Origin of the sequence: Janthinobacterium violaceinigrum, assembly GCF_009208555.1 — a bacterium.
GTDB classification, from domain to species: Bacteria; Pseudomonadota; Gammaproteobacteria; order Burkholderiales; family Burkholderiaceae_D; genus Janthinobacterium; species Janthinobacterium violaceinigrum.
This window is the reverse complement of record NZ_WFLI01000040.1, coordinates 1-54,538: the sequence shown is the minus strand read 5'-3', so window position 1 is coordinate 54,538 and position 54,538 is coordinate 1. Positions and strand designations below refer to the sequence as shown.

The 54,538-nt window shown below is 62.7% G+C and carries 52 protein-coding genes; 34 read left to right on the top strand and 18 right to left on the bottom strand.

Going from position 1 to position 54,538, the window contains the following annotated elements:
* A partial coding sequence (locus GCN75_RS24520; RefSeq protein ID WP_152284715.1) for a LytR C-terminal domain-containing protein occupies nucleotides 1–900 on the top strand: 900 nt, incomplete at its 5' end.
* Between the two features lie 8 nt (nucleotides 901–908).
* On the opposite strand, the gene GCN75_RS24515 is transcribed toward GCN75_RS24520, so the two are convergent.
* From GCN75_RS24515 to edd, 3 genes are all read right to left on the bottom strand, one after another.
* Nucleotides 909–1,421 carry a hypothetical protein gene (locus GCN75_RS24515; protein ID WP_152284714.1) on the bottom strand — a complete coding sequence of 171 codons (513 nt, stop codon included), beginning with the start codon at nucleotides 1,419–1,421 and terminating at the stop codon, nucleotides 909–911.
* 63 nt (nucleotides 1,422–1,484) lie between these two features.
* Nucleotides 1,485–2,114, bottom strand: a complete 630-nt coding sequence (locus GCN75_RS24510) for a bifunctional 4-hydroxy-2-oxoglutarate aldolase/2-dehydro-3-deoxy-phosphogluconate aldolase (protein WP_152258713.1) — start codon at nucleotides 2,112–2,114, stop codon at nucleotides 1,485–1,487.
* A gap of 3 nt (nucleotides 2,115–2,117) precedes the next feature.
* Complete coding sequence (gene edd, locus GCN75_RS24505; RefSeq protein ID WP_152284713.1) at nucleotides 2,118–4,031, bottom strand: phosphogluconate dehydratase; 1,914 nt, start codon at nucleotides 4,029–4,031, stop codon at nucleotides 2,118–2,120.
* 334 nt (nucleotides 4,032–4,365) lie between these two features.
* On the opposite strand from edd, the gene pgi reads away from it, so the two are divergent.
* Entirely contained in the window at nucleotides 4,366–6,030 is a 1,665-nt protein-coding gene (pgi, locus tag GCN75_RS24500) for a glucose-6-phosphate isomerase (protein WP_152284712.1), read from the top strand.
* 8 nt (nucleotides 6,031–6,038) lie between these two features.
* Entirely contained in the window at nucleotides 6,039–6,935 is an 897-nt protein-coding gene (locus tag GCN75_RS24495; RefSeq protein WP_152284711.1) for an SMP-30/gluconolactonase/LRE family protein, read from the top strand.
* A gap of 171 nt (nucleotides 6,936–7,106) precedes the next feature.
* Here the strand turns inward: GCN75_RS24495 and GCN75_RS24490 are convergent, their stop codons facing one another.
* Nucleotides 7,107–8,060, bottom strand: a complete 954-nt coding sequence (locus GCN75_RS24490; RefSeq protein WP_152258717.1) for a chemotaxis protein — start codon at nucleotides 8,058–8,060, stop codon at nucleotides 7,107–7,109.
* A 562-nt stretch (nucleotides 8,061–8,622) separates the two neighbouring features.
* On the opposite strand from GCN75_RS24490, the gene zwf reads away from it, so the two are divergent.
* Together zwf and GCN75_RS24480 are read left to right on the top strand one after the other, a co-directional pair.
* Nucleotides 8,623–10,095, top strand: a complete 1,473-nt coding sequence (gene zwf, locus GCN75_RS24485; protein WP_152258718.1) for a glucose-6-phosphate dehydrogenase — start codon at nucleotides 8,623–8,625, stop codon at nucleotides 10,093–10,095.
* Nucleotides 10,096–10,182: 87 nt separating this feature from the next.
* Nucleotides 10,183–11,037 (top strand): SIS domain-containing protein, encoded by an 855-nt coding sequence (locus GCN75_RS24480; protein WP_034750862.1) that lies wholly within the window; start codon nucleotides 10,183–10,185, stop codon nucleotides 11,035–11,037.
* Between the two features lie 49 nt (nucleotides 11,038–11,086).
* Here GCN75_RS24480 and GCN75_RS24475 read toward each other — a convergent pair whose 3' ends face one another.
* The 3 genes from GCN75_RS24475 to GCN75_RS24465 form a co-directional block, all read right to left on the bottom strand.
* Nucleotides 11,087–11,539 carry a DUF3304 domain-containing protein gene (locus GCN75_RS24475; RefSeq protein ID WP_152284710.1) on the bottom strand — a complete coding sequence of 151 codons (453 nt, stop codon included), beginning with the start codon at nucleotides 11,537–11,539 and terminating at the stop codon, nucleotides 11,087–11,089.
* A 78-nt stretch (nucleotides 11,540–11,617) separates the two neighbouring features.
* Nucleotides 11,618–13,720, bottom strand: a complete 2,103-nt coding sequence (locus GCN75_RS24470; RefSeq protein ID WP_152284709.1) for a T6SS phospholipase effector Tle1-like catalytic domain-containing protein — start codon at nucleotides 13,718–13,720, stop codon at nucleotides 11,618–11,620.
* Nucleotides 13,717–14,340 carry a DUF3304 domain-containing protein gene (locus GCN75_RS24465; RefSeq protein WP_193317642.1) on the bottom strand — a complete coding sequence of 208 codons (624 nt, stop codon included), beginning with the start codon at nucleotides 14,338–14,340 and terminating at the stop codon, nucleotides 13,717–13,719. Before GCN75_RS24465 ends, GCN75_RS24470 begins: the two co-directional genes overlap by 4 nt.
* 103 nt (nucleotides 14,341–14,443) lie before the next feature.
* Here GCN75_RS24465 and GCN75_RS29345 point away from each other — a divergent pair, with 103 nt between their 5' ends.
* On the top strand, nucleotides 14,444–14,614 hold the full coding sequence (locus tag GCN75_RS29345; protein WP_193317641.1) for a hypothetical protein: 171 nt from the start codon (nucleotides 14,444–14,446) through the stop codon (nucleotides 14,612–14,614).
* A gap of 114 nt (nucleotides 14,615–14,728) precedes the next feature.
* Here GCN75_RS29345 and GCN75_RS24460 read toward each other — a convergent pair whose 3' ends face one another.
* The 3 genes from GCN75_RS24460 to GCN75_RS24450 are packed head-to-tail and all read right to left on the bottom strand — an operon-like array spanning nucleotide 14,729 to nucleotide 19,166.
* Complete coding sequence (locus tag GCN75_RS24460; RefSeq protein WP_193317640.1) at nucleotides 14,729–15,340, bottom strand: DUF3304 domain-containing protein; 612 nt, start codon at nucleotides 15,338–15,340, stop codon at nucleotides 14,729–14,731.
* Nucleotides 15,337–16,236, bottom strand: a complete 900-nt coding sequence (locus tag GCN75_RS24455) for a DUF4123 domain-containing protein (RefSeq protein ID WP_152284706.1) — start codon at nucleotides 16,234–16,236, stop codon at nucleotides 15,337–15,339. Before GCN75_RS24455 ends, GCN75_RS24460 begins: the two co-directional genes overlap by 4 nt.
* 47 nt (nucleotides 16,237–16,283) lie before the next feature.
* Nucleotides 16,284–19,166 (bottom strand): type VI secretion system Vgr family protein, encoded by a 2,883-nt coding sequence (locus tag GCN75_RS24450; RefSeq protein ID WP_226941553.1) that lies wholly within the window; start codon nucleotides 19,164–19,166, stop codon nucleotides 16,284–16,286.
* A gap of 214 nt (nucleotides 19,167–19,380) precedes the next feature.
* Between GCN75_RS24450 and tal the strand changes: the two genes are divergently transcribed.
* Nucleotides 19,381–20,316, top strand: a complete 936-nt coding sequence (gene tal / locus GCN75_RS24445; protein ID WP_099666887.1) for a transaldolase — start codon at nucleotides 19,381–19,383, stop codon at nucleotides 20,314–20,316.
* Nucleotides 20,317–20,391: 75 nt separating this feature from the next.
* On the opposite strand, the gene GCN75_RS24440 is transcribed toward tal, so the two are convergent.
* Entirely contained in the window at nucleotides 20,392–21,240 is an 849-nt protein-coding gene (locus GCN75_RS24440) for a hypothetical protein (RefSeq protein WP_152284704.1), read from the bottom strand.
* A gap of 226 nt (nucleotides 21,241–21,466) precedes the next feature.
* On the opposite strand from GCN75_RS24440, the gene GCN75_RS24435 reads away from it, so the two are divergent.
* From GCN75_RS24435 to GCN75_RS24425, 3 genes are all read left to right on the top strand, one after another.
* Nucleotides 21,467–22,540: a patatin-like phospholipase family protein gene (locus GCN75_RS24435; RefSeq protein WP_152284703.1), complete on the top strand. Its 1,074-nt coding sequence runs from the start codon at nucleotides 21,467–21,469 to the stop codon at nucleotides 22,538–22,540.
* Nucleotides 22,541–22,660: 120 nt separating this feature from the next.
* The gene (locus tag GCN75_RS24430) at nucleotides 22,661–24,184 is read left to right on the top strand and encodes a methyl-accepting chemotaxis protein (RefSeq protein ID WP_152284702.1); all 1,524 of its coding nucleotides are present in this window, start codon (nucleotides 22,661–22,663) and stop codon (nucleotides 24,182–24,184) included.
* A 220-nt stretch (nucleotides 24,185–24,404) separates the two neighbouring features.
* Nucleotides 24,405–25,580 carry a tetratricopeptide repeat protein gene (locus GCN75_RS24425; RefSeq protein WP_226941552.1) on the top strand — a complete coding sequence of 392 codons (1,176 nt, stop codon included), beginning with the start codon at nucleotides 24,405–24,407 and terminating at the stop codon, nucleotides 25,578–25,580.
* Here GCN75_RS24425 and hemW read toward each other — a convergent pair.
* The 3 genes from hemW to rph all read right to left on the bottom strand — a co-directional run bounded on the left by hemW (nucleotide 25,577) and on the right by rph (nucleotide 28,327).
* A complete protein-coding gene (hemW, locus tag GCN75_RS24420) occupies nucleotides 25,577–26,851 on the bottom strand; it encodes a radical SAM family heme chaperone HemW (RefSeq protein WP_152284701.1) in 1,275 nt (424 codons plus the stop codon). The genes GCN75_RS24425 and hemW overlap by 4 nt on opposite strands.
* On the bottom strand, nucleotides 26,848–27,432 hold the full coding sequence (rdgB, locus tag GCN75_RS24415; RefSeq protein ID WP_152284700.1) for an RdgB/HAM1 family non-canonical purine NTP pyrophosphatase: 585 nt from the start codon (nucleotides 27,430–27,432) through the stop codon (nucleotides 26,848–26,850). The genes hemW and rdgB overlap by 4 nt, the downstream gene beginning before the upstream one ends.
* A 166-nt stretch (nucleotides 27,433–27,598) precedes the next feature.
* Nucleotides 27,599–28,327, bottom strand: a complete 729-nt coding sequence (gene rph / locus GCN75_RS24410) for a ribonuclease PH (protein WP_152284699.1) — start codon at nucleotides 28,325–28,327, stop codon at nucleotides 27,599–27,601.
* Nucleotides 28,328–28,629: 302 nt separating this feature from the next.
* Here rph and GCN75_RS24405 point away from each other — a divergent pair, with 302 nt between their 5' ends.
* A complete protein-coding gene (locus GCN75_RS24405) occupies nucleotides 28,630–29,520 on the top strand; it encodes a YicC/YloC family endoribonuclease (protein WP_035821322.1) in 891 nt (296 codons plus the stop codon).
* A gap of 2 nt (nucleotides 29,521–29,522) precedes the next feature.
* Nucleotides 29,523–29,858, top strand: coding sequence for a hypothetical protein (locus GCN75_RS24400; protein ID WP_152284698.1), 336 nt, complete (start codon nucleotides 29,523–29,525; stop codon nucleotides 29,856–29,858).
* A 28-nt stretch (nucleotides 29,859–29,886) separates the two neighbouring features.
* Here the strand turns inward: GCN75_RS24400 and GCN75_RS24395 are convergent, their stop codons facing one another.
* Nucleotides 29,887–30,297 (bottom strand): DoxX family protein, encoded by a 411-nt coding sequence (locus GCN75_RS24395; protein ID WP_152284697.1) that lies wholly within the window; start codon nucleotides 30,295–30,297, stop codon nucleotides 29,887–29,889.
* Between the two features lie 211 nt (nucleotides 30,298–30,508).
* Between GCN75_RS24395 and gmk the strand changes: the two genes are divergently transcribed.
* From gmk to GCN75_RS24380, 3 genes are all read left to right on the top strand, one after another.
* Entirely contained in the window at nucleotides 30,509–31,147 is a 639-nt protein-coding gene (gmk, locus tag GCN75_RS24390) for a guanylate kinase (RefSeq protein WP_077407781.1), read from the top strand.
* Nucleotides 31,148–31,200: 53 nt separating this feature from the next.
* The gene (gene rpoZ, locus GCN75_RS24385) at nucleotides 31,201–31,404 is read left to right on the top strand and encodes a DNA-directed RNA polymerase subunit omega (protein WP_010400723.1); all 204 of its coding nucleotides are present in this window, start codon (nucleotides 31,201–31,203) and stop codon (nucleotides 31,402–31,404) included.
* An 82-nt stretch (nucleotides 31,405–31,486) separates the two neighbouring features.
* Nucleotides 31,487–33,775 (top strand): RelA/SpoT family protein, encoded by a 2,289-nt coding sequence (locus GCN75_RS24380; RefSeq protein ID WP_152284696.1) that lies wholly within the window; start codon nucleotides 31,487–31,489, stop codon nucleotides 33,773–33,775.
* A gap of 49 nt (nucleotides 33,776–33,824) precedes the next feature.
* Here the strand turns inward: GCN75_RS24380 and GCN75_RS24375 are convergent, their stop codons facing one another.
* Nucleotides 33,825–34,466 carry a transposase gene (locus tag GCN75_RS24375; protein ID WP_152284695.1) on the bottom strand — a complete coding sequence of 214 codons (642 nt, stop codon included), beginning with the start codon at nucleotides 34,464–34,466 and terminating at the stop codon, nucleotides 33,825–33,827.
* A gap of 68 nt (nucleotides 34,467–34,534) precedes the next feature.
* Nucleotides 34,535–35,101 (bottom strand): transcription elongation factor GreB, encoded by a 567-nt coding sequence (greB, locus tag GCN75_RS24370; protein WP_092710976.1) that lies wholly within the window; start codon nucleotides 35,099–35,101, stop codon nucleotides 34,535–34,537.
* Between the two features lie 115 nt (nucleotides 35,102–35,216).
* Here greB and GCN75_RS24365 point away from each other — a divergent pair, with 115 nt between their 5' ends.
* The 12 genes from GCN75_RS24365 (at nucleotide 35,217) to GCN75_RS24310 (ending at nucleotide 48,098) form a co-directional block, all read left to right on the top strand.
* Complete coding sequence (locus tag GCN75_RS24365) at nucleotides 35,217–35,804, top strand: hypothetical protein (RefSeq protein WP_099666875.1); 588 nt, start codon at nucleotides 35,217–35,219, stop codon at nucleotides 35,802–35,804.
* Between the two features lie 17 nt (nucleotides 35,805–35,821).
* Nucleotides 35,822–37,312, top strand: a complete 1,491-nt coding sequence (locus tag GCN75_RS24360) for a sensor histidine kinase (RefSeq protein WP_226941551.1) — start codon at nucleotides 35,822–35,824, stop codon at nucleotides 37,310–37,312.
* A gap of 52 nt (nucleotides 37,313–37,364) precedes the next feature.
* Complete coding sequence (locus tag GCN75_RS24355; RefSeq protein WP_152284694.1) at nucleotides 37,365–38,012, top strand: response regulator; 648 nt, start codon at nucleotides 37,365–37,367, stop codon at nucleotides 38,010–38,012.
* 201 nt (nucleotides 38,013–38,213) lie between these two features.
* Nucleotides 38,214–39,785, top strand: coding sequence for a GGDEF domain-containing protein (locus GCN75_RS24350; RefSeq protein WP_152258741.1), 1,572 nt, complete (start codon nucleotides 38,214–38,216; stop codon nucleotides 39,783–39,785).
* Between the two features lie 341 nt (nucleotides 39,786–40,126).
* On the top strand, nucleotides 40,127–41,620 hold the full coding sequence (locus GCN75_RS24345; RefSeq protein ID WP_152284693.1) for a flagellin N-terminal helical domain-containing protein: 1,494 nt from the start codon (nucleotides 40,127–40,129) through the stop codon (nucleotides 41,618–41,620).
* 84 nt (nucleotides 41,621–41,704) lie between these two features.
* Nucleotides 41,705–42,076 (top strand): flagellar protein FlaG, encoded by a 372-nt coding sequence (locus GCN75_RS24340; RefSeq protein ID WP_152284692.1) that lies wholly within the window; start codon nucleotides 41,705–41,707, stop codon nucleotides 42,074–42,076.
* A 230-nt stretch (nucleotides 42,077–42,306) separates the two neighbouring features.
* Nucleotides 42,307–44,988, top strand: coding sequence for a flagellar filament capping protein FliD (fliD, locus tag GCN75_RS24335; protein WP_226941550.1), 2,682 nt, complete (start codon nucleotides 42,307–42,309; stop codon nucleotides 44,986–44,988).
* 22 nt (nucleotides 44,989–45,010) lie between these two features.
* Nucleotides 45,011–45,457: a flagellar export chaperone FliS gene (gene fliS / locus GCN75_RS24330; RefSeq protein ID WP_152284691.1), complete on the top strand. Its 447-nt coding sequence runs from the start codon at nucleotides 45,011–45,013 to the stop codon at nucleotides 45,455–45,457.
* A gap of 3 nt (nucleotides 45,458–45,460) precedes the next feature.
* Entirely contained in the window at nucleotides 45,461–45,787 is a 327-nt protein-coding gene (locus GCN75_RS24325) for a flagellar protein FliT (RefSeq protein WP_152284690.1), read from the top strand.
* Nucleotides 45,788–45,831: 44 nt separating this feature from the next.
* Nucleotides 45,832–47,007: a flagellar hook-length control protein FliK gene (gene fliK / locus GCN75_RS24320; RefSeq protein WP_226941549.1), complete on the top strand. Its 1,176-nt coding sequence runs from the start codon at nucleotides 45,832–45,834 to the stop codon at nucleotides 47,005–47,007.
* Entirely contained in the window at nucleotides 47,000–47,326 is a 327-nt protein-coding gene (locus GCN75_RS24315; protein WP_035821344.1) for an EscU/YscU/HrcU family type III secretion system export apparatus switch protein, read from the top strand. Before fliK ends, GCN75_RS24315 begins: the two co-directional genes overlap by 8 nt.
* Before the next feature lie 25 nt (nucleotides 47,327–47,351).
* Nucleotides 47,352–48,098, top strand: a complete 747-nt coding sequence (locus tag GCN75_RS24310) for a flagellar brake protein (protein ID WP_152284688.1) — start codon at nucleotides 47,352–47,354, stop codon at nucleotides 48,096–48,098.
* Between the two features lie 143 nt (nucleotides 48,099–48,241).
* Here the strand turns inward: GCN75_RS24310 and fliE are convergent, their stop codons facing one another.
* Nucleotides 48,242–48,490, bottom strand: coding sequence for a flagellar hook-basal body complex protein FliE (fliE, locus tag GCN75_RS24305; RefSeq protein WP_264372564.1), 249 nt, complete (start codon nucleotides 48,488–48,490; stop codon nucleotides 48,242–48,244).
* On the opposite strand from fliE, the gene GCN75_RS29865 reads away from it, so the two are divergent.
* The 7 genes from GCN75_RS29865 to GCN75_RS24275 form a co-directional block, all read left to right on the top strand.
* On the top strand, nucleotides 48,393–48,785 hold the full coding sequence (locus tag GCN75_RS29865) for a hypothetical protein (protein ID WP_264372565.1): 393 nt from the start codon (nucleotides 48,393–48,395) through the stop codon (nucleotides 48,783–48,785). The genes fliE and GCN75_RS29865 overlap by 98 nt on opposite strands.
* A gap of 75 nt (nucleotides 48,786–48,860) precedes the next feature.
* Entirely contained in the window at nucleotides 48,861–50,576 is a 1,716-nt protein-coding gene (fliF, locus tag GCN75_RS24300) for a flagellar basal-body MS-ring/collar protein FliF (RefSeq protein WP_152284687.1), read from the top strand.
* Nucleotides 50,569–51,567 (top strand): flagellar motor switch protein FliG, encoded by a 999-nt coding sequence (gene fliG / locus GCN75_RS24295; RefSeq protein WP_034787109.1) that lies wholly within the window; start codon nucleotides 50,569–50,571, stop codon nucleotides 51,565–51,567. Before fliF ends, fliG begins: the two co-directional genes overlap by 8 nt.
* A gap of 43 nt (nucleotides 51,568–51,610) precedes the next feature.
* The gene (locus GCN75_RS24290) at nucleotides 51,611–52,324 is read left to right on the top strand and encodes a flagellar assembly protein FliH (RefSeq protein WP_152284716.1); all 714 of its coding nucleotides are present in this window, start codon (nucleotides 51,611–51,613) and stop codon (nucleotides 52,322–52,324) included.
* An 89-nt stretch (nucleotides 52,325–52,413) separates the two neighbouring features.
* Nucleotides 52,414–53,730, top strand: coding sequence for a flagellar protein export ATPase FliI (fliI, locus tag GCN75_RS24285; RefSeq protein WP_226939268.1), 1,317 nt, complete (start codon nucleotides 52,414–52,416; stop codon nucleotides 53,728–53,730).
* A gap of 32 nt (nucleotides 53,731–53,762) precedes the next feature.
* Nucleotides 53,763–54,203 (top strand): flagellar export protein FliJ, encoded by a 441-nt coding sequence (gene fliJ, locus GCN75_RS24280; protein WP_152284686.1) that lies wholly within the window; start codon nucleotides 53,763–53,765, stop codon nucleotides 54,201–54,203.
* A gap of 19 nt (nucleotides 54,204–54,222) precedes the next feature.
* On the top strand, nucleotides 54,223–54,538 hold a 316-nt coding region (locus tag GCN75_RS24275; protein ID WP_226941548.1), incomplete at its 3' end, for a hypothetical protein.

The window sequence follows — 54,538 nt, the reverse complement described above, 5'->3', positions numbered from 1 at the left end:
GAACGCGGCAGCGCCGCCACCCGCGCTGCCGCGTTCTGCAAGCTGGGCAAGCGAATGCAGGAGCTGGGCGATGCGCGCGCGGCGCTGGCTGCGTACCGCGAAGCCCTGCTGCTCACGCCCGCCGCGCCCGATGCGCGCAATGGCGCCGCCGTGCTGCACGCGCAGCTGGGCCAGCTGGAAACGGCGCGCACCATGCTGCAGGCACTGGCGCAGGAAGCGCCCACGGCCCGGACCTACAACAACCTCGGCTACGTGCTGTACCTGCAGGGCGATTACGCGCAGGCGGCGAACGTGCTGCGCCAGTCGCTGCAGCTCGACAATGGCCAGCAGCCGGCACGCGCCAACCTGGCGCTGTCCATCGCGGCGCTGGCGCGCAGCGTCGGCACGGTCGATGCCGCCGCGGACGCCATCGAACCCGACCTGGCGCCCGCGCCCGTAGCCACGGCACCGGCCAGCCGCCTGCAACTGACGCAATTGCAGCCCAATATCTTTGCCCTGAGCTGGCGCGATGCGCCCGTGACCGCGCAAGCGGCCTTGCCGCCCCCCGTCAGGCGGACAGCGCCGGCAGCAGCGCTGCCACGGCTGGAAGTCATCAACGGCAATGGTGCAACGGGACTGGCGGCGCGCATGCGCGGCATGCTGGGCGGCATGGGCATCAGCGTGCTGCGGCTGGGTAACCAACGGCCATACGCGGTCCAGGCCAGCAGCATTGTCTACCGCCCCGGCCATGCGCAGGCGGCGGCCACCCTGGCACTGGCATTGGGCGGCATGCCGCAGCTGCAGGCCGCCGGCGACAGCGGCATCGGCGCGGGTGCAGACCTGCGTCTATTGCTGGGCAAGGATGCGGCGGCCAGCCTGCGCGCGCCGGACATGCGCGTGGCATCGAACACGGCGCCGTGACACCGGCATCAGCGCGGCAGCAGGCGGCGGTCGGCGGGATCGAGCAGGAAGCCCTGCAGGATATCCTGCAGCTGGGGCAGCTTTGCCACGTAGGCAGGGATGCCCAGCTGGCGCGCGCCGAAATAGTGGGCGATGATGTCGCCCTGCTGTTCCATGTTGAAGTCGGACAGGATGCCGCCGGCCTGCGCATCGTAGCGGTAGGCGCGCTGCCGGAGGTAGCCGCCGCAGAGCGCCAGCAGCACGCCATGCAGCAGCACGCCGTAGCCGAGCTGGTACTGCCACACGTGCACCATTTCGTGGATGAAGAACAGCTTGCCGCCGTTGCCCTCGCGCGAAAAATCGTCGCGGTACTGGGCCGGCATGAAGTGCAGGCTGCCGCGCGGCGTCATCGCCGTGTTCTGGTCTTGCAGGCCAAACGGTAAAAAGGAGCCGCGCACGACGCGCACGCGCGCGTAGTCGATGGCGTCGCGAAAGACGCTGCGGGCCATGGCGGTTTCGCCGATGGTCAGGGGGCGGCGCAAGACGCGCATGAGAAGAGGAGTAGAAAGCGCGGCAGGTATGCAAGCCTGCCGCGCCGGTACCGATTAGACCGAGCGCAGGCCGCTGGCTGCCTTGGCGATTTCCGTGATGCGGTCCCAGTTGCCGGCCGCGATCGCGTCTTTCGGCGTCAGCCACGAACCGCCCACGCAGGCGACGTTCTTCAGCGCCAGGAACTGCGACGCCGTCTCTTGCGAGATGCCGCCCGTCGGGCAGAATGTCACGTCCGGCAGGGGGCCGTAGATGGCGTTGAGCATGCCGATGCCGCCGGCCGGCACGGCCGGGAACAGCTTCAGCTGCTGGAAGCCGTTTTCACGCGCCGCCATCACTTCGCCGGGCGTCATCACGCCTGGCAGCAGGGGCAGGCCGCTGCTTTTCGCCGCCGCCACCAGGGCGGACGTCAGGCCAGGCGAGACGCCGAACACGGCGCCCGCATCGCGCGCCTGGGCAAATTCCTCGGGACGCGTCAAGGTGCCCACGCCGACGATGGCGCCCGGCACTTCCGACATGGCGCGGATCGCTTCCAGGCCGTGCTTGGTGCGCAAGGTTACTTCCAGCACGCGGATGCCGCCCGCCACCAGCGCGCGCGCCAGCGGTACGGCGTGGTCAGGGTCGTCGATCGCGATCACGGGGATCACGCTCGAGGTGCGCATAATTTCCAGTAGTGTCATGGTCATCTCTTATTTCCTAGCCAAAAAGTCTTCATCGGAACCGGGCACAGTATCGCCGACATTGTCGGCGTCGTGCAAGGCGACGGTGGTGGGAATCGGCGACGGCAGGCCGAAGGTGGTGGCACCCTCTTCCGCCGCGCTGACGGTGGAACGGAACATGGAAAACAGCTCGCGGCCCATGCCGATGTGGTTCGGCGACAGATCTGCCGTGACCAGCGAACGGGCATGCCAGACGTCGGCCGGCACCAGCGCTTCGAGCACGCCCGTAAAGGCGTCGAGGCGGATGATGTCGCCATCGCGCACCAGGCCCAGGGGGCCGCCGGCGAGGATTTCAGGCGATACGTGGATGGCGGCCGGCACCTTGCCCGACGCGCCCGACATGCGGCCATCGGTGACCAGCGCCACATGGCGGCCCGCATCCTGCAGGTTGGCCAGCGCCGGCGTCAGCGCATGCAGTTCCGGCATGCCGTTGGCGCGCGGGCCCTGGAAGCGCAGCACGGCAACGAAGTCGCGGTCCAGCGAGCCCGCCTTGTAGGCGGCCATGAAATCTTCCTGCGAATTGAATACCAGGGCAGGCGCTTCCACCGTACGGTGCTGCGGCTTGACGGCCGACACCTTCATCACGGCGCGGCCCAGGTTACCGGCCACCAGGACCATGCCGCCGTCCGGCGCGAACGGGTTCGAGGCGGGGCGCAGCACGCTTTCGTCGGCGCTGGCGGCCGGCGCATCCTTCCAGAAGACCTTGCCGTCCTCGCCCAGGAACGGTTCCATGCAGTGCGCGCGCAAGCCGTGGCCCAGGATGGTATTGACGTCTTCGTGCAGCAAGCCCGCGTCCAGCAGTTCGCGGATCAGATAGCCCGTGCCGCCGGCCGCGTGGAAATGGTTGACGTCGGCGTCGCCGTTCGGATAGATGCGCGTGAGCATAGGCACGATGGCCGACAGTTCATTGAAATCGTTCCAGTCGATGACGATGCCGGCCGCCTTGGCAATGGCCACCAGGTGCAGGGTGTGGTTGGTCGAACCGCCCGTGGCCAGCAAGCCCACGACGGCGTTGACGATACATTTCTCGTCGACGATATGGCCAACTGGCAAGTAATTGGCGCTTTGCGCCGTGATGCCGGCGGCGCGCTGGGCGGCAGCTTTTGTCAGCGCATCGCGCAGCGGCGTGTTCGGCGTGATGAAGGCGGCGCCCGGCAAGTGCAGGCCCATCACTTCCATCAGCATCTGGTTGCTGTTGGCCGTGCCGTAGAAGGTACAGGTGCCCGCGCCGTGGTAGGCTTTCGACTCGCCTTCGAGCAAGTCTTCACGCGTGGCCTTGCCTTGCGCATACAGCTGACGCACCTTGGCCTTTTCCTGGTTCGACAGGCCCGACGTCATCGGACCGGCCGGCACGAAGACGGCAGGCAAGTGGCCGAAGTGCAGCGCGCCGATCAGCAGGCCCGGCACGATCTTGTCGCACACGCCCAGGTACAGGGCCGCGTCGAACATATTGTGCGACAGCGCCACGGCCGTCGACATGGCGATGGTGTCGCGCGAAAACAGCGACAGTTCCATGCCCGGCTGGCCTTGCGTCACGCCATCGCACATGGCGGGCACGCCGCCGGCGAACTGGGCGACGGCGCCCACTTCGCGCACGGCTTGCTTGATGATCTGCGGGAAGCCTTCAAACGGCTGGTGCGCCGACAGCATGTCGTTGTACGAGGATACGATGGCCACGGAAGGCTTCTTGTATTCCTTCAGCGACAGCTTGTCGTTGGCGGGAAAGGCGGCAAAGCCGTGCGCCAGGTTGGTACACGACAGGGCGCCGCGCTGCACGCCCTGGATGCGGGCCGCATCCAGATGCGCCAGGTAGGCGCCGCGCGATGGCCGGCTGCGCGCGATGATGCGCGCTGTTACGGAGTCGACTACTGGATGCAGCGTCATGGGATTTCCTTAAAAATGAGTATTTCGTGAAATTTTACTACAAAATAGTGAAGAAGAAGCACTCTTGCATGGGCCAACAACACAAATAAGCCACGGATTGGGGCTTTTCAGAGCAAACCCGGGCAATATCGCGTATCGGCACCCGCCCACCCCTTCCTTATAAGCCACTGGCACAATCGCTAAAAAAAGCACAACAAAATCAGCGTCACGACACAAACTGTAGTGAAATTACGTTTTTCTGATGTATTATTCTCATACCAATGCCGGCATCCCGTTCGCCACGATGAACGCGCCGCGCTCCTTTCAACCGAGACAAGCACCCAAGCCGACAGCCATGCGCCAGCCAGCACCTACTCCTGCCATCACCGCCACCGCCAGTTTCCAGTCCCTGCAAGCGCATGGCGCCAGCCTGCGCGACGTGCATCTGCGCCAGCTGTTCGCCGCCGATCCCGCGCGTTTCTCCAGCATGACAGTCGATGCGGCAGGACTGCTGCTCGATTACTCGAAGAACCGCGTCGACGCCACCGCCATGGCGCTGCTGATGGATCTGGCCCGCGAACGCGGCGTGGAAGCGCAGCGCGAAGCCATGTTTACGGGCGAGAAAATCAATCTTACCGAACATCGGGCCGTTCTGCATACGGCCTTGCGCGCGCCGCGCGGCACGCAGCTGGTCGTCGATGGCCAGGATATCGATGCCGACGTGCAAGATGTGCTGCAACGCATGAAGGCGTTTACGGACAAGGTGCGCAATGGCAGCTGGCTCGGCTACACGGGCAAGCCGATCTGCGACATCGTCAATATCGGCATCGGCGGCTCGGACCTGGGCCCGAAAATGGCTTGCCTGGCGCTGCGCTCCTACGCCAACCCGGGCCTGGAAATGCACTTCGTATCCAACGTCGACGGCCACGACATGGAAGCGACCCTGTCCAAAGTCGATCCGGAAACGACCTTGTTCATCGTTGCCTCGAAAACCTTCGTCACCGCTGAAACCATGCTCAACGCAAACACGGCGCGCGCCTGGTTCCTGCTGGAAGGCGAAGAAAAAGATCTGGCCCAGCATTTTGTGGCCGTTTCGACCAACACGCAAGCGATCGTCGACTTCGGCATTGCGCCGGAAAACATGTTCCCGTTCTGGGACTGGGTCGGCGGCCGCTATTCCGTCTGGTCGTCGATCGGCCTGGCCGTGGCCCTGTCCGTGGGCTTCGAATACTTCAGCGATTTCCTGGCCGGCGCGCATGCGATGGACCAGCATTTCCGCCAAGCCCCGCTGGAACAGAACATGCCCGTGGTGCTGGCCATGGTGGGTTTCTGGAACCGCCAATTCCTCGATTGCGGCTCCGTCTCCATCGCGCCCTACCACCAGGACCTGAGCCGCTTTGCCGCCTACCTGCAACAGCTGGACATGGAAAGCAACGGCAAGCGCGTCACCAAGGATGGCCAGCCCGTCGACGTGCCCACGGGTCCCGTCATCTGGGGCGACTGCGGCACGAATGCGCAGCACGCGTATTTCCAGCTGCTGCACCAGGGCACGGACATCACGCCCATCGACTTCATCGCCGCCCTGCGCGCTACGCACGACTTGCCCGGCCATCACGACGCCCTGCTGGCCAACTGTTTTGCCCAGTCGGAAGCCTTCATGACGGGCAAGACGGGCGAGGAAGTGCGCCAGGACTTGCAGGCGCAAGGCTTGCCGGAAAGCGAAATCGCGGCGCTCGTGCCGCACAAGACCTTCCCCGGCAACCGCCCCAGCAACACCATCCTGATGGACCAGCTGACCCCGACCACCCTGGGCGCCCTGATCGCGCTGTACGAACACAAGACCTTCGTGCAAGGCGTCTTGTGGAACGTCAACAGTTTCGACCAGTGGGGCGTGGAACTGGGCAAGGTGCTGGCCAAGAAAATCCAGGCCGAACTGACGGGCGAAGCCCGTCCCGACCACCATGACAGCTCGACCAATGGCTTGATCGCGCTGGCGCGCGCAGCCAAGGCCGCGTATTAAGGAGATCAATGAATATTTACGAAATCAAGGTAGTCAGCGACCAGCCCATGCAAGTGGGCGAATGCCCGCTGTGGCATGGCAAGGAAGCGGCCCTGTACTGGGTCGACATCGATGGCCGCGCCGTGCACCGCCTGCACCCGGCCAGCGGCAAGCACGAGCAATGGAGCATGCCGACGGAACCGTCGGCCCTGGCCATCAATGCCGGAGGCGGCCTGATCGTCGCCCTGCGCAGCGGCTTTGCCCACCTCGACACGAAGACGGGCAGCCTGGCGGAAATCGCCCCGGCGCCGTTCGACATGGCCACCACGCGCTTCAACGATGGCAAGGTCGATCCCGCCGGCCGCTTCTGGGTCGGCACCATCTTCGAACCGCGCAGCGCTGACGCTGCAGAAATGTTCGTGCTGGAAAAGGGCCATGTGCGCAAGGTGTGGTCGGGCGGCATGACGGTGTCGAACGGCCTGGGCTTTTCCCCGGACAAGCGCACCATGTACCACTCGGATACCACCACGCACCGCATCGACCGCTTCGACTTCGACGCAGCAACGGGCGCCATTTCCGAACCGCAGCCGTTCCAGCGTTTTTCCACGGACAAGAAAGCGCTTGATTACGGCGGGCGCCCCGATGGCGCGGCCGTCGACAGCGAAGGCAATTACTGGTCGGCCATGTTTGAAGGCGGCAAGATCTTGCGCTTTGCCCCCGATGGCCACCTGCTGGGCGAAATTACCGTGCCCGTGCGCTGCCCCACCATGGTGACGTTTGGCGGTCCCGACCTGCGCACCCTGTACATCACCAGCGCCAGCCACAACCGCTCGGCTGCCGAGATCGCCGACTACCCGCTGACGGGCCACGTGCTGTCCGTGCGTGTGGACGTGGCAGGGCAGCCGGAAACGCCGTACCAGGCCTAATCGTTGCACGTATAAAAAAGCGCCGCAACCCGCGAGGGTCCGGCGCTTTTTTTACGCTCACGTAGGTCGGATTAGCGGGGCAAGGCCCCGCGTAATCCGACAACAGTGTGGGCCATGGTGGCGTCGGATTACGCGGCGTACGCCGCTAATCCGACCTACGGTTGCTTCAGCTTACCGCGCCAGCACCTTGCGGATGGTTTCCGCCAGTTCCGCCGCGACGAATTTCGCCACATAACCATCGGCGCCCACGCCCTTGACGTGGTCTTCGTTGGTCGAGCCCGTCAGCGACGAGTGGATCACCACGGGGATGCTGGAAAAGCGGCCATCGTTCTTGATGTTGCGCGTCAAGGTAAAACCATCCATTTCCGGCATTTCCAGGTCGGTCAGCACCAGCGCCACCTTGTCTTTTGCCGTCTTGCCTTCCGTTGCCGCCTGGGCCGAGATCGCCTGCAGGCGCTCCCATGCTTCCTTGCCCGTCTTGGTCATGATGAAAGGCACGCCCATCGCTTCGAGGCCCTTCTCGATCAGCGAGCGGGCCAGCGAGGAATCGTCGGCGGCCAGGATCACGGCGCCGGCAGGCAGCCGCACTTGCGGACCGATGCTGTTTTCGTCCACATCGGGATCGCCCGACGGCAGCACGTTGCGCAGGATCTGTTCCACGTCCAGCACTTGTGCCAGGCGCGTCTTGTCCGTGTCGCCATCGAGGCGCGCGATGCTGGTGACGAGGCCGCCACCGACGCTCGATTCGGCCGACAAGACCTGGTTCCATTCCAGGCGCACGATTTCATCGACCTCTTCCACGGCAAACGCCTGGGTCGAGCGGGCAAATTCCGTCACCATCAGGATTTTCAAGCCATTGCTCTTGCAGCCGACCGCCATCGGCAAGTCGATCACAGGCACGATCTGGCCGCGAATATTGACCACGCCCAACATGTGCGGGTGCGATCCAGCCACCGCCGTGATAGCGGGCATTTCCATGATTTCACGTACTTTGAACACATTGATGCCGAATAGTTCGCGGCTCGTCGAGTGATCGCTGGTGCCCAGTTTGAACAGGAACAGTTCGAATTTGTTATTGCCTGTCAGGCTCGTGCGTTCATCGACATCTTGCTGCATTGAATTCATTGTGTCCCCTTGAGCCGTCTTGTAAAGTTAAGTCGCCTGCCCGTGATGCTGCGGGCAGTGCGGACTGCACGTCGCATGGACGTCGGATGGCGGGTTCGGGGCATGGCCGGCGCTAACGGTGCAGTGTATATCGTACAATTTCTTACAACCAATAGTTGCTATCGATTTCAGCTTGAATTATACGGTTTTTTACTTTCTTCAAAGCTACTTTACGCTGCCAACGGCTATCCTGGCAGCATTTCTTGACTTGCTTGTTGCTACAGCGCAAATGATGACGGAGAGAATGGGAAATTTCCCAGGCAACCATGGTTGCTTTGAAAAGCCCAGGGCAAGCAGGACCCTGCGCCGGGGCCGGCGAACGGCATATAATGACCTTCGCGGTGCCGCTGGCAAGAAGACTGGGCAAAACTGCGACGGCAGCGGTTGGAATGTAGTAAAATTTCTTGCAATTGCCTGTTCTACGTAGTAAATTTACACCACCGATTATAGTAGCGACAGACTGGCACTTCCGGTCGGCCTCCTCCCCGCTCCGGCTCTTTTACTTTTGCGACGACACTCACTTATGGCACTTACCGATTTTGACCTGGTCCTGTTTGGCGGCAGCGGCGATTTAGCAATGCGCAAGTTGCTGCCTGCGATGTATGCGCGCGACGTCGCGAACGATTTGCCGCCGACGGCGCGCATCATCTGCGTGGGCCGCCAGGACAGCGGCCAGGAAGCCTTCTTGAAAATGGTGGAAAGCAACTCGCGTCCCCACATCAAGGCCAGCACCCTGAATGCCGCCACCTGGAGCAAGTTCTGCGCGCGCATCGTGTATGTGTCGCTCAACGCCAGCGATGCGGCAACGTACGCGCCGCTGGTCGAAGCGCTGCGCGGCGATGCCGACCTGACGCGCGTGTACTACCTGGCCACGCCGCCGCACCTGTTCGCGCTGATCTGCGACAACCTGGAAGACAATGGCCTGGTGACGCCGAATTCGCGCGTGGTCCTGGAAAAACCGCTGGGCCGCGACCTGGCCAGCGCCAAGCAGATCAACGCCGAAGTGGGCAAGGTCTTCCAGGAATCGCAGATTTACCGTATCGACCATTACCTGGGCAAGGAAACCGTGCAGAACTTGCTGGCCCTGCGCTTCGGCAACGTGCTGTTCGAGCCGCTGTGGCGCCGCGAATGGATTTCCGACGTGCAGATCACCATCGCTGAAAAACTGGGCGTGGGCAACCGCATGGGTTACTACGACACGTCCGGCGCGCTGCGTGACATGCTGCAAAACCACTTGCTGCAACTGCTGTGCATCGTCGCCATGGAACCGCCGACCTCGATCGCGCCGGACGCCGTGCGCGATGAAAAGCTGCAAGTGCTGCGTTCGCTGAAAAAATTCACGCCCACCACGCTGGCGCAAAACATCGTGCGCGGCCAGTACCGCGCCGGCCACGTGGACGGCGTCACCGTGCCGAGCTACCGCGACGAGCCGGACGCGCCAGAACATTCGCGCACCGAGACCTTCGTGGCGCTGAAGGCGGAAATCGACACCTGGCGCTGGGCCGGCGTGCCGTTCTACCTGCGCACGGGCAAGCGCATGGCTGACAGCCTGGCCGAGATCGTCGTGCGCTTCAAGCAGATCCCGCACTCGATCTTCAACCAGCCCACGTCCAGCTTCCAGCCGAACTGCCTGGTGATCCGTTTGCAGCCCGACGAAGGCTTGCGCATGAACCTGATGGCGAAGACCCCGGGCGACGGCATGCGCCTGAAACCGGCGGAACTGGAACTCGATTTCCGCGAATCGTTCAAGACGCCGCGCATGGACGCCTACGAGCGCCTGCTGCTCGACGTGCTGCGCGGCCAGCTGACCCTGTTCATGCGCGGCGACGAACTGGAAGCGGCCTGGGAATGGGTCGAACCGATTCTCGACAACTGGGAACAGAACGACAGCGCGCCGATTCCATACACGGCAGGTACCTGGGGCCCGGCCGCAGCCAGCGCCCTGATCGGCCGCGATGGCTTGCAGTGGCGTGAAGAGGCTTTGCCAGAGGATTAACGGGCAAGACAAGGGCCTGCCCGTATATCAGGGCAGGCCCTTTACCTATCTCCATACTCTTGAACACCTACCCAGAAGACTACCCTGATGCTGCTTGACTCCATCCGCACCCAGCTCGATTCGCTCTCCAAGTCGGAGAAGAAGGTCGCGCTGGCCGTGCTTGACCAGCCGAACCAGACGGTCAGCCAGAACATCACGGCGCTGGCGAAGAGCGCACAGGTGTCGGAACCGACCGTGGTGCGCTTTTGCCGTACGCTGGGCTACGACGGCTGGCACGAATTCAAGCTGAAGCTGGCGCAGGGCCTGGCTCTGGCCATGCCGGGCGCGAACGAGCAGCCGGCGCAGGACGACCTGGCGGCCGATCTCGTGAATAAAATCTGCAGCCGCTCGATCAACACCCTGCTCGACCTGCGCAACAACCTGAACCCGGAAGCGATCCAGCGCGCGCTCGACATCCTGTCGCGCGCCAGCAAGATCGAATTCTATGGCCAGGGCACGTCGGGCATCGTGGCGGCCGACGCGCAGCACAAGTTCTTCCGCTCGGGCGTGCCGACGGTGGCCTACAGCGATCCGAACATCCACAGCATCGCGGCGGCCCTGCTGCGCGGCGGCGACTGCCTGGTGGCCATCTCGCAGCGCGGCAACAGCCCCGCCTTGGTCCGCTCCGTGAAACTGGCGCGCCGCGGCGGCGCCGACGTCGTCGTGCTGGCCCCGTCCGGCACGCCGCTGGCCGACCTGGCGACCGTGCTGATCCCCATCGACCTGGTCTTCAACACCGACCCCTACACGCCCATTTCAGCGCGCCTGGCTTACCTGGTGGTGATCGACGTGCTGGCCGTCGGCCTGGCCCTGCAACGGGGTCCCGAGTTCCGCAAGAAGATGCAGAATGCGCAGAAGGCGCTGCAGGAATTCGACATGCAGTTCGACTCCTTCATCGGCTGATCGCCCTCGGCGCCAGCCTCGCTGGCGCCCCTCCCGTTCACCAGAGACATCAAGGCATATCGGCCGGTTTCCCCGAATGGAGAATAGGATGCGTTTTTGCACGTCCGCCTGCATTTGACACGACAACCCTCACCCCGTCATCGGGGAAGAAATGCATATAGATATCCCCGGGCTCATCGTATTTCTCCACTTCCACCATTTTTTCTTTAATAATATGCTGTAGTCCGTCCGGCATATCCCACCGCACCAGGACGTTCATTCCCGGATACCACACGCGAGGAATGGATGTGCAGCAAATATTGGCAAGTCCCGCACCCCATCTGGCCATATTTCCCCCTCCCGCCCCATCCACCGATGCGGAGTAAATATACTTCCCCGTATGGTTGACGATGCCCACCTGCGCCGTCGCGGTAGGACTTGGACCGGCTTGCTCAAGCTGCCTGCCCTTGAACGCGCAGCCGCTCAGCAGCAAGGCGGTGCCAAGATACATCATCCATTTCATTGTTTTTCTTTCATCAAGCAATCAATTGAATGAACAAGGATCGCCCAGCGCACGGGTAGCTCAAGGACTTAGCTTGACTTACACCGTCTTCGCCTGCTCTACCGCATCGGACGATCCGTGATGGGCTATTGCCATACCGCGCTGTTCCTTGTGCAAAACAGGCAGCATGCCCGCATACTGAGCGCCTAGCGGCTTGAAGGTATCCGATCCCATGTAAATTGAGCGGAAACGCAAATAACCACCTCCCAGGAGTCTGTTCTCGCGTCCGCCCTTGTCCGGCTCGATCGCATCCATTTCATTTTCGGTGCCTTTGACCGCTTTGTATCGCAGCAATTGCTCTTTTTCTTTCGTGCTCAAGCTATAGGGATTGGGCTTCCCAGGGTCTGCCTCCGGACCACTCTCCCATTCACGGGCTCGCTCTTCCTGAGCCACAAGCAATTCCAGCGCATACCACAAGTCGGGAATGTCTTTCCCCAACGGTTTGAACCATGCGCGCGAGTCATGCACGAACTGCTCAAAAAAGTTGCTTACTTCGACGGGTGGTACCGGCTTATCCCAAAATTCAGCGATAGGTTCCCATTCGGGATTACGGGGCCGCCCTCTGCTGCTGGTCGTCCGGTGACCGGCGCGCCACTTTTCAAAGCTCGCAACCTCTTCTTCCAGCTCTTTGTCCGCCATCGTGAGATCAGTAAAATCAAATTTCCCGCTTTTATAGCTTGTTGCCAAATTCTTGACATTCGGTAAATCTCCCATCTTGCCTAGCATTTTCTTGCGCCACTGTATGTACAGCATGTGCTGGAATTCCATGATCCTATGTAGCCGCAATGAGGGTTCAGCGCCTTGCTGCGCATGGCAAAAGCCGATATACGCATTGAAGGTGGTTATAGTCCGCGGATCGATGCGAAAGGCCCGCTTCGTCGCTTCACTGGCCTCTTCCAACTTCAGCGGCACCCCGGCCAGGCGGGCAGCCCGGTACATCGTGGCCAACGTAATGCGCGACATCAAATCGCCACCACTTGGATCTGTACCGCGCCCTTGTTCTTGCGGCAGATAGCCGCCTCCGATGTCCGAATGAACACCAGGAAAAACAATTTCCCTGCAATTAGGGGGAATATTGCCCAGGTAAGCAACGGAGTCCAAGGGAAAAGACCGGCGCACTTCATGCGCCGACACCAGATGCAGGCACTGGCTTGGTCCCGGTGACGTAGGTATTCTGAGCGACACTTCGGCGTCGGCCCAGCCGCCATGTCCATCCACCATCCTGTTCGGGAGGGGCACTGACGCCGCCAGGCCAACCGAAGCGACGGTATCGAACAGGCCCATGAAGTCGAAGGTCACCTCGATAGTGCCAATACTTAACTGGCGAGCCTTGACGCCCTTGCTAACGGTCAGTTGCGCATCGAGCTTGCATAACCAGATGAACCAGTTGGCAAACGAGCGCGCTTCGGCTGCGCCACGCGAGAAACCGAACATCGACACGAAGATATTGAGCACCTTGCCTTTATTGACGCTTTTCGCCTGCGCATCGGTTGGCACAAATGGCCGCAAATTGCTGTGCAACTTTTGCAAAGCCTGCGTGAAAGCGTGCACCAGCGCCTGTGAAGGCTGCACTTTGCTGGGCAAACTGAGCGTATTGAAGTCCTGTTTAAACGTCTTGTCATCCACCAGGGGAGCATCGGTGTAATATCTGTGCACATTATTCAATGCTTCCACCAATGCCCAGATGATGCGATTTTCTCCCTTGTAGGCAAAGGCCAGGCCGCGCGCCCGGTCGCTGGTGAGAGCGCTAAATCCCTCTCCCGTATCGCCAACCTCGTCGAAACGCGTGCCCACTCCCGGAACGTAGGTGCGAAAGTAACTCTTGTGATATTTTGTCTCCAAGTCCGGCCACGCCTCGCTGCCATGCGTGTCTTTATCACCTGGAAATGCGTGATACAAGCGCGCCACATTACTATGCGAATGAAATGCCAGATCCCGTTTCATATTATTATTGGTGCCGTCGAAGAAGAAACCGAAAAACAGATTGACATCACATGGCGGAGGGAAACCGGGAAGTGGACATTCACGCGCCTTCATGAATTTTATAATTTTATCCATTTCATCTATTCCGTCAAAAAAACGGTCTTTATCAGATGGATCAGTTTTATCAGCAGAATAGCTTTCAACCAAAAAAGCTGTCATCGCACATTCCCTTCTAAACTTTGGACAATTTTTTTTTGAAACTCAATAATTTCTTTTTTTTCTTTTATCTTTTCATCTGAAAGAGTATAAAAATCGCGCTGTAATCTTTTTTCCAAAAAATCGAGCGTATTTTTCTCTCTCTTTAATTTATCCTTACGACGCTCATCCCGATACTCCTTCGTCGGCACCGGATACCCCTTGATTTTTCCCGGCCACTCCGGTCGGCTCGGTCCGTAAAGCGACGCCACGGCTCCCACGCTGCCATCTTCATAGACAATCAGCCAGATATCACCTCCCTTCCCATCCGGATACGGCGGAATGCTGACCGTCTCGCGATGAAAGGTCGGGTCAGGGGACAACTGATAGACCACCACCACCTTCAAATCCGCATGCCACTTTTCCGGCACGCTGAAACAGCATATCGATCCGCCCTGCCCGTATGGACGGATCGAATCGCCACCACCGCCGCTGTTGGTATTGCCCGGATTTTCAACCGCGATGTAATCGACTTCGCGCGCAGAATAATTCAGCGCCTGAATGCTCGCGGCCATGGCGACGCCGGGTAAACATACGGCCAGCAAGAGGCCTCGCCATAGTTGGTGCTTGAGTAAGGTATTCATGATTTCATCCTTATGCATCAATGCCAAGACTCAGAGCGCGTGCCTTGGCGCCATTGCTAACGGTCAGTTGCGTATCCAGTTTGCATAGCCTGGCGTCACTGCCATGCGTATCTTTACCGCCGGAAAATGCACGATACAAGCGCGCCACGTTGCTGTGCGAGTGAAACGCCACATCCTGCTCCATATTATTTTTGGTGCCGTCAAAAAAGAAACCGAAAATTGGATTCGCATCGCATCTAGGGGAAAGCCTGGGGTGGGAAATTCCCTTTTTTGACTAAATCACCTAATATTTTCAGTTCTGTCTCGTCATCAAAAAACTTGGATGAATCTGTTGACTCATTTTTTTAAGAAGAATAACTAGCGGTAAAAAAATCAGTCATGGATGCATTCACTCAAGGCTCTGAATGAGTTTCTTCTTATACTCAATTGCATCCTTTAATTCATCAATTTCAGTGGCCGTCATCTTATTACTATTACGTTCCAATCCTTTTTCCATAGTATCTAACCATTTTCTTTCCAATTCTATTTTTGCCTTACGACGCTGTGCCTGATACTCCTTCGTCGGCACCGGATACCCCTTGATTTTTCCCGGCCACTCCGGTCGGCTCGGTCCGTAAAGCGACACCACGGCACCCACGCTGCCATCTTCATAGACGATCAGCCAGATATCACCTCCCTTCCCATCCGGATACGGTGGAATGCTGACCGTCTCGCGATGAAAGGTCGGGTCCGGGGACAACTGATAGACCACCACCACCTTCAAATCCGCATGCCACTTTTCCGGCACGCTGAAACAGCATATCGATCCGCCCTGCCCGTATGGACGGATCGAATCGCCACCGCCGCCGCTGTTGGTATTGCCAGGATTTTCAACCGCGATGTAATCGACTTCGCGCGAAGAGTAATTCAGCGCCTGGATGCTCGCGGCCATGGCGAGGCAGGGTAGACACGCGGCCAGCAGGAGGCCTCGCCACAGCCACTGCCTGAACAAGACAATCATGACTTTGTCTCCACCGATAACGTCGACACATCGACAGAGTATTGCTCTGCCAGCCATCGTTCAAACAATGCAGCTGGCACTTGTGCCTGTGCAGGTTCAGCTAGCCAGGACGCAAGTTGCGGCCGTGCTCGCAGGCCTGGATTTTCGAGGCCAAATATACATACGTCAAATCGGTCTGGCGGTGCTTCGAGCCGTGCATGATCTGCACAATCCAGCCAATATTCGACCAGGGCATGGGCGTGTTCTGCAGTATAAGGTTCTAACAAGCGAGGGCTAGTCGCGCGCACTTGGAACAGGATACCGTCGCCTTCCGCCGCACGCATCAGTTGAGCGCATTGCTGCTCGCTTAACGATATGCCAACCGCCGCCGGAAGCGCTTCAGCAGGCAACGTCAAATCACTCCAGTCGCCTTTGCGCATGACATATTGCCAATGGTGTGCCGGCCCACAAAGCTGGCCCAACTGCTGCGCCGTCAAGGTCTTGAAAAGTTGCGGCAAAATGCGGGTATCGGCGAACGACAACGCCACCGTATAGTCTGCGGCATCGACGATGCACCAGGGCGCCAAGCGGGCCGCCAGTTGATTCAGCGGCTCAGGCGAGACAATCAAACTGAGCGCCGGATGACCATTGGTTTTTTCAAGCAGCCGTTCCCAAATAGAACGACCTGTATCGCCAAATTCAACCAGCAGCGGCGAGATGGACAAAGTTTCTTTATTCGCACCTGGCGTACCGGCAAACAACGCCTCATATCGCAGATGCTTTGCGCGCTTCAGCAATGGATAACACGACTCGTCAAAAACACCATCGATCAACGCATAAATATACGCCTCGGGAAACTGACAGCGAAATGCCTTCAGGCGCATATGCAATGATACTTTCCAGTCAGAGGGAAACATATTAATACCCACTTAGTCATGCTCCTCTAACGATTGTTTTTGCTTATTCACTCTTCCACCATGGAAAAAGGCGAACCTGATTTGGCGGCATTAAGCCTGCATCGTTTGCATATGGAACGGGAAAACCTGGGCAACGGATAAGCCAGCCGCTCCGGCCCGCTAAAACTCTTCTTGCCGGCATGCACCGTGATCTTGCCCGGGCACTGGATGGTGATATTGCCGCCCTCGATCGTGATATTTGCCCCGCCCGCCGTCGACAGGCGGATGCTTTTTGCCGCCGCCCAGTCGATGTGCGCCGTGGCGCTGACCACATGGACGTCGTCGCGCGCCTGCACCTTGAGCACGTCCGCCTGCGCCTGCAGGTCGATGGCTTGCCTGGCGGCGATCAGCTGCAGGCCGATATTGTCGTCGCCCGCCTTGACCACGCCGCCCAGGGTGCCGATGGCCTGGCCCGCGTGCACGCGCAGCTGGCCGCCACCGACAAATTGCGTATCGAGGCCGCTCATCAGCGACACGGTTTCGCCGTTCGCCATCTGGATGTCCTTGCCGGCCAGCACACCCAGCCCCGCGCGGGCGGCGATGGCGATGATGGCGTCGCTGCTGTGCGGCAGCTTGTCGTCGCCGGGACTGGTGGGTTTGGCGGCCGCGTCGCGCCTGGCGGCGGCCGTATCGTCCTGGCTCAGCATGCCCGAGGCTGTCGTCAGGAACGCGGCCAAGGGCGCCGCCTTCTCGTCGAGCACGCTGGCATCGGCCCTGGCCGCGCCGAGATGGCCCGCATACGCCACGGTCTCGTGCGTGACGGCGGCGGCGCTGAAGGTTGCGCCCAGCTTGGCCGCCTGCTTGAGCAAGACCATGCCGGGCGCATTGTCGCCGGCCGGGTCGCGCGCCTGCGCGTCATGGTTGACGAGATAACTGGAAATCAGGAGTCCGGCCCCGGCCCGCACGGCGCCGTAATCGTCGGTGCGCAGCTCGGCGCCCGTGCCGCGCAGGCTGCCCCGGTAATTGTCGGCCGCATGCACCAGGTGGCCCAGATTGAGCTCGCTGGCGCCATGGCTGCTCTTGAGCTGGATGCGGCCCTGCTGGTCCGTGTCGTCGAACAGCAGCTGGTTGTAGCCGGCACCGGCACCGGCGCCGCCGAATTCCTTGCTGCGGATGCCCCATTGCGCCGCGTCGTTGCGGTGGCTGGCGGCGCCGCCCGCCGCGCCATGCCACAAGGGACTGTTACCGCCCGCCACATTGCCCTGCGCCGACGGGACATGGTCGCGCGCAGGGTCGAATACGCCCGCATCGGACGGCTGATCGGCCACGCCGCCCGGAGTCGGTGCGACACCGCCCTCGCCCTGTCCGTTGTACAGGGCGCCGACGATGATGGGGCGGTCGATATCGTTTTCCAGGAATTGCACCAGCACTTCCTGGCCGATGCGCGGCAGGAACTGGCTGCCCATGCCGCCGCCTGCCGAACGCTGCGCCACGCGCACCCAGCAAGTGGCGTTGCCGTCCTGCTGCCAGTGAAAGCGGATGCGCACCCGGCCCAGCCTGTCGCAATGGATCTCGCTGCCGCCGCTGGCGCGCGCGCCGCCATCGGGCCCCACCACGATGGCGCTCTGACTGCCGAAGGCCGTGGGTTTCGGGTGATGGCGCGCATCGCCGTCCACACCGCTTGGCCGCCATGGCGTAGCCGCGGCTATCATCTCGACGCCGTTGGCATAACCGCTGGCTTGCGCCTGCGCAATGACAGCGGGGAAGTCGGGCAAACCCTGCCCCAGATCGGGCATCGTTTCCTCCAGCAATGGCGGCAAGGGACCAAACAGTTCAGCCAGTCCGGCAGCCGCGGCCGACGGCAGATTGTTGACGCCGACGCTGGCCACGCGCAGCACGACATAGGAAGGCGACTCATCGCCAGCTTGCTGCAACGGCCCCTGCGTCAAGGTAAAACGGGTGCCGGCGCGCAAGGTGCGCACGGTCGAGCGCGCATGCCACACGTGGGCGCGCGCCTCGTGCGACTGCATCTGCAATTCGGCGTAGCGCCGGGCCTGGGCCCCGTTCGCATACCAATATTGCCCAGGGGCATCATAGCTTTCCAGCGCGGGCGCATTCTGACCGCCAACGGCCTGCCTGGCCGGCACGCTGGCCGCCACGGCCTTCTTGGCCTTGTAGTCATAACTGAGCACGGTGGAGATTCCCGCATGCAGGCTGCGCCGCGCATACACGGCTTGCACCGTGTCGCCCGGCTCGCCGACCCTGGCGCCGTGAAAACGCAAGCCGCCCCCTTGCGCGCTGCTGGCGTCTTCCGGCGTGGCGCACGTCTGGCTGCTGTCGGCGAACAACACCAGCCACTGTTCGCTCTCCTGCTGCTCGAAGCGCCAGGCCAGCCCTTCTTCGCTCAGCAGGCGGCGAACAAAGTCGAAATCGGATTCGCGGTACTGGCAGCAATAGCTGCGCTCGCCCGCGTCCTGCATGAACGGGCCCGATTCATCGCTCCAGCGCCAGCGCGCGTGCGGCGCATAGGCCGAGAATACCTCGTCGACGATGGCGCTCACGCTCTTGTCTTGCCAGACGCGGCTGTTACGCACCTGCGTCAGCAGCCACAGCCACGGCGTCAGGCGCAGCCGGTAGCGCGCCAGTCCGCCATTGCTGCCCAGCATGGCCGCTTCGCTGATATAGCCGGAAAACGGCATGCGCGTGCCGTCGGCCAGGCTGATGTGCAGGCTGGCCGGCTGGCCCAGCAGCGACGCCAGCGCCACATGGGCGCTGGTGGACAGGGCGATGATGTCGCGCGCGCCGACTTCCTGCAACCGCTCGTCGCTGGCAAACGCTTCGACCAGCAAATCGGCGGCGTCCGCTTCCTGCCCCTGGCCGCCGATGGACAATGCATATAGCCTGGTCGCGCCGTTGAAGGCGGCCAGGGCGCTAACGATCTCTTGTGTCAAAGGATGCTCTTCATCTGGATAGTGGCTGGTGGCGCCGTACATTAGCCATCAGAACAATGTGCAAATTAAACAAGTCCGGACAATTATGCGCGAGTTCTCAAAAAAGCAAGATTCAATTGAGCAAGTAGTGCGCGGGACAGACAATAGTGGATGCTTCATGCAGTGGATTCGGTACAATAGCCCGGCAAGCCCTTTCACTCTTTCCCGTGCAGCCATGAACCAACTCGAACAACTGAAGCAATTTACTACCGTAGTGGCCGACACCGGCGACTTCCAATCGATCCAGGCTTACACGCCGCGCGACGCGACGACGAATCCGTCGCTGATCCTGAAGGCCGTGCAGAAGGATGAATACAAGCCGCTGCTGGAAAAGGCCGTGCGCGACCATCCGAACGCCTCCACCGCTGAAATCATCGACCGCCTGCTGATCGCGTTTGGCGTGGAAATCCTGCAGACCATCCCCGGCCGCGTCTCCACCGAAGTCGATGCGCGCCTGTCGTTCGATACGGAAGGCACGGTGGCCAAGGGCCGCGACCTGATCGCCCTGTATTCGAACGCGGGCATTGCGCGCGAGCGCGTGCTGATCAAGATCGCCTCCACCTGGGAAGGCATCCGCGCCGCCGCCATCCTGGAAAAGGAAGGCATCCGCTGCAACATGACCCTGCTGTTCTCGCTGGCCCAGGCCATCGCCTGCGCCGAAGCGGGCGCGCAGCTGATTTCGCCGTTCGTCGGCCGCATCTACGACTGGTACAAGAAATCGACGGGCATCGACTACGTGGGCGCGGAAGACCCGGGCGTGCAGTCGGTCCGGCGCATCTACAATTACTACCGCAAGTTCGGCTACAAGACCGAGGTGATGGGCGCGAGCTTCCGCAACACCTCGCAAATCCTCGAACTGGCCGGCTGCGACCTGCTCACCATCAGCCCCGACCTGCTGCAAAAGCTGGCCGACAGCGATGCGCCGGTGGAGCGCAAGCTGAGCGCCGAAGCGGCGCCGTCGACCAACATCGTGCAAATGTCGCTGAACGAAGAAGCCTTCCGCTTCATGATGAACGAAGACGCGATGGCGACGGAAAAACTGGCCGAAGGCATCCGCGCCTTCTGCGTCGATTCCGGCAAGCTGAAACAGATGATCGCGGCACTGCGCTGATCGTTTCATTTCGACAGGCGTAAAAAAAGCGGCGTCCGTGCAGTGCACGGCGCCGCTTTTTTCATGCCCGGACGATCAGGAGCAACGGAAGGTCGCTACGCCCTGGTAATTGGCGCCGTTGGCCAGCTGCGCCTTGTAGGCTGCCAGCAGCAGATAGCGGCCGGTGCCGCCGTCGCCCAGCATCAGCTGCGCGCCCGTGCCATTCGACAGATAGCCGCCGGTGATGCTGCTCGACGCTGCCGAAGCCAGGGTGGTGGTCGCCGTCACTTTGCCCGTGCTGCCGCCGGCGCTGGCGTCGATGGTCAGTGCCACCTTGGCGCCGGAGCCATCGAAGGACAGGCTGGCATTGCCGCTGGCCGTGCCGAAGTTGGCGCTCGACGGGACGCTGCTGCCGCCCGTATAGCTTGGCGACGTGAACGCGCCCGCATCGCAGGTGAACGTGCCGCTCGCTGGCAGTGCGGCGAGCACGTTATAGGCGACGTAATGCGCGCTGGCATTGTTGCCGGTCAAGGTCGTGGCGCCGGAAATACTGCTGAACGCGCCCTTGAACCAGCGGCCCTGCGCGAAGGCGGCGTCGCCGCTGATGTCACGCGTCACGGACGGATTGCCCGTCAGGACGATGCTGCCGATAGTGCTCAAGGCGCCGGAGCTGTCCTGCACCAGCGTGCTGGCCTTGCCATTGCTCTGCAAGCCGATCGACGTAAAGACGAAACGGCTGTTGTCGCCATTGACGAAACGGGCGCTGACGGAGCCCGTGTCTTCGCCAGTGGCAGTCGGCGTGACGGGTACCACGGGCGGCGTGACGGGCACGACGGGCGGATTCACGGCCACTACCGGGTCGGCTGGGGAGGACGAACCGCCACCGCCGCAGGCGACGAGGGAGCCGGCGATGAGGGTCAAAACAAAAGCGTGATTCAATTGCATACTATTCCAGTAAAAAAGGCGTGACACATCCTTGGCACATGCCAAAAACTTAACGCCGAGTATTATGCAATATTTCTCAAGAGAATGCTTGCCCAAAAGAAAATAACTAATACCAACAATGTGACTATCGCGCGCACAACTGTGTCGCGGCGCCATGCTGAAGGTAGAATACAAGGCTACAGTCCGCTTGCCGCTTCCTACTTTCCGCTTGCCTATTCCATCGCCCATGCAATCGCCAATCACCATCCGCCTGGGCCGCCGCGCCCGCGCCCGCATCGCCGAAAACGGCTTGCGCGCGCTTGACGTCGCCATCGTTCCCGCCGCGGCAGGCGGGCCAAAAGGCTTGATCCTGCACCAGCTCGATTGCTGGCTGTTCGGCGACTTTCTGCCGCAGGCGCCCCGTGCGCGCCAGTTTGTCGGCGCCTCGATCGGCGCCTGGCGCATGGCCGCCGCCGTGTTCCCCGACCCGGTCGCCGCGCAGCGCCGCCTGGTGCGCGAATACGTGGGCCAGCGCTACCCCGACAAACCCGATGCGGCGCACGTCAGCCGCACGTGCCGCGCCCTGCTCGACGCCGTCCTCGATGGCCAGGATGCGCAACTGCTGCAGCACGCGCGGCATAGCCTGTCGGTGCTGGCCGTGCGCGGCATCGGCGCCCTGGCGCAACCGGGAAAATGGCGCGACCGGCGCGGCTTCCTGCTGGCCGCCGCCGGCAATGCCGTGGCGCGCGCGCGCCTGGCCGCGTCGCTCGAGCGCGCGGTGTTCCATGCGGGTCCCGATGGCGCCAGCTGGCTGCGCTCGCGCTTCGACGCCTTTCATTCCCATTTCGTGCCGCTGGCGCAGGACAACCTGCGCGACGCGCTGCTGGCCTCCGGTTCCATCCCGCTGGTGCTCGACGCGGTCACGGACATCGCCGGCGCGCCGCCGGGACGTTACTGGGACGGCGGCCTGGTCGACTACCATTTGCACCTGCCCTACCAGCGCGAACCGGACCTGGTGCTGTACCCGCACTTTGCCGACCATATCGTGCCGGGCTGGCTGGACAAAGCCATGCCCTGGCGCCGCGCCCGCAGCGGCGATAGCGCGCTCGACAACATGATCCTCGTCTCGCCCTCGCCCGCCTTCGTGGCCAGCTTGCCCAATGGCAAACTACCGGACCGGCGCGACTTTCCCCATTACGGCCAGGACCACGCGGCGCGCATGCGCGACTGGCGCCGCGCCATCGCAGAAAGCGAGCGCATGGCCGCCGCCTTCGCCCGCTGGGCAGAGCAGCCGGACCTGCGCCAGGCGGGCGATCTGTAGCACGGGCGTGGCTGCAACAGGCGCCGAAACAAGCGCGCTTTTCCCTCGCCTATTGGTCACTAATCAGTGCATACTATGTCGCACAGGCAATTCAATTCCCCTTGCGACAGGAGTCCCACCATGCACGCCCTCTCCCACCTTCGTATCGGCACGCGCCTGGCTGCAGGCTTCGCGCTGGTGCTGCTGCTGTCCGTGATCTCCACCTCGTACGCACTGTACAGCGCCCGCGTGAATGCGGAAGCGACCCGGCAAATGATGGAAAAACCGCTGGCCAAGGAACGCCTTGTCTCGGACTGGTATGTGCTGATTTACTCGGCCATCGCGCGCACCTCGATGATCGCCAGGAGCACCGATGAAACGCTGTCGAACGTATTTGCCGACACCATCGCCGACAGCACGAAACAGGGCAGCGAACTGCTGAAGAAGATCGAAGCGCTGCTCGACAGCGACGAAGAAAAGAGCATCTTCAAGGCATCCATCGCCGAGCGCGTCAAATACCAGGATGCCAAGACCCTGGTCATGAATGCGCGCAAGGCGGGCAACGCGGCGCAGGCGGAACGCACCTACCGCGACAGCTTCGCGCCCGCCGCCACCAATTACCAGAACAACGTCAAGGCCCTGCTGGCGCAGCAGCGCAAGGCCATCGACGCCACGGCGCAAGCCATTGAAGCGGCCAATGAACGCAGCTTTACCCTGCTGCTGACCCTGTGCGTGCTGGTGGTGGCGCTGGGCAGCGTCTGCGCCTGGCTGATCACGCGTTCGATCACGCAGCCATTGAAGGCTGCCGTGAAAGTGGCTGAAACGGTGGCCGACGGCGACCTGCGCACGCACTTCGGCACGCCTGCCAGCGATGAGATCGGCGACCTGATGCGCGCGCTGCACGGCATGAACGAGGCACTGCGCAAGGTGGTGTCGGAAGTGCAGACGGGCACCAACGCGATTGCCACGGCATCGGGCGAAATCGCTGCGGGCAACCAGGACTTGTCGGCGCGCACGGAGCAGCAGGCCAGTTCGCTGGAAGAGACGGCGTCGTCGATGGAGGAACTGACCAGCACCGTGAAGCAGAATGCCGACAATGCGCGCCAGGCCAACCAGATGGCGGTAGCCGCTTCCGGCGTGGCCGAACGGGGCGGCAGCATCGTCAGCCAGGTGGTCGACACCATGGGCGCCATCGACACGGCATCGACCAAGATCGTCGACATCATCGGCGTCATCGACGGCATCGCCTTCCAGACGAATATCCTGGCATTGAATGCGGCCGTCGAAGCGGCCAGGGCCGGCGAGCAGGGACGCGGCTTTGCCGTCGTCGCCACGGAAGTGCGCAGCCTGGCGCAGCGTTCGGCCGCGGCGGCGCGCGAAATCAAGACCCTGATCGGCGACTCCGTGGAACAGGTCAACAACGGCACCCGGCTGGTGCAGCAGGCGGGCAGCACCATGGGCGAAGTGGTCGACAGCGTGCGCCGCGTCACCGACATCATGGCCGAGATCACTGCCGCCAGCGCCGAGCAAAGCATGGGCATCGACCAGGTCAACCAGGCCATCGCGCAGATGGACCAGGTGACGCAGCAAAATGCGGCCCTGGTGGAAGAAGCGGCAGCGGCGGCCGAAAGCATGCAGGACCAGGCGCGCAACGCAAGCCGCTAACCAAGGCCCCCACGCCAGCCCCTGCCAGGACGGCTGGTGCTGCACCGCACAAAACGCCAGCCCATATCGCCGGCGACCAGGACTGGGAAGAGTTTTAAGGCTGGCGCACGGCCCGGCCAGCAAAGTATTTGACAGCGGCGCCAGGCGCGCCGATACTGGTTTCAGGTGGGACTGGCGCGCCACCGCGACATGCACAAGCCGGCGCCTCCAGGGAGAGACCATGCGCCCCTATCTTGTTACCGCCCAGCGCCTCATGCGCGTGGGCGCCGCCCTGCTCTGCGCCGCCCTTGCAGCCTGCGCCGCCACCCCGCCCGCCAGCGTGCCCCCCATCTTCAATGACGCCGATTTCGCGCCGGCCGCCGCCATCGACGCCAGCCAGGTCTTTGCCCTCGACGACACCATGCGGCAGTATGTGCGCACGGAAGTGCGGCGCGAAGCGCGCCACAAGAACGACCGCGCGGCGCTCTACGACGCGCTGTACGACAAGACCCGGCTGCAACTGGAATACGATGCGGAGCTGACCCGCAATGCGCGCGAAACGTTTGCCGCGCGCCAGGGCAACTGCCTGTCGCTGGTGATCATGACGGCGGCGCTGGCGCATGAAATGGGCTTGACCGTGCGCTACCAGGAAGTGCTGGGCGAGGAAAGCTGGAGCCGCAGCGGCAACATGTATTTTGTCGCCGGCCACGTCAACCTCGTACTGGGCCAGCGGCTGGACGACAAGTCCGGCAGGTACGATGCCAAGGGCATGATGGTGATCGATTTCCTGCCGTCCGGGGAGATGGGCAGCTATCGCACGCGCGAACTCGACGAGGCAACCATCGTTGCCATGTACATGAACAACCGCGCCGCCGAGACCATGAGCGAAGGCCAGCTGGACCAGGCTTACTGGTGGGCCAGGGCCGCCATCGGGCAGGACCCGTCGTTCAGCGGCGCCTACAACACCCTGGGCGTGATCCAGTTCCGCCATGGCGACCTGGCGGCGGCGCGGCGCACCCTGGCCCATGCGCTGACGCGCTCGCCGGACAATACGGTGCTGCTGTCGAACCTGGCGCAAGCGCTGGAAGCGTCGGGCATGGCGCAAGAGGCCCTGCCCCTGCGCCGGCGCCTGCTGGCCTTGCAGCCGCAACCGCCGTTCCACTACTTCAACCTGGGCAAGACAGCCATGCAGAAAGGCGAGTACCAGGAAGCCGCGCGGCTGTTCAGCCGTGAACTTGCGCGCGATCCGTACTACCATGAATTCCACTTCTGGCTGGCGCAGGCGTATGCCCGCCTGGGACAGATGGCGCAGGCGGGCAGGCAGCTGGAACTGGCACTGGAAACCAGCACCACGCGCAGCGATCACGGGCTGTACGCGGCCAAGCTGCAGCGCCTGCGCGCCGCCGCCACGCACTAATCTTCCAGGAACATCTGCTGCAGGTCGTTCAGGAAGCGCAATCCCAGTTCCGTCGGGCGGATGATCTGGTGGTCGCGGTACAGCAAGCCTTTCGCTTCGGCCGCATTCAGCGGCTGCTCGATGGCGTTGATGGCCAGCCCCGTGCGCTCGGCGAACAGGTTGGGCGAAAAGCCCTGCGTCAGGCGCAGGGTATTGAGCATGAACTCGAAACCCATCTCCTCGCGCGCCAGCTCGCGCTCTTCCTGCACGGGGTTGCCGGCGATGACCGCATCCATGTACGCCTTCGGCTGCTTGTAGCGGGCCTGGCGCAGCACGCGGTGCGGGAACGAGATCTTCGAATGGGCGCCCGCGCCGATACCCAGATAGTCGCCGAATTCCCAGTAGTTGCGGTTGTGCTTTGCCTGGCGGCCCGGCTGCGCGTAGGCCGACACTTCATAGCGGCCGTAGCCGGCCTGCGCCGCGCGCGCAGCCACCATGTCGGCGATGTCGGCGCTCTCGTCGTCGTCCGGCAGCACGGGCGGGTACTTGGCGAACAGGGTGTTCGGCTCCAGGGTCAGGTGGTACAGCGACAGGTGCGGCGGCGCGAACGACAGCGCCGTCTCCAGGTCCTGCTGCGCCTCGGCCAAGGTTTGCGTGGGCAGCGCGTACATCAGGTCGAGGTTGAAATTATCGAAGTGGGCGTGCGCGATCTCCACCGCGCGGCGCGCCTCGGCGTCGTCATGGATGCGTCCCAGCGCCTGCAGATGGCGGCCATTGAAGCTCTGGATGCCGATCGACAGGCGGTTGATGCCGCTGGCCCGGTAGGACTTGAATTTTTCCGTTTCAAACGTGCCCGGATTGGCTTCCATGGTGATTTCGCAATCGGGCTCCAGCGGCAGCAAGGTGCGCACGTCCGACATCAGCCGGTCCAGCCCCGCCGCCGACATCAGGCTGGGCGTGCCGCCGCCGATGAAGATGGTGTGGATCTTGCGGCCCCAGATCAGCGGCAGCGCCATTTCCAGGTCCAGGCGCAGGGCCGCCAGGTATTCGGCTTCCGGGAAGCTGCCGCGCACTTCGTGCGAATTGAAATCGCAGTACGGGCATTTTTTCACGCACCACGGGAAATGGATGTACAGCGACAGCGGCGGCAGGGCCGTCAGGTTCAGCGCGCCCGGCTGCAGATACTTCAGCGCCGCGCCCGCCGCGCCGGAAATGCCGTCCTGCGGCGCGGGCGAAACGCCCGGCTTGGCTGCCGACTTGGCAACGGCGCCCACCAGTTTGATCGGGATCATCGCAGCTTTTCCACCAGCGCGCGCAGGGCCTGGCCGCGGTGCGACAGCGCGTTCTTTTCATCGGACGTCAGTTCGGCCGCGCACTTGCCCAGCGCAGGAATATAGAAATGCGGATCGTAGCCGAAGCCGCCCTGGCCGCGCGGCGCGGCAATCATTTCGCCATTCCAGCGACCGTCGGCGATCACCGGCTGCGGGTCGTCCGCATGGCGCACGTAGACCAGCACGCAGTAGTAATACGCGGACTTGTCGGCATGCGCCTCGAGGTCGGCGATCAGCTTGGCGCTGTTGGCGGCATCCGATTTCGGCTCGCCTGCATAGCGGGCCGAGTACACGCCGGGGGCGCCGCCGAGCGCGTTGACGCACACGCCGGAATCGTCGGCCAGCGCCGGCAAGCCCGTCAGGCGAGCCGCGTGGCGCGCCTTTTGCAGCGCGTTTTCAACGAAGGTGTGGAACGGTTCCTCGCTTTCCGGGACGTCGTACTCGCCCTGGGCGTGGACGGAAAAACCGATGGTCGAGAGCAGCTCGTTGAATTCCTTGAGCTTGCCGGCGTTGTTGGAGGCGAGAATGAGGCGTTGGGTCATGGGGCGATATCCGGTTGAGCGGCCACCCGTTCGGTGGCGGCATGAAGTGCCGACATTGTAAACCTTTTGCGCCCCCCTCACCGCGTCCCGCCGCCGCCATCGGAAGCGGCAGCTGTGGGCTATTTGCCCCACGCGGGGGGCGGCACTGTGTAAATCTACGTAAAGATTACAGGCCCAGCGCCTGCTTCTGCATGACGATCAGGTCGGCGATGCCGCCCTGCGCCAGGTCCAGCAAGCGGTTCATGCCCGCGCGGTCGAACGCGGCGCCTTCGGCCGTGCCCTGCACTTCGATGAAGTGGCCCGCTTCCGTCATCACCACGTTCATGTCCGTGTCGCAGCCCGAGTCTTCCACATAGTCCAGGTCCAGCACCGGCATGCCCTGGTAGACGCCCACCGAGATGGCGGCGACAAAGCTTTTCACGGGGATGGCGGCAATCGCGCCGCGCGCCTGCAGCTGGGAAAACGCGTCATACGCGGCCACCATGGCGCCCGTGATCGAGGCCGTGCGCGTGCCGCCATCGGCCTGGATCACGTCGCAATCGAGGTGCAGCGTGCGTTCGCCGAAGGCCTGCAAATCAAAGGCGGCGCGCAGCGAGCGGCCGATCAGGCGCTGGATTTCCTGCGTGCGGCCGGACTGCTTGCCGCGCGCCGCCTCCCGGTCCATGCGCGTGTGCGTCGAGCGGGGCAGCATGCCGTACTCGGCCGTCAACCAGCCCTGGCCCTTGCCTTTCAGGAAGCCCGGCACCTTGTCTTCGATGCTGGCGGTGCAGATGACCTTGGTGTCGCCGCACTCGATCAGCACCGAACCTTCGGCATGCTTGGTGTACTGGCGGGTGATGCGGATGGCGCGCAGCGCATCGACGGCGCGGCCGCTCGGGCGGGATTCAAATGTCATGGGAGTGTCCTGTGTGATTGGGGTTGCGGCAGCGATTCTACCATCGCGCGCCCGTCTATTTGCAGTCATGCAACAGCGCAGGGCGCAATGGCGGGCGGTGCACACATGATCCCTACAATCCTGCCCCGCCAAACACAATTTTCTTTACAATGCCGTAAAACGCACACTATTCAGCAATTTTCAGGCCATCGTGCTCTTCGGTCCTGTTTTGCGGCGCGGGCGGTATTGCCTGCGCTGGCTGATTAAGTGTATAAGTGACTGTATACAAGATCAAATCGGGGAATCCTTTGAGCATTTCAAGCATGACAGGCTACGCGGTTGCCACCAGCGAAGGTGCTGCAGGCACACTGACAATTGAAATCAAGAGCGTCAACTCGCGCTTTCTCGACCTGCAATTCCGGATCAACGACGATCTGCGGGCCCTGGAGCCTGACTTGCGCGCCGCCGTCATGTCCGCCATCACGCGCGGCAAGGTCGAAGTACGCCTGAGCTTTGGCCGCAAGGCCGCGACAGCCGGCACGCAGGCGTTGAACCTGCCCCTGCTGGCCGAACTGGCGCGCCTGCAAAACGAAGTAGGCCAGCATTTTGTGTCCGCCCCCGTCATGACGGTGGCTGAACTGCTGCGCTGGCCCGGCGTCATCGAAGAAGCGCAAGTGGGCCAGGAATCCCTGCAGGCCGATGTGGGCGCGCTGACCAAGCGCACGGTGGCCGCCTTCGTCGACAGCCGCAAGCGCGAAGGCGCGGCGCTCGAAGCCGTGCTGGTGTCGCGCATCGAAGCGATGGAAGCCATCGTCAAGCGCATCACGCCCCTGATTCCGCAAGTGGTGGCGGCCTTCCAGCAAAAAGCCATCGAGCGCATGCAGGACGCGCTGGGCCTGGCCAGCCAGGGCTCGAATTCGGCCCTGTCGCGCCAGGACGCCATGGAACGCATCCGCCAGGAAGTCATCCTGTACGGCATCCGCATCGACGTGTCGGAAGAACTGGCGCGCCTGTCGGCCCACCTGGGCGAAACGCGCCACATCCTCACCAAGGGCGGACAAGTGGGCAAGCGCCTCGACTTCATGATGCAGGAACTGAACCGCGAAGCCAATACGCTGGGCGCCAAGGCGTCCGTCAAGGAACTGGCCGACGCGTCGATGGACCTGAAGCTGCTGATCGAGCAGATGCGCGAACAAGTGCAAAACCTGGAGTAAGCATGGCCGCACGACGTCCATCGATGCTCTGCGCCGCCGTGCTGGCCCTGCTGGCGGCCGGCACGCAGGCGCAACCGGTACAGGCGGTGCAGCAATTGTCGCCGTATGCGATCGAAGGCTGCGCGTCCGGGTGCTTCGCCCTCAAGGAGCGGGGCGCCGCCATCTACACGGGCGCCGACGCCGCTTCCTACCGCATCTGCTCGCGCAGCAACCTGGGCGCGGAAGTGTCGGTCGACAGCGCCGTCGTGCGCCTCAATAACCGCGACTGCACCGACGTGAACGGACGGGTCATCGTCCTCAACGCGGGCGAAATCGCGCTGGGCCGGCTGCCCCGCTAAGGGCAGGCAAGGATGCGCAAGCCCGGCGTCAGGCCAGGCGGATTCCCGCGCGCCCCTTGTCGGCGGCGGCGATGACGACGCAGGCAACAAACAGCACGATGCTGTACTCCACGCCGCCGGCGCCATGCTCGCCCACGAACCAGCCCTTGGCCGCATGCACGATGGCGATGCCGCCGATGCAGATCACCATCAGTCCGGCCGCCGCCCAGCGCGTGTATTTGCCGGCGATCAGCAAACTGCCGCAAACGATCTCGACGACGGTAATCGCCCACACGACGGCCAGGCCATAGACAAAACCCTTGTCTTCCAGGAAACCGGCAAAACGGGGAATCGTGCCATTGGCGATGCGCGTGATCGCGTGCGCCATGAACATCACGGCAATGGCCACGCGCAGCAGGAGCATGGCCTGGGCAGGACTGAGGAACGGGAAATTTTTCATGCGTTGATCCTGTCGTTAAAATAATTATTAAGAAAAAACCATTCCAAATTAAATAACTATTTCTTCAGGATAACAAGCAAAATATGCGCAAGCGGGGCGGCAATGCGCATCGCGGGACTGGCTCGCTGCCTTGCCTCTTGGTAAAATACCGAATTGGGCGGCGCCCACGCAAGCGCAGGCGCCGCCATCACACGCATATGGAAAGATCCGCATGAGCCACCCTACCGCCTTCTCCGGCAGCCTGTTCGTGGTCGCCGCGCCATCGGGCGCCGGCAAATCGACACTGGTCAATGCATTGCTGGCGCAAGAGCCCGGCATCAAATTGTCGATCTCGACCACCACGCGCGCGCCCCGCCCGGGCGAGCAGCACGGCCGCGAGTACTACTTCACGACAGCGGAAGACTTTGTCGCGCGCGCCGACCAGGGCGAATTCCTGGAATGGGCGGAAGTGCATGGCAATTACTACGGCACCTCGCGCATCATGGTGGAACAGCAGATGCTGGCCGGCACCGATATCCTGCTGGAAATCGACTGGCAGGGCGCGCGCCAGGTGCGCAAGCAATTCCCCCGCGCGGCCGGCATTTTCATCCTGCCGCCGTCGATCGATGCGCTGGAAGAACGCTTGAACAAGCGCGGCCAGGACGAGCCGCACGTGATCACGCGCCGCCTGCTGGCGGCCGGCGGCGAAATCGCACACGCTCCCGAGTTCGAGTATGTTATTATCAATGAAGAGTTTACGGTCGCTTTGTCCGAACTGAGCGCGATCGTGAGAGCGGCCCGTTGCCGGTTTGCGCAACAAGCGGCCCGCAACGCATCGCTATTCGCCCAGCTGGGCCTGCACGCAGAATAATCGTCTCGGCACGCCAGTTCACACAGCGCCACGCACCACTATTAGGAGTTACTATGGCCCGTATCACCATCGAAGATTGCCTGAAACAGATCCCTAACCGCTTTCAGCTGACCCTGGCTGCAACGTACCGCGCACGTCAGTTGTTGCAAGGCCACACCCCTAAGGTGGAAGCCAAGGACAAGCCTACCGTTGTCGCACTGCGTGAAATCGCTGCCGGTAAAGTCGGCATCGAAATGCTGAAAAAGGTCCCGATGTAATTGGGAAGCCGCGTGCCGGAACAGTGCTGACCCCTGGTTCTACCGTATCCTTTATTCACACTGTGAAGCAACGCGACGTTTTATGAGTCTGACCCCAGCCGACACGACTTCTGCAGCACTGCCGCCCCTGGCCCCGCGCCAGGCGGCAAAACCACAGGGTGCTTCCGCGCCCGGTGCCGGCACGTCCGCCGCCAGCGCCCCCGCAGGCGGCACTCCCGCAGCGCCAGCGCTGGGCGTCGCTTCCGTCAGCCACCTGGCCGACAAGCTGGCCGAATACCTGTCTCCCGCCGACCTGAAAAAAGTCAAGGAAGCCTACCGCTTCTCCGACGAGATGCACCTGGGCCAGATGCGCCGCTCGGGCGAGCCGTATATCTCGCATCCGATCGCCGTCGCGGAAATCTGCGCCGACTGGAAGCTCGACGCGCAAGCCATCATGGCCGCCCTGCTGCATGACGTGATGGAAGACCAGGACGTCAAGAAGGAAGAGTTGATCGAGCGCTTCGGCGCGCCCGTGGCGCACCTGGTCGACGGCCTGTCGAAGCTGGAAAAGATCGAATTCCAGAGCCAGATCGAAGCGCAGGCGGAAAACTTCCGCAAGATGCTGCTGGCCATGGCCTCCGACGTGCGCGTGATCCTGATCAAGCTGGCCGACCGCCTGCACAATATGCGCACCCTGGACTTCATGACGGCGGCAAAAAAGCGCCGCATCGCCAGCGAGACCATGGAAGTGTACGTGCCGATCGCGCACCGCCTCGGCCTGAACAATATTTATCACGAACTGCAGGACCTGTCGTTCTCGCACCTGTACCCGATGCGCTACCGCACCCTGGCGAAAGCCGTCAAGGCGGCGCGCGGCAACCGGCGCGAAGTGGTCAACAAGATCATGGAAGCGGTGAAAAGCACCTTGTCCATGGCCGAACTCGAGGCCGACGTCACGGGCCGCGAAAAGACCCTGTACGACATCTATAAAAAGATGCGCAGCAAGCATTTGTCGTTCTCGCAAGTGCTGGACGTGTACGGCTTCCGCGTGGTGGTGGGCAGCTTTGCCGACTGTTACGTGACCCTGGGCACCCTGCACAGCCTGTACAAGCCCATGCCGGGCAAGTTCAAGGATTACATCGCGATCCGCAAGCTGAACGGCTACCAGTCGCTGCACACGACCGTCATCGGTCCCTACGGCACGCCCGTCGAATTCCAGATCCGCACGCAGGAAATGCACCGCACGGCCGAATCGGGCGTGGCGGCGCACTGGCTGTACAAGAGCGGCGAATCGAACCCGTCCGACTTGCAGCAGCGCACGCATGCCTGGCTGCAATCCCTGCTCGACATCCAGCAGCAGACGGGCGACTCGGCCGAATTCCTCGAACACGTCAAGGTCGACCTGTTCCCCGATTCCGTCTACGTGTTTACGCCAAAGTCGAAGATCATCGCCCTGCCGCGCGGCGCCACGGCCATCGACTTCGCCTACTCGATCCATACGGGCATCGGCGACCAGACGGTGGCCGTGAAGATCAACAACGAAACCTCACCCCTGCGCACCGAGCTGCACAATGGCGACATCGTGGAAATCATCACCGATTCCTCGTCGCGCCCCAGCCCCACGTGGCTGTCGTTCGTGCGCACCGGCAAGGCCCGTTCGGCCATCCGCCACCATTTGCGCACGATCAACCTGCCTGAATCGATCGCGCTGGGCCAGCAACTGCTGTCGCAGGCGCTGCAAACCCTGAACATCGACGCCGACCTGCCTGCGCCGCTGGTCGAACGCCTGCTCAACGAATCGAGCGCCAATTCCATGGACGAGCTGTACGCGGACATCGGCATCGGCAAGCGCATGGCCACCTTGGTGGCGCGCCACATCTTCGGCCTGATCGGTGGCGAAGCGGCCAGCATGCCCGTGGAACACAATAGCGGCAGCGAACTCGACCCTGTCACCATCTGCGGCAGCGAAGGCGTCTCCGTGCAGCTGGCGCCGTGCTGCCTGCCGATACCGGGCGACCAGATCATCGGCCAGCTGCGCCGCGACCAGGGCTTGCTCGTGCACACGAGCGACTGCTCGCAGGCAAAACGCCAGCGCGCCAAGGAACCGGACCGCTGGATCGCCGTGCGCTGGGGAACCGAACTGAACCGCCGTTTCGACTGCCGCATCAAGGTACTGATCAACAGCGAGCGGGGCATCCTGGCACGCGTGGCCGCCGAAATCGGTGAATCGGATGCCAACATCATCTATGTGGGCATGGACGAAGACAAGGACAACGTCCTCGACCAGCTGCGCTTCACCGTGCAGGTCAAGGACCGCGTCCACCTGGCCGCCCTGCTGCGCAATGTGCGCCGCGTCGCCGGCGTCAACCGCATCTTGCGCGAACGTAATTAAACCCCCAGGCAAAGACTGGGGTCGGACCCTCAGGGTCCGACCCCGGCCCTTACGCTTTACGGGTTTGCAATTCCCTCACAAACTCGTCACTTCCCACCGCCCCATTGCCACGGCTGGCAGCACGCAAAGCCTGCCGCGCTACTTCCTCATCGGCATGAAATAAAGCGGCATAGGCGTGCCGCCGCTCTCCCTGGTTTTTCCCCATGCTGAAATACAGTGAATGTGGCTGGACCAAGGCATCGTCCTTCCCCTCGGCATTGCACCGATAGCTGGACCAGCGGTAATGCCCCGGATAGCGCACCATGCCGGCACGCACGGGATTGAGTTCAATATAACGCTGGCATACCAGCAGATAGGTCGTATCCTGTACGACACAGGACTTGTAGCGCCCATCCCATAGCGGCCCGGTACGACGGTAACGCCAGTTGATGTAGTGAGCGTACTCCTGCCCCAAGGCCTTCATCATGCGCGAGGCAGCCCGGACACTATCCGCAGAGAGCAGCAAATGCACATGATTCGTCATCAGCACATAGGCATGCAACGCGCAGCCTTGCGTACGCGAGTGGCGTTGTAATTGCTGCAAATACCAGAGACAATCGGCGGATTCAAAGAAGCAAACTTGCCTATCCGCCCCACGCTGCACCACATGCAAGGGCATGCCCGGCATAAACAAACGCTGGACGCGGGCCATGAGACACTCCCATCAGGAAAAGCCCCAGCCTGACAGGCCTGTCAGCGCCCGCCCTGCGCCACCGCAAACTACCCCTCCCCCGGCGCCGGATACGTCACTTCCAGCAATTCCAGCTCCTGCTCGCCCAGCGGCGTGTTGAGGGTGATCACGTCACCCTCGCGCGCCTTGGTGATGGTGCGGGCCATGGGCGAGACCCAGCTGATCTTGCCGTTCAGGGGGTCGAATTCATCGATGCCGACGATGGTGATGGTGTGCGTTTCGCCGTCGCTGGTGCGGTAGGTTACGGTGGCGCCGAAAAACACCTGGTCGTTGCCATGGTGCACGCTGGGATCGACGATGGCGGCCAGGTCCATGCGCTTGGTGAGAAAGCGGATGCGGCGGTCGATTTCGCGCAGGCGCCGCTTGCCGTAGATATAGTCGCCATTTTCCGAACGATCGCCATTCGACGCCGCCCAATGCACGATGCGCACCACTTCCGGACGGTCGACGTCGATCAGCTGCAGCAGCTCATCCTTGATGCGCTGGTAGCCGGCCGGCGTGATGTAGTTCTTGGCGCCCGCGGGAATGGCCAGCGCCAGCGCGGCCGCTTCCTCATCGTCGTCGTTGTCCGATTCTTTTACAAAGGCTTTATTCATCTGCCTATTGTAGCCCCGCCAGGGAGGCTCGGGCACACCCAATGCGGGGGCAAACGGGCTTTTTTGACGTATCATCGTGGCAATCGCGGCAAACCTGCGCCGCACACGGAGACGGATGAAAAAATTCTACAGAGTCAGGCGCTGGCTGTTCGCGCCGCTGGTCTACCTGGCCGCCATCTTCCTGCTGATCGAGGAATGGCTGTGGGCGACGGGCGCACGCATCATGCAGGTGGTGGCGCAATTTCCGCCCCTGCATGCGCTGGAAGCGTGGATCAAGCGCCTGCCGCCGTACTGGGCGCTGGCCATCTTCGTGCTGCCGGCCGTGCTGCTGTTTCCCGTCAAGCTGCTGGCCCTGCTGGCGATCGCGCGCGGCCATGCGTTTTCCGGCATCGGCGTGATCGTCATCGCCAAGCTGGGCGGCGCTGCCGCCGTGGCCCGCCTGTACAGCCTGACGCGCCCCACCCTGCTCAGTTTGCCGTGGTTTGCGCGCTGGCATGGCCTGTTCATGGAAACCAAGGACCGCTGGATCGCCCGCCTGCGCGCCACGCGCCCATGGCGCCGCGTCAGCCGCCTGTCGGCCGCGCTGGGCCGCGCCCGCCGCGCCTGGTGGCAGCGCCTGCGCAAGGGCACGCCAGGCCGCCATAATTCCCGCCCGGCACGGGTGCTGCGCCGCTTTGCCGCCTTCTGGCGCGCCCGCCGCTGATGAAGAAAGGCCACTCCATGCACGACACTCCCCGGCTGGCGCCCGCCATGCGCGCGGCGGCACCGGAAATCTACCTGTACGACGCGGCCAGCTTGCAATTGCTGGATGCCAACGATGCCGCCTGCGACAACTTGCAGTATGCGCGCAAGGAATTGCGGGCGATGACGCCGTTCACCCTGGCGCCGCAGCTCGAGGCGCAGCAGCTGGCCGCCGTGCTGGCGGGCCTGGACGACAGCATCGGCGCGCAAACCCTGCTGCATGTGCAGCAGCGGCGCCGCGATGGCAGTCTGTATTCGCTCAGCCTGCACCTGTCGCGCGCCAGCCGCCAGGGACGCGCCCTGCTCTTGGCCGAGGGCGAGGACTTGCGCACGCCGCAGGCAACGGCCGCCGCCCTGGCGCAGGTGCAGTCGCGCTTCAACGCCATCGTCTCGAATACGCCGGGCCTCGTGTACCAGTTCTGCCTGCATGCGGATGGCAGCGCCGCCTTTCCCTACCTCAGCGATGGCTGCCAGGCCCTGCTGGGTCTGGGGCCGGCACAGCTGCACGCGCGCCCGGAACTGTTCTACCAGCTGATCCTGGCCGACGACCGCGCCTCGTACCTGGAGTCGATGCTGGCTTCAAAGAACGCCTTGTGGAGCTGGAACTGGGAAGGCCGCATCTGGATCGATGCCTGGAAAGACGTCAAATGGATCAACCTGCGCTCCACGCCGCGCGCGCTGGCCGACGGCACGGTGCAGTGGGAAGGCATCATGACGAATATCACGGAAAGCCGGCTGGAACAGATCGAAGTGCGCCAGTCGCGCGCCCGCCTGGCCGAGCTGACGGCGCATATCGACAAGGTCAAGGAACATGAACGCACGCGCCTGGCGCGCGAGCTGCACGATGACCTGGGCGGCAATTTGACGGCGATCAAGATGGCGCTGGCCATGCTGGCGCGCCGCCTGCCGCCGGACGACCCGCTGCTGCAGGAAAAGGCCGATTATGTCGACGCCCTGGTCGACCGCAGCATCGATGCCGTGCACCGCATTTCGCTGGACTTGCGTCCGTCCATGCTGGACCTGGGCCTGGTCGCCGCGCTGGACTGGCAGGTGAAGGAATTTGCGCGCCAGGCCGGCATCGAATGCCAGTTCATTTCGAACCGCCAGCATATCGAACTGGAGCTGGACCAGGCAACCAGCCTGTTCCGCATTGCCCAGGAGGCGCTGACGAATATCGCCAAGCATGCGCAGGCCAGCAAGGTCAGCGTGCGCCTGGCCCGGCAACGCCAGCACATCAGCCTGTCGATAGCCGACAATGGCGTGGGCATGCGCCTGTCCGACCGGGCCAAGCCGCAATCGTTCGGCATCCGCGGCATGGCCGAACGCGCCAGCGCGCTGGGCGGCACCCTGAGCCTGGCCGACGGGCCCGGCGGCGGCACCATCCTGAGCATAAAAATCCGGCTGACCACGCCGCGAGAGGCGATAATAGCGGCTGCAGCCAGCGCACCAGCGCAAAGCGGTCCGCCGTGAGGCCACAGGGCCGCCGCCGGGCGCAGGGATTCAGATAGGAAACAACGCAGTCATGAAAGAAAAAGCCACCATCCGGGTATTCATCGCCGACGATCATGCGATCGTGCGCGAAGGCTTGAAGCAAATCCTCGCCGATACGCGCGACATCATCGTTGCCGGCGAAGCCGAAAATGGCCACGACGCCATCAAGCTGTTCCGTGGCTCGAAATGCCAGGTGTTGCTGCTCGACATCTCCTTGCCCGACCGCAGCGGCATCGAGGTACTCAAGCAGATCAAGAAGGAAAAGCCGGAACTGGCCGTGCTGATGCTCTCCATGCACCGCGAAGACCAGTACGCGATCCGTTCGCTCAAGGCGGGCGCGGCCGGCTACCTGACGAAACAGAGTGCGCCGCGCGAACTGGTCACGGCCATCCGCCAGGTGGCGCAAGGTTTGAAATACATCAGCGCCTCGCTGGCGCAGGAACTGGCCAACACGGTGGGCGAAGACCACGAAACGGCCTTGCACGACACCTTGTCGGACCGCGAATACCAGACGCTGGTTATGATCGCCTCGGGCAAGGCCGTGGGCGCCATCGCCGAAGAGCTCAAACTGTCCGTGAAAACCGTCAGCGAATACCGCGCCCGCCTGCTGGTCAAGATGAAGCTCAAGAACAGCGCCGAACTGACGCATTACGCCATCCGCAACCAGCTGGTGGATTGACGGCAAAGCGGCATGCCCGCTGGCATCGGGCGAATTGACAGGACTTCTCCTTGCTTCTCGCACAATAAGTTCTTTGCCAACTCGCATATCATGAGGATAATTAGAAATATCTAAAAAGGCTGTGCCTACATGTCCAGTAAATTGCCCTCTTCACCAGCAAGCGCTCCCGCTGGCGCCACGAATACCGCCGCCGCTGCGGCGATGAACCCGGCCGATATCGCCCGCGAGGCGTTTCGCCGCCTGGCCACGCGCCGCATCGCCCCCACGCCCAGCGCCTACCGCGACATCTACAATGAAATCGCGGGCATCAGCGAAGCCGCGGACAGCCCGGCCGTGCCGGGAGCCGTGCTGGCCGCCAGCGCCCCGCCGGACGGCGGCGCGGAAAACGTCCTGACGCAGTTTGCCGTCAAGATGAGCGAATCGGCCGGTGAACTGGGCGACTTTGGCCGCCGTTTCCAGCGCGCCCTGAAAGCGCGCGACTGGGACAGCTATGCGCGCACGCTGGCGCAACTGGCGGAAAAACAGGTCAAGAAAGGCGGCGGCATCGAATTGCCTCCGCTGCCGGACGGCGAGCAGACGCGCACCCTGCGCGAATTGCTCAGCCGCACCCTGGGCTTTGCCGTCGCCACCCTGCTGACGGGCACGCCGGCGCTGGTGGAAGAAGCCGAATCGCTGGGCGCGGCCATCAAGCAGGCCCATACGGAAGAAGCGCTGAACGAAGCGGCCCTGCGCCTGAAACAGCTGTGCTACCAGATCGAACTGAAGAGCGGCGACACGGCCGAACAGCAGGAATTGCTGCTGCGCCTGTTCAAGCTGCTGCTGGATAACGTCAGCCAGTTGCTGGACGACGACAGCTGGCTGCGCGGCCAGGTCGACGCCGTGCAAAACCTGATCGCCGGCCCCCTCGACCAGCGCGCGCTGGAAGACGCCACGCGCAGCCTGAAGGAAGTCATCTACAAGCAGAGCCAGCTCAAGCACAGCCTGTCCGACGTCAAGCTGACGGTCAAGAACATGATGATGACCTTCATCGACCGCCTGGGCCAGGTGGCCGCCAGCACGGGCGACTTCCACGAAAAGATCGGCGGCTATTCGGAAAAGATCAGCCAGGCGGAAAACATCAGCGAACTGAACAACGTTCTCGACGAAGTCTTGCGCGAAACGCGCATGGTGCAGAACGAGGCGTTGCGCGCACGCGACAAAATGGTGCTGGCGCGCCAGGAAGTGCAGGATGCGGAACAGCGCATCCACACCCTGGAAGCCAAGCTCCAGCATATGAGCGAACTGGTGCGCGAAGACCAGCTGACGGGCAGCCTGAACCGCCGTGGCCTGGACGACGTGTTCGAGCGCGAGACGGCCCGTTCCGACCGCCGCGGCACGCCCCTGTGCATCGCCATGCTGGACCTGGACGATTTCAAGCGCCTGAACGATACCTATGGCCACCTGGCCGGCGATGCCGCCTTGAAACACCTGGTGAAGATCGTCAAGGAAACCCTGCGCTCGATGGACGTCATCGCCCGCTTCGGCGGCGAGGAATTCCTCATCCTGCTGCCGGAAACGACAGTCGAGGCAGCCTCGTCGACGATGACGCGCTTGCAGCGCGAGCTGACCCGGCATTTCTTCCTGCACGACAACGAAAAGGTCCTGATCACCTTTTCCGCCGGCGTGGCCCTGCGCCTGCCCAACGAAGACCAGGCCGAACTGGTCAAACGCGCCGACCGCGCCATGTACCAGGCCAAGCAGACGGGCAAGAACCGCGTGGTGGTGGCCGATTAGACCCGACCCGCTTCACGCCATGCCGTCCCGCCAACCGGCCGGACGGCATTTTTCATGGCAAAAAAAACAACAACCCCTCCCCCTCCTGCAGCGCCTCAGCCTGCGCAGCATATAAAAATAAAACTATTTTTACCCTCAAGTTTCTTTAAATCATGTCGCTTAGCGCGCGGCCAGCCGCAAACTGAAGGGCTGAAAATTAAAATTTAAAGCGTTTTTCGCCATAAATTTTCCCGCAGAGCAACCGTTACCCTAAACAACAGCGGCTTGATTGTCCCGGAACAGCGGGGCAGGCCAAAGTGACTAGCACATAGCGCAATGTAGTACCTGTTTGGAGAAACATCATGGCTGCAGTAATTAATACCAATATCTCGTCCCTGAATTCGCAACGCAACCTGTCGACCTCGCAGTCGGCCCTGAGCACCTCACTGCAACGCCTGTCCTCCGGTATGCGCATCAACAGCGCCAAGGACGACGCCGCCGGCCTGGCAATTTCCGACCGTATGACGTCGCAAATCCGCGGCATGACGCAAGCCACCCGCAATGCAAACGACGGCGTCTCGCTGGCTCAAACGGCCGAAGGCGCGTTGGCAAGCTCGGGCGACATCCTGCAACGTATCCGCGAACTGGCCGTGCAATCGTCGAACGCCACCAACTCGTCGAGCGACCGTCAGGCGCTGCAAACCGAGGTAGGCCAACTGGGTTCGGAGTTGAACCGTATCGCCCAAACCACCTCGTTCAACGGCCAGGCGCTGCTGGACGGCACCATGGGTACGGCCAACTTCCAGGTCGGCGCAGATGCCAATCAGCTGATTTCCGCCAGCGGCGCGAACTTCCTGACCAACACCTACGGTAACAACCGTATCGCCAACGATGCATCGGCTGTCAAGAAAGATGCGCTGGGTAATGCTGTTGTCGGTAAGCTCACGATTTCCGGCTCTATCGGCACCGCCACCGTCGACACGACGGCAGCCGCCGCCGGCGTCAAAGGCAGCACGGCCAAATCCGTTGCCGCCGACATCAACAGCCAAACGGCAAAAACGGGCGTGACCGCTTCGGCACAAACGGACGTCAACCTGAACCTGGGTGCTGAATCGTATTCGTTCGCCATCAGTTCGGACAACCCAAGCACGGCGCCTGTCACCGTGTCGTTCGCCGTCAGCGGCACGGCATCGACTGCAGCCGACTACGCAGCAGGCATCAATGCCATCAATGCCCAAACGGCAAAGACCGGCGTGACCGCCCAGTACGACAGCGTCAACAAGGGCATGAAGCTGACCAATGCATCGGGCGAGAACATCAACCTGACGCAAGGCACGACGGCCAACGTCAAGTTCGACGTCGATGGCTACAAGGCCGACGGCAAGGTGCAAGCAGCGGCCCAGTCGATCATCACCGCAGCCGATGCTGCCACGGTCAACGGTCGCGTGACTTTCGACTCGCAAAACAGCTTCTCGGTAACGGAAAATACCCCTACCGGCCTGAAAGTTGGTCAAGCGACAGCGCAAGGTTCGACCCTGAACTCCGTGTCGACCCTGGACGTGACGACGTTTGACGGTGCACAGCTGGCACTGAAAATTGCCGATGCAGCACTGGCAACGGTCAACGGCCAACGCGCCCAGTACGGCGCTTTGCAATCGCGCTTCTCGTCGGCGATTTCGAACCTGCAATCGACCACGGAAAACCTGTCCGCATCGCGCAGCCGCATCGTCGATACCGACTTTGCATCGGAAACGGCCAACATGACCCGCGGCCAGATCCTGCAACAAGCTGGTACGGCCATGCTGGCGCAAGCGAACTCGCTGCCAAACGGCGTCCTGAGCCTGCTGCGCGGCTAATCTCCGATTAGTCAGGCAACAGCGTAGGACCCTGATTCCCCTGCCGGATTTTTTCGGCAGGGGAATTTTCACTAGGAGAGCACCATGACTATCGACACGATAGCGGCCGCCTCCGCGGCCCGGATAGACAAGAGTTATGCGTCTGCGGACACGCCAGCGGCGCGCCCGGCAGCGCCACGCGCTGCCACGGAAAACGGCACGGTTGCATCACAGCAAGCCAGCCGGGAGCCCAGCCGCGAACAGCTGGACAAGGCGGTATCGGACCTGAACCAGTCGTCGCAAATGAAAACGCAAGGCCTGGAATTTTCCATCGACGAAGACAGCCAGCGCACGGTGGTCAAGGTCATCGACCAGGAAACCAAGGAAGTACTGCGCCAGATTCCCACCAAGGAAGCCCTGGAATTGTCCAAGACCTTTGACTCGGCCAAAGGTTCGCTGATCAGGCAAAGCGCATAGCGATGGCCTTGCCCACGGACGTGCAGCATCGTGGCAATACGCATCGGCATGACCACGGGGTCCGGTAGCCTGGCTATCCGGCCCCGTTTTTCATTGCAATCTAGGCAATAATCGTCTGCTTCTTCCCCGAATTTTTACGCCCGCTGAAAACAGCGCGGTAAATCCCCCTCTCAAGTCCTGATTGATTCTGCCGATAACAGCTTATATTAGCGTTTTCCTAGGAGTATTCAGTGGCCATCACACCTACCCTTTCATCCATCGGCATCGGCGCTGGCGCCAGCGGCCTGGATGTGAATGCCATCATCGACAAGCTGATGACGGCCGAAGCGGCCCCACTGGGTACTTTTGACAAGAAAACGGCCTCCTACCAGGCCAAGCTCAGTGCGATGGGCACCTTGAGCGGCGCCGTCAGCACCTTCCAGAGTTCGCTGTCCGCCCTGTCCAACACCAATAACTTCCGCGCCGTCAGCGCCACGCCCGCCGATCCCCTCGTGCTGACGGCCAGCGCCGGCGCCAAGGCCGTGGCCGGCAACTACAATATCAATGTCACCCAGCTGGCCCAGTCGCAGACCCTGATGTCGGGCGGCATGGCCAGCAAGCTGTCGACCATCGGCCTGGGCAGCAAGACGACGATCTCGTTCCAGCTGGGCTCGCTCGCGGGCGGCACCTTCGGCCTGAGCGGCACTGCCCTGGGCGCCACCACGGCGCAGACCGGCATCAGCAACGGCTCCCTGATACTCAACGGCACCGCCATCCCCACCGACGCCAGCACCAAGAGCGCGCGCGCGCTGGCGGACGCCATCAACGCCAAGAGCAGCACCACGGGCGTGACGGCCACGGCCCAGCCGACGTCGAGCAGCGCCACCATGTTCAGCGGCTTCGGCAATATCGAAACGGGCGCGGACGGCACCTATTCACTGTCGGTGGGCGGCATCGATATCGTCACCCAGGGTAACGGCGTCGCCGCAGGCGCCGGCATCACGGCCGCCTCGCTCGACACGACGCTGGAAGGCCCGAATGCCGTCTCGAACGCGCTGGCCGCGGCCAACATTACCGTCACGGGCAAGGCCGCCGACGGCACCCTGAAGTTTACGCGCGCCGACGGTTCCAACCTGAACATCGAAGAAGTGGTGACGGGCTCCGTCAAGGGCGGCATCGGCCATGCCTCGAACTCGGTCAATGACGGCTCGAACGTGACGCTCACCAGCACCATCAACCTCGCTTCGAGCAATGCCAGTCCCATCACCATCGCCGGCAGCAATCCGGCCGCCGCCGGACTGACGGCAGGCTCCGGTGGTGCCTACATGAACACCAACTTTACCCAGGATGGCACGCAGGCGACGGGCACGGTGGTGATCGACGCCACCAACAATAGCTTGCAAGGCATCCGCGACGCCATCAATAACGCGGGCCTGGGCGTGACGGCCAGCATCGTCTCGGACGGCACGGACAAACCGTATCACCTGGTATTGAGTTCATCGAAGACGGGCGCCAACTCGTCCATGAAGATATCGCTGAGCGGCAGCGACGGCCTGCCCCCGGACAGCGCCCTGAACGATCTGTTGTCGTACGATGCGGGCGGCACGCAAAATCTGAAGCAGAACAGCGCCGCGCAAAACACGAACTTCAGCGTCAACGGCATCGCCATTACCAGCGCCTCCAACAGCGTCGATACGGCCATCGAAGGCGTGACCCTGGGCATTGCCAAGGTCGGCAGTACCAGCTTGTCGGTGCAGAAAGATACCTCCACCGTCAAGACCAGCATCAATGCCTTCGTCAAGGCGTATAACGACCTGAATACGGCCATGGCCAAGATGACGGCCTATGACCCGGAGACCAAGAAGGGCGGCGTCCTGCTGGGCGATTCGACGGCGCAATCGATCCAGAGCCAGCTGCGCAGGCAGCTGGGCGCGCCCATTACCGGCTTGAACAGCAATCTGAGCACCCTAAGCCAGGTCGGCATCTCGTTCCAGAAGGACGGCAGCCTGGCGCTGGACAGCAGCAAGCTCGACAAGGCCATCAGCGCCAACTTCACGGACATCGCCGGCCTGTTTTCCGCACTGGGCAAGGCCACCGACAGCAACGTATCGTTTACCAGCTCGACGGCCGCCACCAAGCCGGGCAGCTATGAATTGACGATCACCACGATGGCCAGCCAGGGGTCGATCACCTCGGCCGCCGTCATGCCCGCCAGCACGACGATTGCCAGCGACACCACGTGGAGCATCACGCTCAACGATACCGAACCCAGCGCTGCCAAGAACACGGCCCAGGTCGTCATTCCTGCCGGTACGTACACGCCCGCGCAGATGGCTTCGCTGATCCAGTCCTCGATCAACGGCGTGAAGTCCTTTTCCGACGCCGGCTCCACCGTGTCTGCCTCCATCGATGGCACGGGCAAGCTGGTGCTGGCATCGAGCCGCTACGGCTCCGTGTCGAATATTGCCATCAGCAGCGGCACGGGCACGGCGCCAACCGCCCTGTTCGGCGCATCCACGCCCGTCAAGGGCACAGACGTGGCCGGCACCCTGGGCGGACAACCGGTGATCGGCTCGGGCCAGACCCTGACGGGCGCCGCCGGCTCGCCAGCCGATGGCTTGAAGATTGAAGTCACGGGCGGCACCACGGGTTCGCGCGGCACCGTCAGCTTCTCGCAGGGCTATGCATATCAGTTGAACAACCTGGCCACCTCCTTCCTCGGCACGGACGGCATGATCACCAACCGCTCCAAGGGCCTGAACGAAACGATCAAGAACATTGCCACGCAGCGCGACAAGTTCAGCGAGAAGCTGACGGACATCGAGGCGCGCTACCGCGCCCAGTACTCGCGTCTGGACGTGTCCCTGAATAAATTGCAGGGCATGCAAACCTATTTGACCCAGCAGCTGGCCGCCATCGCCGCCAACCGTTAAGCCCAATCATCAGGAGAATTAAATGTTTGGAACCCAACAACGCGGCGTCAATGCCTACGCCAAGGTCGGCCTGGAAACGGGCATCGTCTCGGCCTCGCCGCACAAGCTGATCGTGATGCTGTACGACGGTGCCCTGGTGGCCGTGCTCAGCGCGCAAGTGCACATGAAATCGGGCAATGTGCCGGAAAAAGGCAAGTCCATCTCGAAAGCCATCCAGATCATCGACAATGGCTTGCGCGCCAGCCTGGACAAGGAAGCGGGCGGCCAGATCGCCGAAGGCCTCGACGCCCTGTATGAATACATGAGCGCGCGTCTGCTGGCGGCCAATATCCGCAACGATCTTGGCATGCTGGAAGAAGTGCAGCGCCTGCTGACCGACCTGCGCGAAACGTGGAACGCCATAGGCGCCACCCCCGCCGCCATGCCTGGCGCCGATTTGAAACGTATGCCCAGCCTTGCGAGCGCCTGACCCATGATGACGAATCAAGAAGTCCTGACCACCTACGAAGCCATGCAGACCCTGACGGGCCAGATGGTCACCGCCGCCACCAACGCCGACTGGGACGCGCTGGAAGAGCTGGAACAGCGCATCAGCACGCATGTGGCCGCGCTGAAGGCGAATGAAGAAAAAGTCGTGCTGGAAAGCGCCGGCCGCTTGCGCAAGGTTGCCCTGATCAAGCAGATCCTGGAAGACGACCGCAAGATCCGCGACCTGACCATGCCGTGGATGGCGCAGTTGTCCAAACTGATCAACAGCACCGGTACCGAGCGGCGCCTGGCCAACGCCTACGGCGCGTAAACACACACGGGGGCGCCATGTTGCCGAAGATGGATGCAATCGGCATGACGCCCTTGACCCCGATCAAGGGCACGCGCCCGGCCGACACCGTCGCCGACCCGCGCCAGGCCGAGTTCCAGCGCTCGCTGCAGGGGCTGATCGGCAAATCCATGCAGGGACAGGTGCTGGCCCGCATGGGCGACGGCAGCTACCTGGTGCGCGTGGCCGGCACGCCGGCCCGCATGCAGCTGCCGGCCGGTGCCCAGCCGGGCACGGAAATCCCGCTGACCTTGATCGGCATCAATCCCCGCCCCTCTTTTCAAATCGGCAACAACCGCGACCAGGCCGCCAGTCCCCTGCTCACGTATGCGGACGCGGAAGCCGAACCCGGCGCCGCCGAGACCCGCGGCCCCCAGGCCGGCGCCGCCCAGGCGGGCACGCGCGCCAGCAGCACGGCCGCCACCCTGCTCAGCCGCGCCCCACTGACTCCAGCCAATTTATTGCCCGCCCTGGCAGGCGACACGCCCGCGCCCGAGCTGAGCATCACCGCGCGCGCCATCAGCAGCGTGCTGAGCCAAGCGGAAAGCGTGCCCGGCGCGCCCCTGGCGCTGGTCGGCAAGACGCCGCTGATGGCCACGCCGGGCGCCAATCCCGCCCAGGTGGCGCAGAAGCTGCACGAGGCAGTGGGCAGCAGCGGCCTGTTCTATGAATCGCATGTGGCGGAATGGGCCGAAGGCAAGCGGCCGCTGGCCTCGCTGCTGCTGGAACCGCAGATGCAAAAGCCCCAGGCAAGCGAAACGGCCAGGACAGGCACCGACCTGGCCTCGGCGCAGCTGATCAATTTGCAGCTGCACACGCACGAACAGGCGCGCGTGCAATGGCAGGGCGAAGCCTGGCCTGGCCAGAAGATGCAGTGGGATATCAGCAAGGATGCGCCGGAAAGCCAGCAGCACGATGGCCGCGACGGCGACGAGGAAGCGACGGCCTGGCGCAGCAACGTGCGCTTCCAGTTTCCCCTGCTGGGCGACCTGGTCGCGCACGTGGTCTTGCAGGGTGGCCGCGTGCACATCCAGCTGCAGGCGGGCAGCGAAGGCAGCGCCGACACCTTGCGCCAGCATGCCCCGCAGCTGGAAGCGTCGCTGGGCGCGGCCGGCTGGCCATTGTCGTCGCTGAGCATTGCCGGCAAGCCGGACGCGGAAGAGCCGCCGGCAGCGACGCCAGGAGCAGACGGCGATGCTTGACGACACCAAGCGCAAGGTGCCGCAGACGGCCGTCGCCCTGGCCTACCAGAGCGGCACGCCGGCGCCCAAGGTGGTGGCCAAGGGGAGCGGCCTGATCGCGGACCAGATCATCAGCACGGCGCGCGAGCACGGCGTCTTCGTGCATGAATCGAAGGAATTGGTGGCGCTGCTGATGGATGTCGACCTGGACCGCCAGATTCCTCCCGGCCTGTATCGGGCGATTGCGGAACTGCTGGCCTGGTTATATCATATTGAATCTGCGAATGGCGGGCCCATCCCGCCGCCGCCCGACACCAGCGTCAACCTCACCGATACATAGACAGGCATCAATGCAAGCACATATTATGGATTCCGGCCTCGAAAACTGGCATGACTTTGAAGTGGAATCGCGGCGGGAAATCATCGCCTTGCTGCGCAGCATCAGTGAAAAGAACCAGCTGATCCGCATGCTGATCCACGGTGAATCCGATGTGTGCGTCACCTCCATCCTGGAAGTCGATGCGGAACGCGATACCGTCATCCTCGACCGTTCCGTGAACGCCGACCAGAACCGCCGCATGGTGGCCGCCACCGGCATCTCGTTTGAAACGTCGCTCGACAAGATCCGCATCCTGTTCAGCAGCGCCCTGGTGGAAGAGTGCCATTACGACGGCACGCCCGCCTTGAAAATTGCCATTCCAGAAACATTGATCCGCTTGCAGCGGCGCGAGTACTACCGCATGACCACGCCCGTGAGCAATCCCGTGCGCGTCTCGATTCCCCTGCCGCCCGCGCTGGGCGGCGCCGACACCCTGTTCCCGCTGGCCGACATCAGCTGCGGCGGCATCGCCATCCTGGACAACAAGCTGATGCTGGGCGAAACCATTGGCCGCGACTATCCGGGCTGCCGCATCGACTTGCCCGACGTGGGCATCGTCACCGCCACCTTGCAAATCCGCAATTCGCTGGACATGACCCTGCTGAACAACAAGCTGAACCGCCGCTTGGGCTGCCAGTTCGTCGACCTGCCCCGCAGCATGCTGGCGCACGTGCAGCGCTATATCACGCGCCTGGAGCGCGAGCGCAACGCACGCATGGCGGGGTTAGGTTAACACCTTACAAACCTGCTGCGCGTCGCCATTTGCGGCCTGCGATGCTCACTGTACTAGAGTACAGTTCCGCTTCTCGGCCACAACTGGCTTCCGCTCGCTACGGTTTGTAAGGCGTTCGTGACATACCAATACACTTGCCTGTATCAAACTTGCATGTTCATGATTTCATGATATGCAGAAACCAGCTTGTTCCGCACCTGCACCGTCGCCTGGAATTCGATGCTGGACTTTTGCATCGATACCATCACGTCCGACAGGCTGACCTTTTCGTCGCCCATGGTAAAGCGCTGGCCCATGGCCGACGATTCCTTTTGCGAACTGCTCACGGAATCGAGCGCGCTCTTGAAGGCATCGGCAAAATTCACCTTTGCTGCCGGGGCCTCGGTCTGGATCGCCGGTATTTTCGCCTCCGGCCGCGTGGCCGCCGACTTCAGTTGCGCGATCATCGCCTCGATCCTGCTGCTATCGATACCGCCTGTTTTCACTTTGCCTCCCGATTCTGGTCTATTCCTGCCTGTTGCAGCCAGAGAACAAAACTCTGGCTTGCAAGGCAACGACGGGTACAATAACTTCCGTCACATGTTGCCAGGGTTCCACAATACCAGCGCCAACGCCAGCCGCTCGGCCGAGCAGGCGGCAAAAGCGCCTTCTATTTGGACGATTGAAGCGCGTGACAGTGGCGGATAATTCTGCATATCGCCCCCTCCTCCAGTGGAAGCGGCCCCCACTCATTAGCAAACATACGCGCCCCGGAAGGCAATCATGGCTGTAGCCGAAGAAATCGATGTGAACCGCATACCGCCGGAACCGGCGCCTGCCCGCTCGCCCGTGGAGTCCGTGCAAGCGTTCGCCAAGACGCCGATGGGCAAGAATTTCCTGCGCGGCCTGGGCGTGGCGGCACTGATTGCCATCGGCGTGGCCCTGTACATGTGGAACCAGCCGCCCGAGTACAAGGTCCTGTTTTCCAATTACACGGACCGCGACGGCGGCGCCATCACGGCTTCGCTGGACCAGCTGGGCATCAAGCACAAGTTTTCCGAAGGCGGCGGCGCCATTCTCGTGCCATCCGAACAAGTCCACGATGCGCGCCTGAAACTGGCCGCGCAAGGCTTGCCGAAGGGCGGCAACGTGGGTTTCGAGCTGATGGAAAACCAGAAGCTGGGCGTGTCGCAATTCCTGGAACAGGTCAATTTCCAGCGCGCGCTGGAAGGCGAACTGGCCAAATCGATCGAGTCGGTGTCCGCCGTCGATACGGCGCGTGTCCACCTGGCCTTGCCCAAACCGTCCGTCTTCGTGCGCGAACAGCAAAAACCCACGGCGTCCGTACTGCTGAACCTGCATCCTGGCCGCGGCCTGGACCAATTGCAGGTAAGCGCCATCGTGCACCTGGTGGCGTCCAGCGTGCCGGAATTGCTGCCGATCAATGTCACCGTCGTCGACCAGGCCGGCACCTTGCTGTCGAACCAGGAAAAGGACAAGGACCGCGCCAACGGCATCAAGAGCCTGGACCCGAACCAATTAAAGTACGTGCAGCAGCTGCAGCAAAGCGTGATCAAGCAAGTCGAATCGATCCTGCTGCCCATCGTCGGCGAAGGCAATGTGCGCGCCGAAGCGACGGCCGACGTGGATTTCTCGCAAAGCGAACAGGCGGCCGAAACCTACAAGCCGAACTCGCCGCCGGAAGCATCCACCATCCGCAGCCAGCAAACGAGCGAATCGACGGGCGCCGGCAATGCCAACCCGTCCGGCGTACCGGGCGCCCTGTCGAACCAGCCGCCTGGCGTGGCCACGGCGCCGCTGACGGCCGAGGCGCCCGGCGCCCCGGGCGGCGCGCCGACGGCACCAACCCAGAAGGAATCGACGACGAATTATGAAGTTGACAAGACCGTGCGCTACGAGCAGAAATCCATGGGCGGCTTGCGCCGTCTGTCGGTAGCCGTCGTCGTCAACTACCGCCGCAGCTTCGACAAGGATGGCAAGGTCACGGTCAAGCCGATTTCCCCTGCAGAAATGGTCCAGATCAACAATCTGGTCAAGGAAGCGATGGGCTACAACAAGGAACGCGGCGACAGCTTCAGCGTGGCCAACTCGCCGTTCGACGGCATCGACCGCGCGCCCGAAGGCAAGCTCGAGTGGTGGCGCGACCCGGCCAACTTGCCGCTGGCCAAGGAGCTGGCGAAATTCCTCATCACGGCCCTGATCCTGCTGTATATCTTCATCAAGATCGTGCGCCCGATGCTGCGCCCCGTGATGCGCAAGATCGACGATTTTGGCGCCCCGCCGCCCGTCATCGAGCCGGAACTGAGCAAGGATGGCGAAGAAAACGAAGTCCTGCTCAGCGAAGCCGAACTGGAAGAGCTGGAAGAAGACACGGCCCGCGGCTACCGCGAAAACCTGGCGATGGCCAGGAAACTGGCACAGGAAGACCCACGCGTGGTGGCCAACGTAATCAAAGCATGGATAGGCAATAATGACTGAGACAACGGGATTGCAAAAAGCATCGATCCTGATGCTGGCACTGGGCGAGAGCGAAGCGGCCGAAGTGATGAAATTCCTCGGCCCCCGCGAAGTGCTCAAGCTGGGCGCCGCCATGGCCACCATGAAGGGCATCGCGCACGAACAGGTGGTCGAGGTGCTCGACGACTTCCGCGCGCAGACGGAACTCAATTCCACCGTCGGCCTCGATTCGGACGAATACATCCGCCAGGTCCTCACCAAGGCGCTGGGCGACGACAAGGCGTCCGTGCTGCTGTCGCGCATCCTGGGCGGCAAGGATGCGTCCGGCATCGAATCGCTGAAGTGGATGGATTCGCAATCCGTGTCCGAGCTGATCCGCAACGAGCACCCGCAGATCATCGCCACCATCCTCGTCCACCTGGAACGCGACCAGGCTTGCGAAATCCTCGGCCACTTCACGGACCGCCTGCGCAACGACGTGGTCTTGCGCATCGCCACCCTGGACGGCGTGCAGCCGGCCGCCTTGCGCGAACTCAACGACGTACTGACGAAACTGCTGTCCGGTAACGAAAACATCAAGAAATCGTCGCTGGGCGGCGTGCGCGCCGCGGCCGAGATTTTGAACTTCATGAGCGGCGAGCAGGAAGGCTCCGTCATGGACAATATCAAGAACTACGACAACGACATGGCGCAGAAGATCATGGACGAAATGTTCGTGTTCGACAACGTGATCGATATCGACGACCGCGGCATCCAGCTGCTGCTGCGCGAAGTGCAGTCGGAAATGCTGATCATCGCCCTGAAAGGCGCCTCGCAGGAGCTGCGCGACAAGATCTTCAAGAACATGTCGCAGCGTGCCGGCGAGATGATGCGCGAAGACCTGGAATCGAAAGGCCCCGTGCGCCTGTCGGAAGTGGAGTCGCAGCAGAAACAGATCCTGCAGATCGTGCGCCGCCTGGCGGACGAAGGGCAGATTGTCTTAGGCGGAAAAGGCGAGGATTCGTTTGTCTAACTTGATTCCCAAAGAGCAGCAAACGGCCTACCAGCGCTGGGAAATGACCTCGTTTGGCGACGAGCGCCCCAGCGTGGTGGCGGCGCGCAAGCTGCTGGAACCGGACCCCGAACCCGAGATCGACCCGGAAGCCGATCCCTACGGCGAGCTGCACGACGAAGAGCTGGCACCGCCGCTCGAGTATCCGACGCAGGAAGAACTGGTCGCCATCCGCGAGGAAGCACGCGCCACCGCCTTCGAGGAAGGCCGCGCGGCCGGCTATGCGGAAGGCCATGCGGCCGGACACGCGGACGGCCACGCCCAGTCGTATGCGGAAGGCAAGGCAGCCTCCGCCGTGGAACTGGCGCACCTGCAAACCATCGCCGTCGATTTCGGCACGGCCGTGCACCAGGCCGACGAACTGATCGCCAACGACGTGATGGAACTGGCCCTGCAGCTGGCCAAGGGCATGCTGAAGACGGCCTTGCCCGTGCGCCCCGAACTGATGCTGCCGATGGTGCGCGAAGCCATCGAATACCTGCCTGTGCTGCAACAACCGGCCTTGCTGATGCTCAATCCCGACGATGCGCAAGTGGTGCGCGACGGCATCGGCGATGAGCTCGACAAGGGCGGCTGGCGCGTCATCGAAGACCCCAGCGTGGAACGCGGCGGTTGTAAGATCGACACGGCCAGCAACCAGATCGATGCGCAGACTTCTACCCGCTGGCACCGCCTGACGCATGCGCTGGGCAAGGACCTGGACTGGCTGGCGCCGTGAGCGAATCCGTCAAAGGCCCCACTGCCCATGCGGCGCGCTGGCGCGCCTACCTGAGCGACTGTACGGCCGTGGTCGGCTTTGTCGAACCGATGCAGATATCGGGCCGGGTCACGCGGGTGGCGGGCCTGGTGATGGAAGCAGTGGGCCTGCGCCTGGCCGTGGGCGCCGCCTGCACCGTGCCCCTGCCGAATGGCGGCCGGGTCGAGGCGGAAGTCGTGGGCTTTGAAGGCGAACGCCTGTTTTTGATGCCGCAAAGCGATGTCGAAGGCATCGTGCCCGGCACGCGCGTGTTTTCCGTCGAACCAGCCATCCCCCGCCCCGGCAGCGTGGCGCACCCGCGCCGCCGCCCCAGCGACCGCGCGCGCCACCTGCCCGTGGGCCCGCAACTGCTGGGCCGCGTGCTCGACGGCGCGGGCCGCCCGCTCGACCAGCTCGGTCCGCTGCACACGGTCGATAGCGCCCCCATCAATGTACGCCCCGCCAATCCCCTGGGCCGCGCACCCATCGTCGACACCCTGGACGTGGGCGTGCGCTCGATCAATGCCATGCTGACCGTGGGCCGTGGCCAGCGCATGGGCCTGTTCGCCGGGTCCGGCGTGGGCAAGAGCGTGCTGCTGGGCATGATGGCCCGCTACACGGAGGCGGACGTGATCGTCGTCGGCCTGATCGGCGAACGGGGCCGAGAAGTCAAGGAATTCATCGAGCAGATCCTCGGCGCCGAGGGCCTGGCCCGCTCCGTCGTTGTGGCGGCGCCGGCCGACACGCCGCCGCTGATGCGCCTGCAGGGCGCCGCGTATGCGACGGCCATTGCCGAGCACTTCCGCGACCAGGGGCAAAACGTACTGCTGATCATGGATTCGCTGACCCGCTACGCCATGGCGCAGCGTGAAATCGCCCTGGCCATCGGCGAGCCGCCCGCCACCAAGGGCTATCCGCCCTCCGTCTTCGCCAAGCTGCCCGTGCTGGTGGAACGGGCCGGCAATGGCGAGGAAGGCGGCGGCTCGATCACGGCCTTCTACACCGTGCTGACGGAGGGCGACGACCAGCAGGACCCGATCGCCGACTCCGCGCGCGCGATTCTCGACGGACATATCGTGCTGAACCGGCGCCTGGCCGAGGCGGGCCACTACCCGGCCATCGACATCGAGCAATCGATTTCGCGCGCCGCCCACTCGATCACCACGCATGAACACCAGCAGCAGGCGCGCAAGCTCAAGCAACTGTATTCGCGCTATGAACGCAGCCGCGACCTGATCAGCGTGGGCGCCTACAGCGCCGGCACCGACCCCGTGCTGGACCAGGCCATCGCCCTGCATGAAAAGATCGAAGCATTTTTGCAACAGCAGATCACGGAACGGGTCAGCATGGACGAGAGCTTGGGGCAACTTACCGCTCTATTCGACTGATTAGGGCTTGCATAGCGGGAATATAATCAGCCATGGCTTCTCCTTCCCAACTTGCAACCCTGATCGACCTTGCCCAGCGCGAAACGGATGACTGCGCCAAGCGCCTGGGCGCGGCCCTGAAAGCGCTCGACGATTGCCGCCAGAAGCTCGACATGCTGTCCGGCTACCGCGACGACTATGCCAAGCGCTTCGAAACCACCATGAGCAGCGGCATTACGCCCATGGCCTACCGCAATTTCCAGGCCTTTATGGTCAAGCTCGACAGCGCCATCATGGGCCAGCAGCAGGTGGTCAACCATGCGCAGGCGCGCAGCGAGCAGGAAAAACTGCGCTGGCAAGATGCCGAACGCAAGCGCATGTCGTACACCACCCTGAACAACCGGGCGCAGGAACAGGCGCTGAAGCTGGAAAACAAGCGCGACCAGAAAGCAATGGATGAGCACGCGGCGCGACAAGCCTATTACAAACGCTAAGCAACACTGAGGCAGTATCATGCAAACCCAGCCAACCCCGATTTCCCAGATTGTCTCGCCGAACGCCACGCCGGGCGCCGCCAACCGCAGCCAGCCGTCCACCAGCGGCGCGGCGGGCGACTTCCAGCGCACCCTGAACCGCCAGATCGAACAACGCCAGGCCAGCCGCAATATGGCGCAAGCGCCAGCGGCCCGCCCCGCCACCCCTGCCGCCGCGCAAGCACCTGCCCAGGCGCCCGCCGCCGAAGCGAAGCCGACGCCAGCGGGTAACGAACAGGCGGCCAGCAGCGGTGGCCCTGCTTTCCGCCTGTACCACGCCCGCGCCGGGACCTTGC

Bases quoted from the DNA above. Each gene is read 5' to 3' on its own strand.
- GCN75_RS24510 (WP_152258713.1), bottom strand. From the start codon at position 2,114: ATGACCATGACACTACTGGAAATTATGCGCACCTCGAGCGTGATCCCC.
- edd (WP_152284713.1), bottom strand. From the start codon at position 4,031: ATGACGCTGCATCCAGTAGTCGACTCCGTAACAGCGCGCATCATCGCG.
- pgi (WP_152284712.1), top strand. From the start codon at position 4,366: ATGCGCCAGCCAGCACCTACTCCTGCCATCACCGCCACCGCCAGTTTC.
- GCN75_RS24495 (WP_152284711.1), top strand. From the start codon at position 6,039: ATGAATATTTACGAAATCAAGGTAGTCAGCGACCAGCCCATGCAAGTG.
- GCN75_RS24490 (WP_152258717.1), bottom strand. From the start codon at position 8,060: ATGAATTCAATGCAGCAAGATGTCGATGAACGCACGAGCCTGACAGGC.
- zwf (WP_152258718.1), top strand. From the start codon at position 8,623: ATGGCACTTACCGATTTTGACCTGGTCCTGTTTGGCGGCAGCGGCGAT.
- GCN75_RS24480 (WP_034750862.1), top strand. From the start codon at position 10,183: ATGCTGCTTGACTCCATCCGCACCCAGCTCGATTCGCTCTCCAAGTCG.
- GCN75_RS24475 (WP_152284710.1), bottom strand. From the start codon at position 11,539: ATGAAATGGATGATGTATCTTGGCACCGCCTTGCTGCTGAGCGGCTGC.
- GCN75_RS24470 (WP_152284709.1), bottom strand. From the start codon at position 13,720: ATGACAGCTTTTTTGGTTGAAAGCTATTCTGCTGATAAAACTGATCCA.
- GCN75_RS24465 (WP_193317642.1), bottom strand. From the start codon at position 14,340: ATGAATACCTTACTCAAGCACCAACTATGGCGAGGCCTCTTGCTGGCC.
- GCN75_RS29345 (WP_193317641.1), top strand. From the start codon at position 14,444: ATGCGTATCTTTACCGCCGGAAAATGCACGATACAAGCGCGCCACGTT.
- GCN75_RS24460 (WP_193317640.1), bottom strand. From the start codon at position 15,340: ATGATTGTCTTGTTCAGGCAGTGGCTGTGGCGAGGCCTCCTGCTGGCC.
- GCN75_RS24455 (WP_152284706.1), bottom strand. From the start codon at position 16,236: ATGTTTCCCTCTGACTGGAAAGTATCATTGCATATGCGCCTGAAGGCA.
- tal (WP_099666887.1), top strand. From the start codon at position 19,381: ATGAACCAACTCGAACAACTGAAGCAATTTACTACCGTAGTGGCCGAC.
- GCN75_RS24440 (WP_152284704.1), bottom strand. From the start codon at position 21,240: ATGCAATTGAATCACGCTTTTGTTTTGACCCTCATCGCCGGCTCCCTC.
- GCN75_RS24435 (WP_152284703.1), top strand. From the start codon at position 21,467: ATGCAATCGCCAATCACCATCCGCCTGGGCCGCCGCGCCCGCGCCCGC.
- GCN75_RS24430 (WP_152284702.1), top strand. From the start codon at position 22,661: ATGCACGCCCTCTCCCACCTTCGTATCGGCACGCGCCTGGCTGCAGGC.
- GCN75_RS24425 (WP_226941552.1), top strand. From the start codon at position 24,405: ATGCGCCCCTATCTTGTTACCGCCCAGCGCCTCATGCGCGTGGGCGCC.
- hemW (WP_152284701.1), bottom strand. From the start codon at position 26,851: ATGATCCCGATCAAACTGGTGGGCGCCGTTGCCAAGTCGGCAGCCAAG.
- rdgB (WP_152284700.1), bottom strand. From the start codon at position 27,432: ATGACCCAACGCCTCATTCTCGCCTCCAACAACGCCGGCAAGCTCAAG.
- rph (WP_152284699.1), bottom strand. From the start codon at position 28,327: ATGACATTTGAATCCCGCCCGAGCGGCCGCGCCGTCGATGCGCTGCGC.
- GCN75_RS24405 (WP_035821322.1), top strand. From the start codon at position 28,630: ATGACAGGCTACGCGGTTGCCACCAGCGAAGGTGCTGCAGGCACACTG.
- GCN75_RS24400 (WP_152284698.1), top strand. From the start codon at position 29,523: ATGGCCGCACGACGTCCATCGATGCTCTGCGCCGCCGTGCTGGCCCTG.
- GCN75_RS24395 (WP_152284697.1), bottom strand. From the start codon at position 30,297: ATGAAAAATTTCCCGTTCCTCAGTCCTGCCCAGGCCATGCTCCTGCTG.
- gmk (WP_077407781.1), top strand. From the start codon at position 30,509: ATGAGCCACCCTACCGCCTTCTCCGGCAGCCTGTTCGTGGTCGCCGCG.
- rpoZ (WP_010400723.1), top strand. From the start codon at position 31,201: ATGGCCCGTATCACCATCGAAGATTGCCTGAAACAGATCCCTAACCGC.
- GCN75_RS24380 (WP_152284696.1), top strand. From the start codon at position 31,487: ATGAGTCTGACCCCAGCCGACACGACTTCTGCAGCACTGCCGCCCCTG.
- GCN75_RS24375 (WP_152284695.1), bottom strand. From the start codon at position 34,466: ATGGCCCGCGTCCAGCGTTTGTTTATGCCGGGCATGCCCTTGCATGTG.
- greB (WP_092710976.1), bottom strand. From the start codon at position 35,101: ATGAATAAAGCCTTTGTAAAAGAATCGGACAACGACGACGATGAGGAA.
- GCN75_RS24365 (WP_099666875.1), top strand. From the start codon at position 35,217: ATGAAAAAATTCTACAGAGTCAGGCGCTGGCTGTTCGCGCCGCTGGTC.
- GCN75_RS24360 (WP_226941551.1), top strand. From the start codon at position 35,822: ATGCACGACACTCCCCGGCTGGCGCCCGCCATGCGCGCGGCGGCACCG.
- GCN75_RS24355 (WP_152284694.1), top strand. From the start codon at position 37,365: ATGAAAGAAAAAGCCACCATCCGGGTATTCATCGCCGACGATCATGCG.
- GCN75_RS24350 (WP_152258741.1), top strand. From the start codon at position 38,214: ATGAACCCGGCCGATATCGCCCGCGAGGCGTTTCGCCGCCTGGCCACG.
- GCN75_RS24345 (WP_152284693.1), top strand. From the start codon at position 40,127: ATGGCTGCAGTAATTAATACCAATATCTCGTCCCTGAATTCGCAACGC.
- GCN75_RS24340 (WP_152284692.1), top strand. From the start codon at position 41,705: ATGACTATCGACACGATAGCGGCCGCCTCCGCGGCCCGGATAGACAAG.
- fliS (WP_152284691.1), top strand. From the start codon at position 45,011: ATGTTTGGAACCCAACAACGCGGCGTCAATGCCTACGCCAAGGTCGGC.
- GCN75_RS24325 (WP_152284690.1), top strand. From the start codon at position 45,461: ATGATGACGAATCAAGAAGTCCTGACCACCTACGAAGCCATGCAGACC.
- fliK (WP_226941549.1), top strand. From the start codon at position 45,832: ATGACGCCCTTGACCCCGATCAAGGGCACGCGCCCGGCCGACACCGTC.
- GCN75_RS24315 (WP_035821344.1), top strand. From the start codon at position 47,000: ATGCTTGACGACACCAAGCGCAAGGTGCCGCAGACGGCCGTCGCCCTG.
- GCN75_RS24310 (WP_152284688.1), top strand. From the start codon at position 47,352: ATGGATTCCGGCCTCGAAAACTGGCATGACTTTGAAGTGGAATCGCGG.
- GCN75_RS29865 (WP_264372565.1), top strand. From the start codon at position 48,393: ATGGCCGACGATTCCTTTTGCGAACTGCTCACGGAATCGAGCGCGCTC.
- fliF (WP_152284687.1), top strand. From the start codon at position 48,861: ATGGCTGTAGCCGAAGAAATCGATGTGAACCGCATACCGCCGGAACCG.
- fliG (WP_034787109.1), top strand. From the start codon at position 50,569: ATGACTGAGACAACGGGATTGCAAAAAGCATCGATCCTGATGCTGGCA.
- GCN75_RS24290 (WP_152284716.1), top strand. From the start codon at position 51,611: ATGACCTCGTTTGGCGACGAGCGCCCCAGCGTGGTGGCGGCGCGCAAG.
- fliI (WP_226939268.1), top strand. From the start codon at position 52,414: ATGCAGATATCGGGCCGGGTCACGCGGGTGGCGGGCCTGGTGATGGAA.
- fliJ (WP_152284686.1), top strand. From the start codon at position 53,763: ATGGCTTCTCCTTCCCAACTTGCAACCCTGATCGACCTTGCCCAGCGC.